Genomic DNA, 48,019 nt, shown 5'->3' with positions numbered 1-48,019 from the left:
CATCGTATGCCCAGAAAAAATAGCCGCGAGAACAATGGTTTGGAAATATCCACCGAAAGCACGCGGATCACGACGCACTGCAGTGGGGCGGCCTGCCAAGTCCGTGCACCAAAAAAGTGCTTGCGCGCCCAATCGCGGCCCGACTGCGAATTGGCCTTGGCGTTGCTTCCCCGCAGACGGGGGTGCGCCTCGGCGTGTTTCGGACGCCGTGTCCGCGCGGAAGCGGCAGGCTCAGGATCGCGGCATTTTGCTAAACTGCGGTGGTCGAATAAGGGCCTGTTCACAGGCCCTGGCATCCGGCGCCGTTGCCGGACCTCAACAAAAGGAGAGCGCGATGTTCAAACAGAATCTGTGGGAAGACCTCAACAAGAAGATCAGCGAAGTCATGGCGCAAAGCCCGGCCAAGGACATAGAAAAGAACATGCGCGCGATGATGGCCGGCGTTTTTACCAAAATGGATCTGGTCACGCGCGAAGAATTCGACGTGCAAACCGAGTTGCTGAAACACACGCGCGAGAAGCTGATCGAGCTTGAGACGAAGCTCGCGACAGTCGAAGGGCGGCAGCCAGCGAATCCGTCCGAACCTCCTCCGCCACGGCCGCCGGTCATCGAAGTTTAGCGGCGTCACAAACACTGTGAGCGAAAGCCGTCAGTCGTCTTTTTTTGCACTCATTCATCCCAAGCGAAGCTGAGATGCTTGTCCCATCGAATGCCAAAGCTTTGGCTCGCGTGCGATCGGTCGCGCCTTGGGATGAAGGGTCAATTCATCCTGCGTTGTGACTCCCTGCCAACAAGCGGAAGGCCGCACCGAGGCATGAGTGTCGCTCGCGGTCCTTTATAGCCGCGCGCTCGACGGCATGGATGCGCCGCTGGTCACGGTGGAAGTTCATCTCGCCAACGGCCTGCCCAGTTTTACCATCGTTGGCTTGCCCGAAGCCGAGGTCAAGGAAAGCAAGGATCGCGTGCGCGCGGCGCTGCTGAATGCGCGTTTCGAATTCCCGATGCGGCGCATCACGGTCAATCTGGCGCCGGCCGATCTGCCCAAGGAATCGGGCCGTTTCGATCTGCCGATTGCGATCGGCATCCTTGCCGCTTCCGGGCAGGTCCCAGCCGAAAGGCTCAAGGCGTACGAATTCGCCGGAGAACTCGCCTTGACGGGCGAACTGCGCGCGGTGCGCGGCGCGCTGCCGATGGCATTGGGAGCGAATCAGGATAAACGCGGGTTCGTGTTGCCGGCTGAAAACGCCGCCGAAGCGGCGCTGGTCGACGATGCCGAAGTCTACCCGGCGACCTCGCTGCTCGCCGTCTGCGCCCACCTGTCCGGCGGCGAACAACTCGGCCGATGCGTGCAACGGCCGCGAGCCATCGCGTCAACCTATCCGGACCTTCTCGATGTCAAGGGCCAGGCGCACGCCAAACGCGCGCTTGAAATCGCCGCGGCCGGGGGCCATAGCGTGCTCATGGTCGGGCCGCCCGGCACCGGCAAAAGCATGCTCGCCGCGCGTTTTCCCGGGATTCTGCCTGCCATGACGCAACAGCAGGCGCTGGCATCGGCGGCGATGCAGTCGCTCGGCAGCGGCCGCTTCGATGTCGGCAACTGGAAAAAGCGCCCCTACCGCGCGCCGCATCATACGGCGTCGGCCGTCGCGCTGGTTGGCGGCGGCAGCAATCCGCGGCCCGGCGAAATTTCGCTCGCGCTGCATGGCGTGCTGTTCCTCGATGAGCTGCCCGAATTCGATCGAAGGGTGCTCGAAGTGCTGCGCGAGCCGCTCGAATCCGGCAAAATCACGGTGTCGCGCGCCGCCCGCCAAGCCGATTTTCCCGCGCAATTCCAGTTGATTGCCGCGATGAACCCGTGTCCATGCGGCTATCTCGGCCACTACACCGGCAAATGCCGCTGCACGCCCGACCAGGTCGTTCGCTATCGCGCCAGAATTTCCGGGCCGCTGCTCGATCGCATCGACCTGCAGATCGAAGTGCCGGCAGTGCCGCAGGAAGATCTGGCAAAGCGCGATGGCGGCGAAGCCAGCCGCGTCGTGCGAGGGCGCGTCGAGGGCGCTTATCAGCGGCAGTTGGCGCGGCAGGGTAAGGCCAATGCCTGGCTCACGACACGCGAGATCGACAAGCATTGCGCGCCCGACGCGCCCGGTGAAAACCTGCTCAAGCAGGCGATCAGCCGGCTCGGCTTATCGGCGCGCGCTTACCACCGCGTCCTGAAAATGGCGCGCACGATTGCTGACCTCGCAGCAACCGAATCGGTCGCTGGCGCGCATATCGCCGAAGCGATCCAATACCGGCGCTTCGATCGCTGACGCCTTCGAGGGCCCATTGTCATTACATCGGGCAGCAGAAATGAGCCCTGCGGGGCCACAGAATCGAAAACGGCGGAGCGTCCGGCCATGACGCCGATGCATCAGCGAGGAAGGATGAAAATCGTACTGGTCAGGCCCGACGGCATCGGCGACGAAATACTGTGTCTGCCGGTCGCGTCGGCTTTGCGCAGCCAGATGCCCGATGCGCATATCACTTTCCTCTCCAGCGCCTACGCCGCGCCGGCTTTGCAGCAGCATCCCGATCTCGACGCAGTGCTTAGTGCAAGCGGAGCCGAGCGGTTCGGCGAACGCGTAGCCATGTTGCGCGGATTCGATGCCGCGATTTTTCTCAAACCGTTCAAGCAATGGATGATTGCCGCGTGGGCTGCGCGTGTGCCGATTCGCGTCGCGACCGGCTACCGCTGGTATAGCGTGTTCATGAATCGCCGCGTCTACGAGCATCGGCATGATTTCTCCAGGCACGAAAGCGAATACAACCTTGGGTTGCTGAAAGGGCTCGGCCTGACACCCGGCCCCGGAACACGGCCAGCTTTGACTGCGACCGAAAACGAAAGGCAGGTAGCGCGTACGCGACTCGAAGCGCTTCCGAGGCCGCGCGTCGTCGTGCATCCGGGCGGATTCTCGACGCGGCGCTGGCGCAGCAGTCACTATTGCGGATTGGTGGCGGAACTGGTGCATGCCGGCTATGGCGTGGTTCTGACCGGAAGCGCCGACGAGCGCCAGCGTTTCTTCGCCGACATAGCGCACGATCAAATCCCGCGCGTCGGCGTGCTCAATCTCATGGGGCAGATCGATTTGCGCGGCTTGATGGCGATAATCGCTGAGAGCGACGCGCTGGTGGCGGGCGCAACCGGCCCTGCGCATCTGGCGGCGGCTCTGGGTTGCCCGTTCGTCAGCTTGTTCGATCCGCGGCGCAACGCGCTTCCGATCCGCTGGCAGCCGCTCGGGCACGGCGTTGTGCTGAGGCCACAAGTGCCCACCTGCGAAAAATGCATCTACGAGAAGTGTCCTTACTGGGATTGTCTCGACCGGATTACGGTCAATGAAGTGATGGGCCGCGTGCGCCAGGTGTTGCGGCAGGCGGAGTTCGTGAAGGTCGTGCACGTATAGCGCGATCGTTTGTGTCTGATGACTGAGGCGGCGCAGTGGCGGCGCTTCACCTGCTCTCGTCCGCGCGCAGATAGCCTCGATCCAACGTCCATTACGGCCCGACTCACCTCGGCGTGATCGATTTGCTACCATAGGCGGCTTTGCTAAACCGCAAGCCGCAAGTTTCCCATGACAACAACAAACCGTACTGCCGAGCTGCGCTCGCTGCTCGAACGCCGCATCCTGATCATCGACGGCGCGATGGGTACCATGATTCAGACCTACAAGCTGTCGGAGGCCGATTATCGCGGTGCGCGCTTTGCCGATTTCGCCCACGACCTCAAAGGCAACAACGATCTCTTGACGCTGACCCAGCCGAAGATCGTCCGCGCGATTCACGCCGCGTATCTCGATGCCGGCGCCGATATCCTCGAAACCAACACCTTCAATTCGACCGCGATTGCGATGGCCGATTACAGGATGGAGGATCTGGTTTTTGAGCTGAATCGCGACGGCGCCAGAATCGCGCGCGAAGTCGCCGACGGATACACGCGGCGCAATCCGGACAAACCGCGTTTCGTCGCCGGAGTTTTGGGGCCGACCAACCGCACCGCCTCGATTTCGCCCGACGTCAACGACCCGGGATTTCGCAACACGAGTTTCGATGCTCTGGTCGAAACCTACACCGAAGCGCTGCGCGGCCTGGTCGACGGCGGCGCCGACATTGTGCTGGTCGAAACCGTGTTCGATACACTGAATTGCAAAGCCGCGCTGTTCGCCATCGATCAGTATTTCGATGCGAATGACGCGCGGCTGCCGATCATGATTTCGGGCACGATCACCGATGCCTCGGGGCGCACGCTATCCGGTCAGACGACCGAGGCATTCTGGAATTCGGTGTCGCATGCGCGGCCGCTGGCGATCGGCCTCAATTGCGCGCTCGGCGCCAAGCAGTTGCGGCCATATGTCGAGGAGCTGGCGACGATTGCCGACGTCCCCGTCAGCGCCCACCCGAACGCCGGCTTGCCGAACGAATTCGGTGAATACGACGAGACGCCCGAGTACATGGCCGGGCTGATCCGCGAATTCGCCGAAAGCGGTTTCCTCAACATCGTCGGCGGCTGCTGCGGCACGACGCCCGCGCATATCAAGGCGATCGCCGAAGTCGTCAAGGATATCGCGCCGCGCCCGCTTCCCGAAATCGAAAAAAAGCTGCGGTTGTCTGGCCTCGAGCCGCTGAACATTGGCGAGGACAGCCTGTTCGTCAATGTCGGCGAGCGCACCAACGTGACCGGTTCGAAAGCGTTCGCGCGCCTGATCCTGAACGACAACTATGCCGAGGCGCTGGCGGTTGCGCGCCAGCAGGTCGAGAACGGCGCGCAGGTGATCGACGTCAACATGGACGAAGCGATGCTCGATTCGCAGAAAGCCATGGTGACGTTTCTGAACCTGATCGCATCCGAGCCCGACATCAGCCGCGTGCCGATGATGATCGATTCATCGAAATGGTCGGTGATCGAAGCCGGGCTGAAGTGCGTCCAGGGTAAGCCGGTTGTCAATTCGATCAGTATGAAAGAGGGCAAGGAGGAGTTCGTCAAGCATGCACGGCTTGCGCGGCGCTACGGCGCGGCCGTTGTCGTCATGGCGTTCGACGAAAAAGGCCAGGCCGATACCCTTGCCCGCAAAATCGAAATCTGCACGAATAGCTACCGCATCCTCGTCGATGAAGTCGGCTTCCCGCCCGAGGACATCATCTTCGATCCCAACATCTTCGCGATCGCGACCGGGATCGAAGAGCACAACAATTACGGCGTCGATTACATCGAGGCGACGCGTGCGATCCGCAAAAAGTTGCCGTATGCAAAAATCAGCGGCGGCGTGTCGAACGTCTCGTTCTCGTTCCGCGGCAACGATCCCGTGCGCGAAGCGATTCACACCGCGTTTCTGTATCACGCGATCCAGGCCGGTATGACGATGGGAATCGTCAACGCAGGCCAGCTCGGTGTTTACGCCGAGATACCGAAAGACCTGCTCGAACGCGCCGAGGACATCATTCTGAATCGGCGCCCGGATGCCGCCGAGCGCATGGTTGAATTCGCCGAGACGGTCAAGGGTAAAGGTAAAGCGGCGGTCGAGGATCTGGCATGGCGCAACACATCGGTCAACGAGCGGCTGACGCACGCGCTGGTGAAAGGGATCACCGATTTTATTATCGAAGACACGGAGGAAGCGCGGCAGCAAGCCGAACGGCCGATCCACGTCATCGAAGGTCCGCTGATGGACGGGATGAACGTCGTCGGCGATCTGTTCGGCGCCGGCAAAATGTTTCTGCCGCAAGTGGTGAAATCGGCGCGTGTGATGAAGCAGGCGGTAGCCCATCTGGTCCCGTTCATCGAGGCCGAGAAGGACAAATCGGGCGCGCAGAAGCCGAAAGGCAAGATCGTGATCGCGACGGTGAAAGGCGATGTCCACGACATCGGCAAGAACATCGTAACCGTGGTGCTGCAATGTAATAACTACGAGGTCGTCAATCTCGGTGTCATGGTGCCGAGCGCGAAAATTCTGCAAACCGCGCGCGACGAAAACGCCGACATCATCGGCTTGTCGGGCCTGATCACGCCATCGCTCGAAGAAATGAGTCATGTGGCAAAGGAAATGCAGCGCGAAGGTTTTACGATACCGCTTTTGATCGGCGGCGCGACGACGTCGCGCGTGCACACGGTGGTCAAGATCGAGCCCGGCTATAAAGGCCCAACGATCTGGGTGCCGGATGCGTCGCGCGCGGTCGGCGTGTGCAGCAATTTACTCAGCGACGACTTGAAGCACGATTACATCCAGTCGATCAAAACCGATTACGAAAAGATTCGCGCCCAGCACAAAGGAAAAAAAGGCCAGGGTCCGCATCACACGATCGCCGAGGCGCGCAAGCACGGCCTGAAAACCGATTGGGCGATGTACGCCCCGCCAGCGCCGACGTTCATCGGGCGCAAGGTCTTTCGCGGTTATCCGCTCGCCGATCTCGTGCCGTTCATCGATTGGACGCCATTTTTCCAGACGTGGGAACTGCGCGGTCACTATCCGAAAATTCTGAGCGATGAGGTCGTCGGGCCGGCGGCGAGCGCGTTATTCGCCGACGCGCAAGCGATGCTGAAGCGCATCGTCGACGAAGAATGGTTGACCGCAAACGCCGTGATCGGCCTGTTCCCCGCGAACAGCGTGAATGGCGGCGACGATATCGAAATCTACACCGATGAATCGCGCAGCCAAGTCGCGATGACTTTCCACAACCTGCGCCAGCAAATGGTCAAGCCGCCGGGCCGGCCGAATCAATGCCTGGGCGATTTGATCGCGCCGAAGGAATCCGGCGTCAAGGATTACGTCGGCGCTTTTGCAGTGACGTCAGGACTGGGCATCGACGAACGCGTTGCCGCCTTCGAGAAAAACCACGACGACTACAACGCGATTCTGCTGAAAGCGCTCGCCGATCGCCTCGCCGAAGCCTTCGCTGAACACATGCACTGGCGCGTGCGACGCGAGTTCTGGGGCTATGCCAAAGACGAGGAGGTCGATTACGAAGCGATGATCGCCGAAAACTATCGCGGCATCCGTCCAGCGCCCGGTTATCCCGCATGCCCGGATCACACGGAAAAAGCGGCGCTGTTCGAGTTGCTGGATGCGACAAAAACCGCAGACATGACGCTGACCGAAAGTTTCGCGATGCTGCCGGCTGCGGCCGTCTCGGGATTCTATTTTTCACATCCCGATTCGGCGTATTTCGCGACCGGCAAGATCAACCGAGATCAAGTCGAGGATTATGCGAAGCGCAAGGGCATGGAGTTGGCGGTCGTCGAGCGTTGGCTGGCGCCGGTGCTGGCATATGAAAGCTAGATCGCTCATGAACCGCTAAGCAAGAGTTTTCTGATTACGCTTGCGCCTTCATCAACGATTCAACTCGCGCGCCAAGTAAAGAGTCCTTGCTTTTGCCGAGCTACAACGTGCTATCACGACCCTACCTCGGTTCCGGATCGGGTCCGACCGGCAGCTTATCCGCCTGCTCCTGCTTCGTAATAACCGCATTTTCCGGAACGACGACGCCGTCGCGCAGCGTGACGCCCACGACCAGCGCGCCGGTCAATATGGTGACGTTATCGCCGACCTTGGACCGGAACAGCACCGCATCATCGTCGATCGTCAAGCCGTCGCCGACTTCGAGCGGGCCGTGGAAAACGATGTTGTCCTCGGTGCTCCATTTTTGCCGACTGTGATGCTGGTGCCTTTTAGCGCATGAAACGTGACGCGATCCTCGATCTCGGCATTTTCACCGATTACGATCGGCGTTCCTTCGTCGGCGCGTATCGATGTGCGTCGGCCTATGGTGCTATTGGCGCCAACTCGTACATCCCTGACGAGGCGCGCGAACGGTTCGATCCGCGCGTTTTCGCCCAAAGTCGGTTTGACCTCATCGGGATTGAACGAGGTTCTCGGCGCGGGGCTAACACCCACTACGGCATCGTAAACCCTGTTCCCCGAACAGCTCGCTGTAGTGCTCGGCGAATTCTTCGTTCACTTCGAGCACTTCACGCTGGAATTCGGATTTGGCATCGGATTTCAGCGGTAAGGCATCGGCCGCTGCCTGGGTCGTAATGACGGCGCCGATCGGCACGAGGCGATTCTTGCCGATACGTACATTGGATAACTGCGCGCCGTGCAGTACGAACGCGCCGTCGCCCAGCACCACGTTGTCCAGACGCGCGCGAAGCCGATAAAGGTGAAATTGCCGAGGCTCGAATCCCGGATCACAGCCTGGTGCGCGATGCTGACCTCGTCTTTGACGCGGCTCGACACTTCGCCGCAGCGGGTGGCAGGCGCGGGCAGGTTGCGCAGCGCCAGGAACAGAATGTTGTCTTGCATATTCGTTTTCGACCCGATGCAAATCTTTGTACCGGGGTCGGCGCGCAAGACGGTATTACCCGCGATAAAAACATCTTGGCCCAAAGAGATTTCGCCAAAGCGTTCGGCCCGCGGGCTGATGAAACTGGAGTTGATCGTGACTTGGATCGGGTTTTGGAGTGTGACGGTCGTGTCGGGTTTACGCTTGTCGTCATCCGCTCGGGCGAAGCTTGATGTGTGAAAAAACGGCATGCTGCCGGGCAATAACCATAAGGATAAGTTTGTTCATGTTAATCTCCTGCTGCTTGTAAAAAAGCCTGAACCAGATCGCGCGCTGGGTCCCTGAAGGGATAAACCCTCTCCCGCATCATATGTGCCATCCCCAAGACCGCAGTTAGTTAAGCTTCAAGCTGCTGATTTGAATAGGAAATTAACCCTGCTTCGCAGTGGTGGTCTGGCGTTTATTCTCAATCTCATAAAAAATCCCGATATGAGACGTTTCAATAATGTTGTTCTAGCAATATTGCTCGCGGTCAGCCCAGCCCTCGTTCAAGCCCATGAACTCCCGCTGCGCTACAACGTCGTCGAACTCCAGTCCGAAGCCCAGCGCGAAGTGCGGAACGACACGATGACGGCGACGCTGTTTGTCGAGCAGAACGGTTTCGAGCCGGCGCAGGTGGCGGACGGCGTGAACAAGGTCGTCAATCAGGCTTTGCAGACGGCAAAAGATTTTCAGGACGTTACGGTTAAAAGCGGCTACACCCAGACTTATCCGGTGTACGGCAAGAATAACCAGTTGCAGGGTTGGCGCATGCGCTCGGAGTTGCGGCTGGAAACGAAAAATTTCGAGGCCGGCTCGAAGTTGATCGGCAAACTGCAATCGAGCATGCAGTTGGCCGAGATGGGCTTTTCGGTATCGGACGAGGCGCGGCGCAAAGCCGAGAACGAGTTGATGACGGAAGCGATCGCAAGGTTTCGTGAACGGGCCGATATTGCAAAGCAGGCGCTGGATGGGCGCGCTTACAAGATACAGCGCCTGAGCGTCAATAGCGGCGGCCGGCAACCGATTCGTCCTTTTCTGGCGCGCGCCGAAGCCAAAAGCATGGACGTTGCCGCGCCCGACGTCCAGGCCGGCACGAGTGAAGTCACCGTGTCAGTTAACGGGGCGATCGAAATCGATTAGCGCGCCAAATACGTACCGGCTCCTGCTTGCGCAGGAATGACAACAACCTTTAACTAAATTCCTGCCTTCGCAGGAATGACAACATTTCATGCATATCCACATTCTCGGCATTTGCGGCTCGTTCATGGGCGGAGTTGCGGTGCTCGCGCAGCAAAGCGGGCACAGGGTCACGGGTTGCGACGCCAACGTCTATCCACCAATGAGTACGCAGTTGCGAGCACAGGGTATAGAGCTGATCGAAGGGTTCGACCCGGCTCAGATCGATGTCAAGCCCGACGTTTTTGTTATCGGCAATGTCGTCACGCGCGGCAATCCGCTGATGGAGGAAATCCTGAATCGCGGACTGCCGTTCATTTCCGGACCGCAATGGCTGGCCGAGAATGTGTTGCGCGGTAAATGGGTGCTCGCAGTCGCCGGCACCCACGGCAAGACGACAACATCATCGATGCTGGCCTGGATCCTCGAATATGCCGGATTGCAACCGGGATTCCTGATCGGCGGCGTCCCGCAGAACTTCGGGGTATCGGCGCGGCTGGGGGCGCACGGCCTCCCAAGCCCGCGTCAAATCCCGGATTTCTTCGTCATGGAAGCCGATGAATACGACACCGCCTTTTTCGACAAGCGATCGAAATTCGTTCACTACCTTGCCAGAACTGCGGTCCTAAACAATTTGGAGTTCGATCATGCGGACATCTTCGCCGATCTTGCTGCGATCGAGCAGCAATTCCATCATTTCGTACGTATCGTTCCGAGTGACGGACTGGTTGTCGTCAACGGCAGGGAGGACAGCTTGAAGCGCGTGCTGGCTAAGGGTTGCTGGACACCGATCGAAGCGCTCGGGGTCGAGGAGGGTTGGCAGGCTGAAGCGGGAGAAGACGAAAACGTCGCGATTTCGTTTGCAGGCAAAGGCGAGGGCGTCCTCGCGTGGCCTTTGCTGGGCGAGCACAATCGCATGAATGCGCTCGCCGCGCTGGCCGCTGCCCGCCACGCCGGTGTCCCGGTCGCGACCGGAATTGCTGCGCTCGGCGAGTTTCAAAACGTGAAGCGCCGGATGGAGGTGCGCGGCGTAATCGACGGCGTCACCGTCTACGACGACTTCGCCCATCACCCGACCGCCATTCGCCATACGCTGGCCGGATTGCGGAAAAAGGTCGGCGCCGCGCGCGTGCTCGCCGTTCTGGAGCCGCGCTCGAACACGATGAAAATGGGGGTCTGGCGCGACGATCTCGGCGGCAGTCTCGGCGCTGCTGACCAGGTATTCTGCTACACAGCCAATCTCGGCTGGGACGTGCAGGGTGCGCTGGCGCCGCTTGGCAGCAAACTGCGTTTGCACGGCGATTTGGCGGAACTCGTCGTCGCCATCGTTGCGGCCGCGCGCGCCGGCGACCATGTGCTCATCATGAGTAACGGCGGTTTCGGCGGTATTCACGAAAAACTGTTGACGGCGCTGCAAAGCGCGGCCGCTCCCAGCGCAAGGCGTGCTTGATTTGTGGCTTGATTGCCCGGCCGCGATTTCCCAGATCGGCGCTTGATCCCGCAGTTCGGCGCTTGCTCCTATATCTGCACGGCTTCAACAGTTCGCCCTCGTCTTTCAAGGCGCGTGTTTTCGCCGAGCACCTGCGGCGGCTGGGCCGCGGCGATGAGTTCGTCTGCCCGGCCCTGCCCGTTTCGCCGACGTCGGCTATAAACGTAGCCAAGCAGGAGATCGAACAACACGGCGGCGAGCGGATTGGCCTGGTCGGAAGTTCGATGGGCGGCTATTACGCGACCTGGCTGGCCGAAAAATACGATCTGAAAGCAGCGCTGGTGAATCCGGCCGTAAATCCTTTTGACCTGCTGCGCGATTTTGTCGGCGCGCAGAAAAACTTCCACAGCGGCGTGCAATATACGCTGACCATGCAACTCGTCGAGCAATTACGCCAGTTCGACGTCGCGAAGTTGAAGAAACCCGAGCGCTATCTGCTCCTGACCCAGACCGGTGACGAGGTGCTCGACTACCGAGCCGCGATGAAAAAATACTATGGCGCGAGGCAAGTCGTAATCGACGGCGGCGACCACAGCTTTGTGGGTTTCGAGAATTACATCGCGCCAATTCTCGAATTTCTCGAACAAAAATAGCCGAAATGCGCTTCGCGGCGCAAACAGGAGCGTGTGGCGGCTGCGGTATAATCGCGCTGGTTTTTCGTTCTCCCGCCTTCGTTTTTCGGCTCAGCGCGTTGCGCCTCATTCCCATTCATGAATGTTTTTTACGAAGAAGACGGCAGCTTCAAGGTCGGCGCCGTGCTCGCCGACAACAATTCATCCCTGCAAGTAGAGGCGCCGCACGGCAAGCGCAGCAAAATCAAGTCGAATGCGGTGCTGCTGCATTTCGAGCAGCCTTCGCTGCCGGAATTCATGCCGCTCGCCAACAACGTCGCCGAAGAAATCGATACGGATTTCTTGTGGGAATGCTCGCCGCAGGCTGAATTCTCGTTCGAGGATCTCGCCCTGGAATACTTCGGCGCCAGGCCGCGCCCGGTCGAAGCGGCCGGCGTTCTGATCCGGCTGCATACCTCGCCGGTCCATTTCTACAAGAAAGGCCGCGGCCACTATAAGGCAGCGCCGCCGGAATCGCTGAAATCAGCACTCGCGGCGATCGAGAAAAGAAAGTTGCAGGCGGCCGAACTGGAGCGGCTCGCCACCCAATTGGCCAGCTTCACGCTGCCCGAAGAATTCAGGCCGCATCTGCAGCAACTTCTTTATGCGCCCGACAAAAACACACTGATCTATAAGGCCTTGGAGGCGGCGCGCGCGGCGACCCAGATGACGGTGCCGCGCCTGCTCGAAAAATGCGGCGCATTGCCATCGGCGCACGATTATCACTTCGATCGTTTTCTGTTCGAGTTTTTTCCGAACGGCGTCGCGTTTCCGGATTTTTCGGAATTCAGGACGAAAGATTCGCCGGAAAGTCAGGTGCCGGACGATCTGCCGCTTGCCGAGGTCGGCGCATTCAGCATCGACGATACGACGACGACCGAAATCGACGACGCGTTCTCCGTTGCCGCGCTGCCGGCCGGCGGCTGGCGTGTCGGTATCCATATCGCAGCGCCTGCGCTCGGCTTCAGCGCCGATTCGGCGATCGACGCAGCTGCGCGCCAGCGTTTGTCGACCGTCTATATGCCCGGGCGCAAAATCACCATGCTGCCGGAGCACGTGGTGCAACCGTTTTCGTTGACTGCGGGCGAAGTGCGGCCGGTGTTGTCGCTTTATCTCAATGTTGCGGCGGATTATTCCGTCCTGACCTCGGAGAGCCGCCTTGAAAAAGTCAACATCGCCGCCAATCTGCGCCACGACAGCCTGGAAGCGTTGTTCAACGAAGCGTCGATCGCAAACGACGAGCGCGAATACCCGTTCGCCGGGCCATTGCGTGTGCTTTGGCATCTCGCCAACAGGCTTGAGCAGGATCGCGGCAAAAGCGCTGTTCCGCAAAATAGCGACTACAGCTTTTACGTCGAGACTGACCGCATCAGTATCGTCGAGCGTCGCCGCGGCTCGCCGGTCGACAAAGTCGTCGCCGAAATGATGATTTTCGCCAACGCCGAATGGGGGCGGCAGCTTGCCGAACACGGCATCGCCGCGATTTACCGTGCACAAGGCAACGGCAAGGTAAAAATGACGACCGAGCCGCAGCCGCACCAGGGCCTCGGCGTTGCCCAATACGTATGGGCGAGTTCGCCGCTGCGCCGTTATATCGATCTGATCAATCAACGCCAGTTGATTTCATGGATTGCGAAAACGCCGGTCAGCTACAGCAACCATAGCGACGAATTGCTGACCGCGATGCGCGATTTCGATCTGACGTATGCGGCTTATGGCGACTTTCAGAAGACCATGGAGCGCTACTGGTGCCTGCGCTGGCTGCTCCAGGAAAACGTTGAATCGAGCATTGCAAGCGTCGTCAGGGAAAACCTGATCAAGCTTGCGCACGTACCGCTTTACGTGCGCGCGCCCTCGCTGCCCGACCTGAATCCCGGCACAGAGGTTGAAGTCGAGGTTTCGCAAATCGATCTGTTCGAGCTGACGGTGTCTTGCCGCTTCGTACGCAAAACCACGTCCGGGATCCCATCCCCAATTACTTAAAGTATTGTGCGAAGTTTGTGCGCGGACTATGCTTGCGGTTTGGCAAAAGTTGCGGCGCGGGTTCTTGGAGTGCCGTTTTTCGACGCCCCGACGAGTTGGACCCCAATCCGCATGAAAAAGGCACTATTGGCGACCGAAGCCAGGTCTGGTCCGCGTACTGATCGCGGCGCCCGCGGCGTAACCGGTCGTACTGCTGGAAAGGTTCATCGCTTTCCCGATGGAGCGGCCATCATCGAAACGTCGCGCCAAACGACGTTCGCCGACCGCATGCTGGCCATAGCGCTCGCGCTGTCGATCGCTCTGCACGGCGCGTTCCTGCTCGTGCACTTCAAGGCGCCGGACAAAAAGAGGGAAAACAATTTCACGCCGCCGCTCGAAGTCGTGCTGGTCAATAGCAAATCTGCGGTGAAGCCGCCGAAAGCCGACACACTCGCGCAGACCAATCTAGACGGCGGCGGCAATACCGACGCCAAGCGGCGCGCCAAAAGCCCCTTGCCGGCGCAGCCGACGCCACAACCGAAGCCAGAGCCAACCTTGAACGCGCAATCAAAGCGCGTCGAACAGCTTGAAAAGCAGGCAAAAAAGCTGATGACGCAGGTTAAGGCCAAACCGATCGTCGAGCAGCCAGAGCCAAAGCCCGAAGCGCAGCCGGAAAAGGTCGAAGAGCCAAAGAGGGCGGTCGACCTGATCCAGAAAAGCATGGAAATCGCCCGCCTCGAAGCGCAGATCCACAAGGATTGGGACAATTACCAGCAGCGCCCGAAGCGCAAGTTTATTGGTGCGCGCGCCAAGGAATTCCACTTCGCGCGGTATGTCGAAGACTGGCGCACCAAGGTCGAGCGCGTCGGCAACCTGAACTATCCTGGCGAGGCGCGGCGCGACAAGATCAACGGCAGTCTGCAATTGACGGTTTCGATACGCGCCGACGGCAGCGTCGAACACGCCGAAATAAATCGCTCGTCCGGCCACAAAGTGCTCGATTCAGCAGCGCTGCGCGTGATCAAGCTGGCGACGCCGTTCGCCGCTTTCCCGGCCGACATTTCGCGCGATACCGACATTATCGTCATCACGCGAACCTGGACGTTCACCCGCGCCGACCAGTTGCAAGGCGAATAGCGCCTCCTCCGCTGTTCGGGTTCTTCAACGGGTTTCCACATGACCGATCGCTATGCCGTCGTCGGCAATCCGGTTACGCACAGCTTGTCGCCGGCAATCCATGCCGAATTCGCGCGCCAGACCGGGCAGGATATCGCCTATACCAGGCTGCACGCCGAGGCGGGCGAATTCGTCGCAGTCGTTCGCCAATTTCAAAGCAGCGGAGGCAAAGGCTTGAACATAACCGTGCCGTTCAAGCGCGAAGCCTGCAAATTGGCGACCAGCGTCAGCGAACGGGCGCAAAGGGCCGGCGCTGTCAATACACTGGTTTTTGATGGAGATGACATCGCCGGCGATAACACCGACGGCGTCGGCTTGCTGCGCGATTTGCAGACGAATCTCGGCTTTGAAATAGGCGGTCGGCGGGTGCTGATCCTGGGCGCTGGCGGCGCGGCGCGCGGCATATTGGCGCCGCTGATCGAAGCAGCCCCGGCCCGGATTGCGGTCGCCAATCGCACATTCGAAACCGCAAAAACGCTTTGCCGCGAATTCAGCGTCGAGTTAGCCGATTGCGGTGGCGCAAGCAATGATCCGAAGCGCCCAGAATTGACTGCCCACCCTCTGCAAACGCTCCCCGAAGGCTTCGACCTTGTCATCAACGCCACTTCGAGCAGCCTGGCCGGCGCTGATCTGGGGCTCATCGACAGCGTGTTCGCGCCCGCTGCGCTCGCTTACGATCTGATGTACGGTAAGGGGCTGACGCCATTTTTGGGCTTTGCCCAGCACCACGGCGCGCGCGTTGCCGATGGGCTCGGCATGCTGGTCGAACAGGCTGCCGAATCGTTCTTTATCTGGCGCGGCATGCGCCCTGAAACGCAAAGCGTCATCGCGGCGATCGGCGGCCGCGCGCGAATTGGCGCGCACGTCGACGAAACCCGCGGCCGGAACTGATCCCGGAATGGCGTGAACAGGCCCCAAGCACGCGCTCGATACCAATCTCCGCCACGGCCGCATCAGTGCCGGCGGCTCGACGATCAGTCAATCAGCTCGGAAAAAACCTTTTTCTGTCGAGTCAGCGCACGCCTTGGCGTAAAGCGCAGAAAGCCATAATCACGTTGATGCCGGAAAAGATTATGAGCAAACGGCGGATTCTGAAATCTATCCGAATGTGATCGAATGGGGCGATGGTGTATTCGGCGCAGAGGCCGCGGCTCGCCAATGGCGCCAACCCCCGGTTTTACGATAATCACCGCGGCTCCAGGCATCTGGCCCGCAAAACCGCGGTCATCCATGCAGCGCATGGAGACAGCTCAACTGCCCTGAGATGGGCGCGCGCCGATCGATCGGCGCAGCATCGTAATTCACCGCCATGGAAGAAATCCGCAAAAAACCGCGCGAAGTCAAGCGCGCCGAAAACGTGCAGGAAAGCCTCGAGCAGGTCGTGCGCCTGCTGCATCGGCTCGAACTCGTCGAGGAACTGGAGCGCCGCAACGACAAACCGCGTCCGGAACTGATCTCATCGCTGGCGCATCGCGAAAATGTGGCGCCGTTGCAGAACCGGCTTGACCGCATGCACCCGGCGGACGTCGCCTACGTGCTGCAGGCGCTGCCGCTGAATCAGCGTCTGGTCGTCTGGGAGCTGGTCAAGGCCGAGCGCGACGGCGAGATTCTGCTGGAAACTTCCGACGCCGTTCGCGAAACGCTGATCGCAAGCATGGATTCGGCCGAATTGCTGGCCGCGGCCGAAACCCTGGACAGCGACGAAATCGCCGATCTGGCGCCCGACCTGCCGCGCGACGTCATTACCGATCTGCTGCTGTCGCTCGATGCGCAGAACCGCGCGCGCTTGCAATCGGCGCTGTCGTATCCCGACGATAAGGTCGGCAGCTTGATGGATTTCGACATGGTCGCGGTGCGGTCGGAGGTCACGCTCGAAGTCGTGCTGCGCTACCTGCGCCAGTTGAACGAGTTGCCCGATCAGACCGACAAGCTGTTCGTCGTCGATCGCGAAAACGTCTTGCGCGGCGTGCTGCCCATCAAGCGCCTGCTGCTGGAGGATCCGGACGTCGAGGTGGCCGACGTCATGGACGACAACGTTGTCACCTTCGATCCGGATGACGACGCGAGCGAGGCGGCCCAAGCCTTCGAGCGCTACGACCTGGTGACGGCTCCAGTGGTCGGCCCGGACAAAAAACTCGTCGGCCGCCTGACGGTTGACGCCGTCGTCGATTTCATCCGGGAAGAGCGCGACAACGAAGTGCTCGGCCAGGCCGGTCTGCTTGAAGAAGAGGATTTGTTTTCATCGGTCTGGAACAGCGCGAAAAACCGCTGGCTTTGGCTTGCCATCAACCTGGTCACGGCATTCATCGCTTCGCGCGTCATCGGCGTTTTTGAAGGCACCATCGAAAAACTGGTCGCGCTGGCTGCGCTGATGCCGATAATCGCCGGCATCGGCGGCAACTCGGGCATCCAGACGACGACCCTGATCGTCCGCGGCCTGGCGCTCGGCCAGATCAACGCCGGCAACGCGCGCATGCTCATAGCGAAGGAATTGACGATTAGCGTGCTGAACGGCGTGGTCTGGGGCAGCGTGGTCGGCTTGTTCGCGTTTTTCATTTACGGCAGCGCGTCGCTGGGCATCGTGATGTCGGCGGCGATGCTTCTGAATCTGCTGCTGGCCGCGCTGGTCGGCATTTTTATTCCGCTCCTCATGCATAAGCTGGGCCGCGACCCGGCGATCGGATCCAGCGTTTTGCTGACGGCGACGACCGACAGCATGGGCTTCTTCATATTCCTCGGCCTCGCGAGCATTTTTCTGGTCTGAGTGGATGCCCATCGCCTGTGCCAATTTCGTCGTCAGATGCCCTTCGCCCGTGGCGATTCGATCTGATGCTTTTCGCCTGCGGCGACTCGTCTGTAAACTCCGCCTGCGCAGTTTCCCGCTTGTTGTGCCCGAATCACTTCCAGCTATTCTCTATACGATCGTCATGACGCAGTTCTACCGCAGATACCGCACGCTACTGCTGTTGCCGTTGCTGCTCGCGCTCGCAGCCTGCTCGCCGATCGCGCTGCTGAATCTGGTCATCAGCGAAGACGGCTACAAAAAAACGGCCGATATAAATTACGGCGACGCGCCGCGCAATCAGCTAGACGTGTACACGCCTGACAGTGAACCGGCCGGCGCGCCGGTAGTGGTTTTTTTCTACGGCGGCAATTGGGAGCACGGTGCGCGCGGCGAGTACCTGTTCGTCGCTGAGGCGCTTACTTCCCGCGGCTTCGTAACCGTCGTTCCCGATCACCGCCTGTATCCGGAAGTTAGATTCCCCGTTTTCCTCGAAGATTCGGCGCGCGCGGTGAAATGGGTCAAGGACAATATTGCGAGCCATGGCGGCGACCCGGAACGGATTTTTCTGATGGGGCATTCGTCCGGCGCCTACAACGCTGCGATGCTGGCGATCGACGGCCGCTTTCTACGAAACGCAGGTATCGATGCCGCAACCTTGAACGGATTTATCGGCCTCGCCGGCCCGTACGATTTCCTGCCGTTGTCGAGCAACACTCTGAAGGCTATTTTCAACACGCCGCAAGGGTTGGAAAAAACGCAGCCGATCAATTTCGTATCAGGTAACGAGCCGCCAATGCTGCTATTGCACGGCTCGTCCGACGAAACGGTACGGCCGCGCAACAGCAGCCGATTGGCGGCGCGCGTGCGTGAGCGGGGCGGCGAGGTCACGCATATCGTTTACGACGATGTCAGCCACGTGCGCATCGTCGGCGCCCTCGCTTCGCCATTTCGCGATTGGGCGCCGGTACTGGACGATGTCGCCAGATTCATACGCGCGCACGCGAACGCAAAGGGTTGAACATGTCATGGCTCGCCGACGCGGTGCTGCTGTTGCAGCTGGCGCGGTACCCGCTGCTGTCGGTGATTGTTTGCTGGCCGTGATGCACCGCTGTGTTCTATATCGGACTCCAGACCGTGATGAAAGTCGTGACCAGCGGAGCAGTGCAATGCACGCCGTCATCATGATCGCAACGATATTCGCCTGCGCCGCGCTCGGCTGGATCGGCGCGTCGCTTGGGCTGCTGTCAGCACCCGCTGCTGCTTGACACCTCGCCGCGGTGTTGCCGCAACAAAAGCAAGGGCGCGTAATCGACCGATCGGCCGAGCGTAAAATCTGGAGGAAGAAATGAAACTCGATTTACGCGATACAGTTTTGGCGCAGCCGTCTGCCGCGACCGCAAATACTACTTCCCTGGTGCGCAGGAATTTCTGTAGCGAAGCTCACTGCTGGCGATGAGTGCTGCCATCGGCGCGCATATTCCGTTCGGCCGTTTTTTCCCCGAGGGTTTGCTTCCGGTTGCGCTGGGGCAAGCGCCCGATCTTCAAGCCTACGACAAGAACGCCGCTCTGATTGTCCTCGGCGACAAACCATTTGTCGCTAAAACCGGGCGTACTTGCTCGATGCCGACGTCACGCCGCTGGAAGTTCTGTTCATCCGCAATAACGGGCTGGTTCCCGATCGCGCCAGTCTCGATCCGGCGCAGTGGCTGCTGAAGATAGACGGCGAGTCGGCCAAAAACGCTATGCAGTTCAGCATCGCCGACTGAAAAAGGATTTCAAAGCCGTGACGCAGCACATCACGCTGGAATGCGCAGGTCACGGCCACAACGAATTTTTCCCGCCAGACAAGGGCAACCAGTGGACGACAGGCGGCATCGGCTTTCCGGAATGGACCGGCGTGCGCTCGGCGACGTGCTCAAAAAAGCCGGCGTCAAGGACGGCGCGGTTACATCGGCTATTACGGGTCGGACGTCCATATCAGCGGCGATCTGGACAAACCTCCGATTTCACGCGGTGCCCGCGCCGGCGTGAATCGATATTCGAGATCAGGATAGCTTCAGGATAGGTTCAGCGCAAACCTTGGCTATATTCGGCCACCGCTTTCATTTCCTGCTCGGTCATTTTCGCGGCGATCGTCCGCATCACCCGGTTCGCATCGTTGGCGCGTTCTTCCGAACGGAATGCGCGTAATTGCGCTGCGGTATAGAGCCCGTGTTGCCCTGCAAGCCGCGGATATTGCGCAGGAATGCCAGCGCCGTTCGGGGAATGACAAGCGGCGCAGGCCGGGATGCCGCTTGCCGAATTGCCGCCGCGATACAGCTTCTGGCCTGCCGCGACCAGTGCCTTATTATGGGCGGGTTGCGGTTTGGGCTCTTGCTTGCTGAAAAAATCCGCCCAGCTTTTTATTTCCTCCGGCGACAGGGCAGCCGCAATTGGGCTCATGATCGGATTTTTGCGCTCGCCGGATTTGAATTCCTGCAGTTGTTTCAGGATATAAGCGCGATGCTGACCGGCAAGACTCGGATAGATCGGCGTCACGCTATTGCCATCGGCGCCATGGCACGTCGCGCAAACCTGGGCTGCGGCCTGCGGCGCTTTAGCGGGTTCCGCAGGTTTACCGTCCGGAACGTTCTGCGCATGGACCACGCTGGCGGCGAAGGCGAAAACGAATGCCATGTTCGCGAATGCCATGTTCGGAATGCGGCGCGCGATTTGTGGTATTGCCATCGAGTTTAGGGTCGTATAATCAATAAGAAACGCGTTATTCTAAGCAATTCCCAACCATCACGCCAGTAAGCCACTCAGCATTGACCACTTTCGCATGTCCGTGTTCAGACAAGCCACGTTTTTTACGACGGTCAATGATTTGGCGAGCCTGCCGCGCCACGACGGCGTCGAAATCGCGTTCGCGGGCCGGTCTAACGCCGGGAAATCGAGCGCCATCAACACGCTTGCCGATCACAATCGGCTGGCCTTCGTCAGCAAAACGCCGGGTCGGACCCAGCATATCAACTACTTCAGCCTTGGTGAAGATCGTTATCTCGTCGATTTACCGGGGTATGGCTATGCCAAAGTGCCAGCCGGGATGCGCGCTCACTGGGAACATCTGCTCGGGACTTACCTGCAAACACGCGCCTGCCTTAATGGCTTGGTGCTGATCATGGACGCCCGCCATCCGATGACAGTCCTCGATCAGAAAATGCTCTCCTGGTTCGTGCCGACCGGCAAGCCTGTGCACGTGCTGCTGACAAAGGCCGATAAGCTAAGCCGCAATCAGGCACACAACACGCTGAGTTCCGTGCAGCACTCGTTAGCAAGCACTTACCAAAATTGCACTGCGCAGCTCTTCTCAAGCCTCGCCAAGACTGGTGTACAGCTTGTCGAGCAGGTGGCAGCGCAGTGGCTGGGCATAAAAGAATTGCAGGCGGCAACAACGTTGGCGCCTGCAATCATGAAAACAAAAACCCCCGGTTAAAGGGGAGTAAACCGGGGGCAAAACGCCTTAATAAAGATTAAGGCACCCGCTCAGGGAGGAGAAGCGGGAGACGATGATGAACATCGTCTGTTTATTCAGACGGCCTTATTTTCGATAAGTTCAAATTTTTTAAACGTTGAAATTCAAAGCCATGAGCAATTCTTCAGCCTTCCCAGCTTGCAGAATGCGGCGCATGCGTCGCGACGGGTTTTCGCGGCGGCTGGTTCGCGAGCATCATTTGACCGCAAGCGACCTGATCTATCCGGTGTTCGCCCTCGATGGCGACGGACAAGCGGAACCGATCGCATCGATGCCGGGCAGCCTCCGTCAGCCGCTGACTGCCTTACTGCAGCAGGCGGAGCACTGCCTGCGGCTCGGCATCCCCGCCATCGCGATTTTTCCCGTTATCGATCAAGAGCTCAAAAGCCTGGATGCGGCCGAGGCGCTCAACCCGGAGGGTTTGGTGCCGCGCATCGTCGCAGCCTTGAAGCGGCGCTTTCCCGAACTCGGCGTGATTACGGACATCGCTCTCGACCCCTATACCAGCCACGGCCAGGACGGCTTGATCGACGCTGCCGGCTATGTGATGAACGACGAAACGCTGGCAGTGCTGGCGCGGCAAGCGCAAGTGCACGCCGCTGCTGGCGCCGATATCGTCGCACCGTCGGACATGATGGACGGTCGGGTTGCGGCTATTCGCGCCGCGCTCGATAAAAGCGGCGCGATTCACACACGCATCCTCGCTTATTCCGCGAAATACGCGTCGGCTTTCTATGCACCGTTCCGCGATGCTGTCGGTTCGGCGCAAAGCCTCGGCAGCGGCAATAAATACACGTACCAGATGGACCCGGCCAACGGCGATGAAGCACTGCGCGAAGTCGCGCTCGATCTGCAGGAAGGCGCCGATATCGTCATGATCAAGCCGGGGCTGCCGTATCTCGACATCGTTCGCCGCGTGAAAGACGCGTTCAAGGCGCCGACCTTTGTTTACCAGGTCAGCGCCGAATACGCGATGCTGAAAGCTGCGGCGCAAAACGGCTGGCTCGACGAGCGCAGCGCCGTGCTCGAAACGCTTTTGTCGTTCAAACGCGCCGGCGCGGATGCGATTCTGACCTACTACGCGATTGAGGCCGCGCAATGGTTGAAAAACGCCAATCGCTAGGCGGCGCTCCTGGCGCCGTGTTCAGCAAGCAGCGCCTGCAGGGCGTCCAGCCCTGCGCGCTGCATGGGTTCGCCGCTCGGCGTACCGCGTAGCGTCCGCCGCTGATCATCGATCGACAGGATCGATAAGCGCAGTTCAGTGCCGTCGAGGTCGAGTACAAAGACCGGCACGAGTCGCGGTTCATCGCCGACGTGCAGACGGCTTTCGGTGCTTTGATAAGCGAGCCCGCGGTCAAGCAGAAAAATTTCGACGCTTTTCGGGTTGTCGGCGAAGAGCTGCAGACAAATCGGCGAATATTTGCCGGCGCGGCCACTCAGAACCGGCCCGGTCAGAAAGGGATTGAACAGGGTGAACTGGCGCATGGCGTGCACCGCTTTCTGTCTGAGCAAGATGAGACGAGCGCCGTGGGATTCGGCCTGATAGAGTTCGCGATAGATACGCAGTGCATCCTCGACTTCTGCGTTGGTGGGTAAATCGCGTGTTTCGGACAGGCCGGCTTGGCGCGCCGCCTTGCGTTTGGCCTGCGCAAAATTGTCGATTCCGTCTTCGGCCATTAATCGTGCGGCCAAGTGCGCCAGGTATTTGCGCTGGGGCTGCGCTTGCGGATTCTTCGGCATTCTCATCGCAGCAAAAAAGTCCGCGGGCGTCAATATCGCCCGTGCGGCACCCGTGACTGCTAGAACAACTGGTCGTGAATGTCCTCGCGCAGCCGGAACGGACTGGGACCAGACAGAATTTCGATCGGTGGCGGCACCCGTATTGCCGGCAGGTTTTCGTGATAGAAATATTCGGTTACACCGCCGGTCGCCAGGGTAGGATCCTGCAATCCCGTATCCGGGTTGATGATGACGTCCTCGATGCCCTCCGGAATCAGCGGTTTTTCCTGGGGGACGTCTTTCAAGACCTTGCCCATGTAGTTCATCCAGATCGGCAACGCCGCCTGCGAGCCCGTTTCTTTCTCGCCCAGCGAGCGCGGCGTATCGAAACCTATCCAGGCGATCGCAACCAACCCAGGTTGAAAACCAGCGAACCAGGCATCGACGTGATCATTGGTCGTGCCGGTTTTGCCCGCGAGGTCGGTCCGCCCGAGCTGCATGGCGCGGATGCCCGTCCCCAGCTTGACCACATCGCGCATCAGGCTGTTCACGATAAACGCGTTGCGCGGATCGATCACTCTTTCCGCGCCGTCGCCAGCTATCGGCGGATTCGATTCGGCGATCAGTGTGCCGCTGGCGTCGGTGATGCGCTGGATGAAATAAGGCTGAACGCGGAAGCCGCCATTGGCGAAGACCGAGTAACCGGTCGCCATTTGCAACGGGCTTGCCATGCCGGCGCCCAGCGCCATCGTCAGATAAGCCGGATGGAGCTTGGGATCGAAACCGAAACGCGTAATGTAATCCTGTGCGTACTGCGGTCCGATCGCCTGCAGGATGCGAATCGATACAAGATTTTTGGACTTGGCGAGTGCGGTGCGCAGACGGATCGGGCCGGCGTAAGCATTATCGAAATTCTTGGGCTCCCAGCGTTCGGAGCCAGTCTGCGCAGCATCGATGACGAGCGGCGCATCGTTGATGACGGTCGCCGGCGTAAAGCCTTTCTCAAGCGCCGCCGAATAAATAAACGGTTTGAAACTCGAGCCGGGCTGACGAAATGCCTGCGTCACATGATTGAACTTGTTGCGGTCGAAATCGAAACCGCCGATCAGCGCCAGGATCGCGCCGTTTTTTGGGTCCATCGACACCAGCGCCGCTTCCACTGCCGGCAACTGGCTGATTTGCCATTGCTTGCCAGCGTCTTTTTTAGCGTTTTCCTTTTCCGGCTGCTTATCGACCAGTTGAACGCGTATCACCGAGCCGCGACGCAGCCGCTGATTGGCTTTCGCTTTGTCGCCCAACATTTTTTGCGCGAACTTGAGGCCTTCGCCGGCGATCTCCGTGGTTTCGCCGCCTTTCAGATAAGCCTTGACCGTTTTTGCGTTGGCAGCCAGGACTAGGGCCGGATGCAAGCCGCCGATCTCGACGTAATCCTGTAAAGCATCTTCCATCGCCTCCTCAGTTGGGCGCGCTGGGAGTTCCATGAAGGCTTCCGGTCCGCGGTAGCCGTGCCTGCGGTCGTATTCCATCACTCCCTTGTGCAGTGCGGCGTAGGCGGCTTTGTGGTGCTCCGGATCGAGCGTCGTATAAACCTTGAAACCCTTGGTGTAAGCCTCATCGCCATAGCGTTCTACCATCGCCTGGCGTGCCAATTCGGCGAAATACTGCGCCTTGACTGAAAATCGCTGGCGCTCTTCCTGTTTCTCGTCTTTCGCTCTTGCCACCCGCTTTTGTGCATCCTGCAATTGCGCATCGGTGATGAAATTCAGTTCACGCATACGACGCAACACGTATTGCTGGCGCAGCTTTGCACGTTCTGGATTGACCACGGGATTGTAGCGCGAAGGCGCTTTCGGCAAGCCGGCGAGCGTCGCGATTTCTGCCAGATTGAGTTCATCGAGGTTCTTGCCGTAGTAGACCTGCGCCGCGGCGGCAAAGCCATACGAGCGTTGGCCGAGATAAATCTGGTTTATATAGAGTTGAAGGATTTCGTCTTTGCTCAGGCTGTGTTCGATCTTGAATGCGAGCAACGCCTCGTTAAACTTCCGCGTCATAGTCTTTTCCTTGGTCAGGAAAAAGTTGCGGGCGACCTGCATGGTGATCGTGCTCGCGCCCTGGCGGGCTGCTGACGTCATAAAATTGGCATAGGTCGCGCGCAGCACGCCGACGTAGTCAACGCCGCTGTGCTCATAAAAACGCTCATCCTCAGCGGCGATAATCGCTTGCCGCATCGCCAGCGGAACGTCCTTGATCTGCACGAGCGCCCGCCGTTCTTCGCCGAATTCGCCGATCAGTTCGCTCGATGCGTCGTAAATCCGAAGCGGGACCTTAGGTTGGTAATCCGTCAGCGCCTCGAGTGACGGCAGACTTGCATAAGCGATGAGGGCTGCAAAGCCAAGCAGGATGCCGCCCAGCAAACCGAATCCAAGCAGGAAGAACAAAGGGTAAGTTAACCAACGCGACATTGCTGATTCCTATAACAGATGAGTGGCTGCGGGGACTCAGATTAATTATACGCACCGTTGCCGCCGTGGTTGTAAAGGCGTGCTTGCAGCGGCCGTATTTCAAGGGCGCGCTCGCATGCGGCACTGAGCGCTGCCTTAGTCCGTCAGAAACTGCCGCATCCTGGTGTGCGGATTTGCGGCTGCCGCCGGGATCGCCTGACGTTTCCCTTGGACAATTCCGTACATGAGGCAAAGCCGCCAAATGGGCATGAAGCTTGCGCTCAGGCATGAGCAGGAATGAACAGAATTGTAATGTACACACAAAAGCTTTACTTTACCTAATCTTGTGAATATACTTTAATGTGAATTATGTGAAATAACCGCATAACCAATTATGATGAAAGAGAAATTTAAATTCAAATTTGCCTTGCTACATAACTTGATGTCGGGTCCATCGGAGAATCTGCTGGGTGCCGATATCAGCTCGTCGTCCGTGAAGATGGTCGAATTAAGCAGCGCCGGCAAGCTGTATCGAATCGAGCGCTATGCGATCGAGCCGCTTCCTGCCGACGCTGTGGTGGACGGCAATGTGGCCAACCTCGAGGCCGTTACCGAAGCCCTCAAGCGCGGCTGGAAGCGCATGGGCGCTCGCGTAAAAAATCTGGCACTCGCCTTGCCTTCGACTGCTGTGATTACGAAAAAGATCATCGTTCCCGCCGGACTGCGCGAGGATGAACTGGAAATGCAGGTCGAGACCGAGGCCAATCAACACATCCCGTTCCCGCTTGATGAGGTCAATCTGGATTTTCAGGTGCTCGGGCCGCTGGCAGGCAGCAACGAAGACGTCGAAGTTCTGATCGCCGCCTCGCGCAAGGAAAAAGTGGAGGACCGCATTGCCGCAGTCGAGGGCGCTGGACTAAAAGCAGTGGTCATGGACGTCGAGCAGTTCGCAACCCAGACTGCTTTCGAATTAATCGATGTTCATCTTCCGAACCAGGGTAAAGATCAACTGATCGCGGTCGTTGATATTGGCGCCGCCATGACCACGATCAATGTTGTCCGCAACCGCCAGTCGGTTTATCTGCGCGAACAGCCATTCGGAGGCAACGCGCTGACCCATGATATTCGTCAGCATTTTGGATTGTCGGCGGATGAGGCCGAAGCGGCGAAGCGCAACAGCGGACTGCCGCAGAATTACGAGTCCGACGTACTGCGTCCGTTCATGGAACGTGTTGCGACCGAAGTTGCGCGGGCACTGCAGTTCTTTTATACCTCGACACAGTTCACCCAGGTCCATCATTTGTTCTTGGCTGGCGGATGCGCGGCGATTCCCGGGCTCGATGTGCTGGTCGCCGAGCATACGCAAATCAGGACCGGAATTGCCAATCCGTTCACCAACATGGCTTTATCGTCGAAGATCAGACCACGTCATCTCGCCGGCGATGCACCCTCGTTGATGGTTGCGTGCGGGCTGGCCATGCGGAGGTTTGACTCATGATACGCATCAATCTGCTGCCGCACCGCGAAATGAAGCGTGCTGCCAGGCAGCGCGAATTCTACATCTTTGCCGGCGCCGCCGCGTTTCTCGGTGTTGCCATCTGGTTTGCGGTGCACGGGGTCAACAGTAGCCGCATCGAAAATCAGATGAGCCGCAATAGTTATCTCGAAACCGAAATCGCGACGCTCGATAAACAGATCGAGGAAATCCGCAAGATCAAGGAATTGACCCAAGCGCTGCTGGGCCGCAAAGCGGTTGTGGAAACGCTGCAGGGTAACCGCGCCGAAACTGTGCACGTGCTCGATCAGATGGCGCGTCAATTACCTGACGGCGTCTACTTGAAAGGTATCAAGCAAGCCGGCAACAGCCTGAGCCTGAGCGGCTATGCGCAATCGAATGCACGCGTCTCGACCTTGATGCGCAATCTCGATTCGAGCCCATGGCTCGAATTGCCGGCACTGGTCGAAATCAAGGCGGCGCAGCAAGGCCCGACACGCCTTTCCGAATTCAGCCTGAACCTGAAGACCACGCGCGAGACGCTGACTGCGGAATCGACGGCGCCCAAGTTGGCGGCACAGCGAACCAAGGATAAATCGCTATGACATTCGACGATTTCAAAGGGCTGAGCCTGAGGACGGTCGGTTCCTGGCCGATCATGCCAAAGCTCGGCGCGCTGCTGATTTTGCTGCTCGTGATCGTCGGCGCGGCTTACTGGTTCGACTGGCAAAATCAGTTGACCGAACTGGAAACGGCCGAGCACAAGGAAGCCGAGTTGCGAACCAAATTCATGGACCGCAAGAAGCTCGCGGTTAACCTCGATGCGTATCGCCTGCAGTTGGCCGAGATCGAGCAATCATTCGGGGCGCTGCTCAAACAATTGCCGAGCAAATCTGAAATGGATGCGCTTTTGACCGATATCAATCAGGCCGGGCTTGGCCGCGGCTTGCAGTTCGAATTGTTCAGGCCGGCGACACAGGAAAGCGTCTCCGAATTTTACGCCGAACTGCCGATTGCGATCCGGGTAACCGGCACATATCACGACATGGGCGCATTCGCGAGCGATATCGCTCAGCTGTCGCGCATCGTGACCCTGAACGATATGAACATTACCGCTAGCCAGGGTGGCCTGCTGGCGATGGATGCCGTCGCCAAAACCTACCGCTACCTGGACGAAGAGGAAGTATCCACGCAGAAAAAAGCGGCTAAAGACAAGGCGGCAAAAAAATGATTCGGACCAAACTACTCATGGCATTTGCCGGCGCGCTCGTAATTGGCTGCGGCGGCGAATCGCATCAGGACCTGCGCCAGTTCGTCAAGGATTCAGGTAACGGTTTGCCAGTGCATATCGACCCGCTGCCGCAGGCGATCGCTTACGAGCCGGTTACCTACGCGGCGTTCGAGATGCCTAACCCGTTCGAGCCACGCAAGGTCGAGGTGGCCAAGGGCGCGGGCAGTGGCTTGCAGCCTGATCTTAACCGGCGCAAGGAACCACTCGAAGCATTTCCGCTGGATAACCTGAAAATGGTCGGCACCTTATACAGGGACCGTGTCACCTACGCCTTGGTCAGGACCCAGGACAACACAATTTATCGCGTAAAAACAGGTAATTACATGGGACAGGATTTCGGCATCGTGGCGGAAATTTCCGACGCTTCGGTAAATCTGAAAGAGATCGTTCAGGACGGCGCGGGTGATTGGACTGAACGACCAAGCAGCCTGCTGTTACAGGACGAACAGGAGCAGAAAAAATGATGAAGTCACTGATTGCACTTAAACGTATCGCCGGTCTCACGTGCCTGACGGCGTTTGCATCGGCGAGCCTGGCGCTCGCTGCGCCCAAGGCTGAAGACGCGGGGCAGAACAGCATCCAGGCGATCGACGTGTCCGACTTGCCAGGCTCCAAACTGCTCGTCAAAATCACGATGAAAGAGCCGCCGGCCGCCGTGCCATCGGGCTTCACCATCAGCAACCCGCCGCGCATCGCATTCGATTTCGCGAACACCAGCAACGGGCTCGGAAAAAACTCGAAAGAAGTCGGCGAAGGCAGCTTGCGCAGCCTCAACCTGGTGCAAGCCGGCGCCCGTACCCGGCTGGTGCTGAATTTGACGAAGGCATCGACTTATGAGGCGCAGGTTGAAGGCAAGACCGTGATGGTGACCTTGCAAGCCGGCACTGCGGCCGCGACTGAAGGCGGTAGCGTTTCGCGCTTCGCCGAAGCTTCGAATGGCGACCAGACGCATAGCTTGCGCGATATCGATTTCCGGCGCGGAAAAGATGGCGAAGGGCGTGTTGTTATCGACCTTTCCGACAACACGACCGGAATTGATCTCCGCAAGCAGGGCAAGTCGATTGTGATCGATTTCATCCGCACTTCGCTGCCGAGCAATCTCGAACGCCGTCTCGATGTAGTCGATTTTGCTACGCCGGTACAAACCGTGACGGCGACGGCGCAGGGCGGCAACACCCGGGTCGTGATCGAGCCCAAAGGGATGTGGGAGCACTCGGCTTACCAGACCGATAACCGCTTCATCGTGGAAATAAAACCGGTCGTCGAAGATCCGAACAAGCTCGTGCAAGGCGGACGCTCCGGCTACAGCGGCGAAAAGCTGTCGCTAAATTTTCAGAACGTTGAAGTGCGTTCGGTGCTGCAAGTCATCGCCGACTTTACCGGCCTCAACATCATCACCAGCGATACCGTCAGCGGCAACCTGACCTTGCGCTTGAAAGACGTGCCGTGGGATCAGGCGCTCGACATCATCCTGCAAAGCAAGGGCCTCGATCTTCGCAAGAACGGCAACGTGGTGTTGATCGCGCCGCGCGACGAACTAGCCACGAAGGAAAAGCTGGAACTCGAAGCCAAGCAGCAGATTTCGGATCTGGAGCCGACGCGTACCGAAAGCTTTCAACTGAATTATCAGCGCGCTGAAGCGTTCCAGAAAATTTTGACCGACGACAAGCAGAAAATCCTGTCGAAGCGCGGCAGCGCCGTCATCGATCCGCGGACCAACACGCTGTTTGTTCAGGATATCGCAAGCCGTCTCGAAGATGTGCGCGGGCTGATTAAGAAGATCGATATTCCGGTTCGCCAGGTCATGATTGAAGCGCGGATTGTCGAAGCGACCGATACCTTCAGTAAAAACCTCGGTGCACGGTTGGGCGTGGTCGATCGCGGCGCGGCGGGACGCTTGCCCGGCGTGTCGACCCCGGGTGATACGCGCACGACCGTCGGCGGGTCGCTCGATGCAACAGGCGCCTTTACTGGCCAACTGGCGACGGCGCCAACTCTGGGCCAGAGCCTCGGCGTTAATTTGCCTGCGGCGGGCATCGCCGGCGCGATACCAGGAGTATTCTCGGTAGTCCTGTTCAACGAAGCGCTGAGTCGCTTTCTGAACCTCGAAGTCTCGGCGCTGCAGTCCGACGGCAAGGGCAAGATCATCTCCAGCCCGCGCGTTGTGACGGCGGATCAGGTGGAAGCGACCATAGAGCAGGGTACGGAAATCCCGTTTCTGCAGGCGAGCAGCAGCGGTGCGACCAGCGTTTCGTTCAAAAAGGCTGTGCTCGGTTTGAAGGTCAAGCCTCAGATCACGCCCGATGACAACATCATCATGAACCTGAACGTGAACAAGGACAGCCGGGGCACTGACACGATTGCCGGGCCTGCGATCGACACCAAGCAGATTACGACGCAGGTGCTGGTCGAAAACGGCGGTACGGTGGTAATCGGCGGAATCTACGAGCAAACCGAGACCCAGACGATCAACAAAGTACCGTTGCTCGGCGACATTCCGGTACTCGGTTATTTGTTCAAAAACAATGCGAAGACCGACGACCGCCGCGAGTTGCTGGTGTTCATCACCCCGCGCATCATCAAGGAAACACTCAGCGTGCGTTAATCTCCGCTTCCGGGCGAAATTCGGTTGAAAACGGCGGCCTTGGGGCCGCCGTTTTCTTTTTACAGCCCCAGCAATCGGTCCGGCCAGCTTGCCTCGCAGTCGCTTTGCTCCTTAGAATCCGCGGATGAGCGATGCGCCGATTGAATCCCAGCCCGCTGTACCCGCTAACATTATCCTGATCGGGATGATGGGGGCCGGCAAGACCTCGGTCGGCCGCGTATTGGCCAGACGCCTCGGCAAGACTTTCCGCGATTGCGATCACGAAGTCGTGCAGCGCACGGGCGCTACGATTCCGCTGATATTCGAGATCGAAGGCGAAGCCGGTTTTCGCACACGGGAAACCGCCGTTCTCAGCGAGCTGACCCATCTGCGGAATATCGTGCTCGCGACAGGCGGCGGCGTCATTTTGCGTGAGGAGAATCGGGCGTTGCTGAAGCGCTCCGGCTGCGTTGTCTATCTGCGCGCAACCGCGCACGAACTGTGGCAGCGCACGCGCCACGACAAAAACCGTCCGCTCCTGCAAATCGCCGATCCGCAAGCACGGTTGGCTGAGCTTTATGCCGCGCGCGATCCGCTTTATATCGAGGTTGCCGATATCGTCATAGACTCGAGCCGCCAGAGCCCGCGCAACCTGGCGTGCGTGCTTGAATCCAGACTCGCTTCGCAGCAGGGTGGTTCAGGCGGGTTCAATTCGCTGACGACAGCGACACCCGGCGTGTAAGATGCGCGACTTTCTCTAACGACGAACGCGATGCACATTCTTACCGTTTCGCTCGGCGCGCGAAGCTATCCGATCCATATCGGAGAAGGCCTGCTGCAAAAGCCGGATGCGCTGATCGACTGCCTGCCGCAACCTCGCGTTGCCATCGTCACCAATACCACGGTCGCGCCGCTCTACCTCGCTGCGCTGACCAGGGTTTTGGCGACGCATGATGTAGAGGCAGTGCCTATCGTTTTGCCGGACGGCGAAGCTCACAAGAACTGGAAAACGCTGAACCTGATATTCGATGCTCTCCTGGCTCAGCGTTGCGAGCGCAAGACCACGCTGATCGCGCTCGGCGGCGGCGTGATTGGCGATATGGCCGGGTTCGCGGCTGCGACGTATTTGCGCGGAGTTCCGTTTATCCAGATTCCGACGACCTTGCTCGCGCAAGTGGATTCCTCGGTCGGCGGCAAGACCGGTATCAACCATCCCGCCGGCAAAAACATGATCGGCGCGTTCTATCAGCCGCGACTGGTATTAGCCGATACGGCAACATTGGCGACGCTACCTGATCGCGAACTTTCCGCCGGTCTCGCCGAGGTCATCAAGTACGGTTTGATCCGCGATCCGTCATTTTTCGAATGGCTCGAAAAAAACATTGAGGTGCTGTTCAACCGAGATAGCGCAGCGCTTGCCCATGCGATCCAACGTTCGTGCCAAATCAAGGCGGAGATCGTCGCCGAAGACGAACACGAAAACGCCGTCCGCGCGCTATTAAACCTCGGCCACACCTTCGGTCACGCGATCGAAACCGGGCTTGGGTACGGTGAATGGCTGCACGGCGAAGCGATTGCGGCCGGAACGCTTCAGGCGCTCGACCTCTCGCGCCGGCTCGGTTATATCGGTGCGGTCGACGTTAACCGTGCCGCCGATCTTTACCGACGCGCGCGTTTGCCGGTCGCAGCGCCTGATCTGGGTGTCGGTCGTTATCTGAAGCTCATGGGGCATGACAAGAAAGTCGAAGACGGCAAGCTGCGCCTGGTGCTTCTGAAACGAATCGGCGATGCTTTCGTTACCGGCGAGTTTCCGCACAGCGCATTGATCGAAACGCTGGAAGTCAGCGGCGCGCCGGCGCATGTTTGAAGCGCTGGCGCCGGCGCGTGTCTGAAATGCGGCGGCTAGACCTCGCACCGTACGCAGCGTGCGACGCAAATTCACGCGGCCGCCGGCACACTGAACCCGCGCCCGTCGCACGCAGCGAATTCCAGCGCGATCGCGATCGCATCATCCATTCAACAGCGTTTCGCCGGCTAGAGTACAAGACGCAGGTTTTCGTTAACCACGAAGGGGACCTGTTTCGAACGCGTCTGACGCATAGCCTCGAAGTCGCGCAAATCGGCCGGTCGATTGCGCGCAGCCTCAATTTGAACGAAGACCTGGTCGAGGCGATTTCGCTGGCGCACGATCTGGGGCACACGCCATTCGGCCACGCCGGGCAGGACGCGCTGAACGCGTGCATGAAGGGCAGTGGGGGCTTCGAGCACAATCTGCAAAGCTTGCGTGTCGTCGATTTGCTCGAACAGCGCTATGCGAGCTTCGACGGCTTGAACCTGTGCTTCGAAACCCGCGAAGGCATCCTGAAGCATTGCTTGCGCGAAACCGCGAAGGCGCTGGGCGAAGTCGGGAAACGGTTTCTTAACCGGCAGCAGCCTTCTCTCGAAGCGCAGCTCACCAATCTTGCCGATGAGATCGCCTATAACAATCACGATGTCGATGACGGCCTGCGTTCGGGCTTGATTACGCTCGAGGCGCTCGCCGAAATCGCCATATTCGCGCGTCATCTGGCCGAGGTGAAAGCACTGTTTCCGGCGCTTGGCGGCCGCCGCCTCGTGCACGAAACGGTGCGGCGCATGATTAACACGCTCGCCGTCGATCTGATGCAGCAAAGCGCCGCTAACATTGAAGCCGTTGCGCCCCGAACTATAAGTGACGTGCGCGCTGCCGCGCCGCTGATCGCGTTCAGCCCCGAGATCGAGGAACAACAACGCGAATTGAAGCGTTTTCTCCGCAACAGCCTCTATGAGCATTATCAGGTCGCGCGCATGAGCAACAAGGCGCGCCGCATCATCGCGGAGTTGTTCCAATTATTCATCGAACAGCCAAAGCTCTTGCCGCCACAGTTTCAGGAGCAGGCCGCGGCAGAATTACCCCGCGCCGTTGCCGACTACATCGCCGGCATGACCGACCGCTACGCCATCCGCGAACATCGGCGGCTTTTTGCCGTCGAAGAGGTGTAGGACGCTTGCGGTTTGCGGAGAGCGACCTTTCGTTGTAGTTGGCTGTTGGCTCGCCGCAGTACCTAACGACGTCCACTGCCCGCGCATGATTGAAGCCTATCGTCGAACGCGGTAAACTTTGCCGGTTTCTCCGTTGTTTCTCCGGCGCCAAGCCGGGATTGCGTAATCGCCCGCCGCAACCGCGGTTCTGCTGTCCGCCACCTTAAGATGGAAGTGACTCATTCGATGCTGCCACCCCGGCAAGGTTTGTACGACCCCGCCAACGAGCACGACGCGTGCGGCGTCGGCTTCATCGCGCATATCAAAGGCGCGAAAAGTCACGCAATCATTCGTCAGGGTCTGGAAATTCTGAACAACCTGACGCACCGGGGCGCGACCGGCGCCGACCCTCTGGCCGGCGACGGCGCCGGTATTCTGCTTCAGATTCCCGATGCCTTCCTGCGCGCCGAATGCGCTACGCGCGGATTCGCACTGCCCGCCGCGGGGGATTACGGCGTCGGCATGGTTTTTTTGCCGCAGGATGCGCAGGGCCGATCGGCTTGCGAGCAAATCATCGCCAAGTGCTCGGCTGTGGAGGGTTTGGGCGTGCTCGGCTCGCGCGATGTGCCGACTCGTAATAGCGGCCTGGGCGTCGATGTGCGCGCCGTAGAACCTGTCGTCCGCCAGATTTTCTTCGCGCGCGGCGCCCTCGATGGCGACGGTTTCGAGCGCAAGCTCTTCGTCGTGCGCAAAACCATCGCCAATACCGTGCGCGCGCTAAATCTCGAAGGCGGCAAGAGTTTTTACATCCCTTCGATGTCGTCACGCACACTGGTGTACAAAGGCATGCTGCTGGCGCGCCAGGTCAGCGAATACTACCCGGACCTCGATGACGAGCGCATGGTATCGGCTCTGGCGCTCGTGCATCAGCGCTTCTCGACCAACACCTTCCCGAGCTGGGATCTGGCGCATCCGTTCCGCATGATCGCCCACAACGGCGAGATCAACACGCTGCGCGGCAATGTGAACTGGATGGCCGCGCGCCGCCAGGCGCTTTCATCGCCGGTGTTCGGCGACGATCTTGAAAAGCTGTGGCCGCTGATCGCCGATGGCCAATCCGACTCGGCGTGCTTCGACAATGCGCTCGAACTCTTGGTCAACGGCGGCTATTCGCTGGCGCACGCGATGATGCTGTTGATCCCGGAAGCGTGGGCCGGCAATCCTTTGATGGACGAAGAACGCCGCGCATTCTACGAATATCACGCCGCGTTGATGGAGCCTTGGGACGGCCCGGCAGCGGTCGCTTTTACCGACGGCCGGCAAATCGGCGCGACGCTCGATCGCAACGGCCTGCGCCCGGCGCGCTATCTGATTACCGACGACGACATCGTCGTCATGGCTTCGGAAATGGGTGTGTTGACGATTCCCGAGCACAAGATCGTAGCCAAGTGGCGGCTGCAGCCCGGCAAGATGTTTCTGATCGATCTGGAAGCCGGCCGCATCATCGGCGACGAGGAGTTGAAAGCCGGCCTCGCCCGCGCCAAGCCTTATCGGCAGTGGATCGACCAATCGCGCATCGTGCTCGAAGAACTGCCGGCTGCGGCCGCCGCCAGGTTCAAGCCGCGCGCCTCCTTGCTGGATCGTCAGCAGGCATTTGGCTATACCCAGGAAGATCTGAAATTCCTGCTGCAGCCGATGGCGGCGACCGGCCAGGAAGCGGTCGGTTCGATGGGCAACGATTCGCCGCTCGCCGTCATGTCGGACCGGCCGAAGCCGCTTTATCACTATTTCAAGCAGATGTTCGCGCAGGTCACCAATCCGCCTATCGATCCGATCCGCGAAGAGCTGGTGATGTCGCTGGTGTCGTTTATCGGTCCGCGTCCGAACTTGTTGGGTATCGATGAGACCGATCCGCCGCTGCGCCTCGAAGCCGGTCAACCGGTGCTGAACGGCGCGGACATGGAAAAAATCCGGCGCATCGCCGACTACACCAATGGTGCGTTTCGCGCGATCGAGCTCGACATCTGCTATCCGGCCGAGCAGGGCGCGGATGGAATGGAAGCGGCGCTGGATACGCTGTGCCGCGAGGCCGAGCAGGCAATTGCAGGCCAATACAACATCATCATATTGACCGACCGCGCCATCAGCACCGAGCGCGTCGCAATTCCCGCGTTGCTTGCGACCGCTGCCGCCCATCATCATCTGATCCGCGCCGGCCTGCGCACGAACGCCGGCCTCGTCGTCGAAACCGGTTCGGCGCGCGAAGTCCATCATTTCGCGTTGCTCGCAGGCTACGGCGCCGAAGCGGTTCACCCGTATCTGGCGTTCGAAACGCTGGGTGAGATGAAGGATCTGCTGCCGATCGAGCTGACACACAAGGAAGCGTGCAAGCGCTTCATCAAGGCGACCGCCAAGGGCCTGCTGAAAGTGATGTCGAAGATGGGCATCTCGACCTATCAATCGTATTGCGGCGCGCAGATTTTCGAGGCGGTCGGGCTGAACACGCCGTTCGTCGAGCGCTATTTCACCGGCACGCCGAGCAACGTCGAAGGCATCGGCATTACGGAAGTCGCGGAGGAAGCGATGCGTTGCCATCGCCTCGCGTTCGGCGATAGTCCGCTGTACCGCAACGATCTCGACGCCGGTGGTGAATACGCTTTTCGCATTCGCGGCGAAGGCCACATGTGGACACCGGAATCGATTTCCAAACTGCAATTGGCGACCCGCGCCAACAATTATTCGACCTACAAGGAATACGCAGCGCTGATCAACGAGCAATCGGCGCAACTCATGACCTTGCGCGGCCTGTTCGATCTGAAACCGGCAGCGCAGCCGATTCCACTGGATGAAGTCGAGCCCGCGAAAGAAATCGTCAAGCGTTTCGCCACCGGCGCCATGTCGTACGGTTCGATCTCGCGCGAAGCGCATACCACGCTGGCGATCGCGATGAATCGCATTGGCGGCAAATCGAATACCGGCGAAGGCGGCGAGGAGCGCGATCGCTTCATACCTATGGCGAACGGCGATTCGATGCGCTCGGCGATCAAGCAGGTCGCCGCCGGCCGCTTCGGCGTCACTGCCGAATATCTGGTCAATTCCGACCAGCTGCAGATCAAGATGGCGCAAGGCGCCAAGCCCGGCGAAGGCGGTCAATTGCCGGGGCACAAAGTCAGCGGCGAGATCGCTAAAGTGCGCCACTCGGTGCCCGGAGTCGGCCTGATTTCGCCGCCGCCGCATCACGACATCTATTCGATCGAGGATCTGAAGCAACTGATCCACGATCTGAAAAACGTCAACCCCGCCGCTTCGATCAGCGTCAAGCTGGTGTCGGAAGTCGGCGTTGGCACGATCGCCGCCGGTGTCGCCAAAGCGCATGCCGATCACGTGACGATTTCGGGTCACGACGGCGGCACGGGCGCGTCGCCGTTGTCGTCGATCAAACACGCAGGCACGCCGTGGGAATTGGGGCTCGCAGAAACCCAGCAGACCCTGGTGTTGAACAAGCTGCGCGGACGCATCGCCGTGCAGGCCGATGGTCAGATGAAAACCGGCCGCGACGTCGTCATCGGCGCGCTGCTCGGCGCCGATGAATTCGGTTTTGCGACCGCGCCGCTGATCGTCGAAGGCTGCATCATGATGCGCAAATGCCATCTGAATACCTGTCCGGTCGGCGTCGCAACCCAGGATCCGGAGCTGCGCAAAAAATTCACCGGCGAGCCCGAACACGTCGTCAATTATTTTTTCTTTGTCGCCGAGGAAGTGCGCGAACTGATGGCGCAAATGGGCTTTCGCAGCTTCAACGAAATGATCGGCCGCCCGGATCGCATCGATGTCCGAAAATCGGTCGACCACTGGAAGGCGCGCGGCCTCGATTTCTCGCGCATCCTGTACCAGCCGCCGGTGGGTGCAGACGTCGCGCGCTACCGGTGTGAGGCGCAGGACCATGGCCTTGGCAATGCCCTCGATCACAAGCTGATTGCCGCAGCACAACCCGCGCTGCAAGCGCAGAAGCCGGTTAAAATCGAAAGCAAAATCCGCAACATTCATCGCACCGTCGGCGCAATGCTGTCGGGAGAAGTGGCGAAGCGCTATGGCCATGAAGGGTTGGCCGAAGATACCATCCACATCAAGCTGAAAGGCACGGCCGGCCAGAGCTTCGGCGCATTTCTCGCGCACGGCATCACGTTCGAGCTTGCCGGCGAAGCCAACGATTACGTCGGCAAAGGCTTGTCGGGTGGGCGCATCGTGATTTATCCGCCGGCCGAGAGTCGCATCGTGCCCGAGCAGAACATCATCGTCGGCAATACCGTGCTGTACGGCGCGATCAGCGGCGAATGCTATTTTCGCGGCGTCGCCGGCGAGCGTTTCGCCGTGCGCAATTCGGGTTGCACGGCGGTGGTTGAAGGCGTCGGCGATCATGGCTGCGAATACATGACCGGCGGCACGGTCGTCGTGCTCGGCAAAACCGGGCGCAACTTCGCCGCCGGCATGAGCGGCGGCGTCGCTTACGTGCTCGACGAAGACGGCAGCTTCGAGCAGCGCTGCAATATGGCGATGGTCGAACTCGAGGCAGTTCCGGAAGAAGACCGCGCGCTCGATGCGATCGGCGGCACATCGGGCCGCGGCGGCGATCTGGAAAGCCACGGCAAGGTCGATGTCAGCCATCTCGGTCAACCCGATGCGCGCCTGCTGCGAATGCTTGTCGAACAACATAAACACTACACCGGCAGCGCGCGCGCCGCGGCGATCCTCGAGCAATGGGAAAGCTACCTGCCGAGGTTCGTCAAGATCATGCCCATGGAATACCGGCGCGCGCTGCAAGAACTCGCTGCGGCGCAAGCTGCTTCCGCGGCGGTCGCCGAACTCGTATAGACGCGCGCCCACACAGCAGCGCTGTTCTCCTTTAGTCGCCGGAAACCACTTGCTTACGCATTACGTATAAGCCGGACCGGGTTACCGGCGCCACACTCGCGTAACGCTGGCACCACAAAACTTGCAGGGAGTTGCCCAAGTGGGAAAACCCACAGGATTCATGGAGATCGAGCGGCACGACCCAAAGTATCTGCCGATCACCGAGCGCGTCCGCAATTACCGCGAATTTATTTTTCCGCTTCCCGATGCCGAGATCGGCAAGCAGGGCGCGCGCTGCATGGATTGCGGCATTCCGTTTTGCCAGACCGGTTGCCCGGTCAACAACATCATTCCGGACTGGAACGATCTGGTTTACCGCCAGAATTGGCGCGAGGCGATCGAGGTTCTGCATTCGACCAACAACTTTCCGGAATTCACCGGACGCATCTGTCCGGCGCCGTGTGAAGCCGCGTGCACCCTGAACATCAATGACGATCCGGTCACGATCAAATCGATCGAGCACGCGATCATCGACAAGGCGTGGGCGGAAGGCTGGGTCGCGCCGCAGCCGCCGCATCGCAAAACCGGCAAGCGCGTCGCAGTCGTCGGTTCGGGTCCGGCCGGGCTCGCGTGTTCGCAGCAGCTCGCGCGCGCCGGCCACGATGTCGTGCTGTTCGAGAAGAACGACCGCATTGGCGGCCTCATGCGGTACGGGATTCCGGATTTCAAGATGGAAAAGCATCTGATCGATCGGCGCATGCAACAGATGAGCGCGGAGGGCGTCGAGTTCCGCGTCAACCAGCATATCGGCGTCAACGTTGCGGCCAGACAACTACTCGGCGAATTTGACGCGGTCGTGCTGACTGGCGGCTCGGAGGACCCGCGCAATCTGCCGGTTCCCGGCCGCGAGCTCGACGGCATCATGTACGCGATGGATTTTCTGCCGCAGCAGAACAAGCGCAATGCGGGTGACCGCGTGGCGGACGAGATCAGCGTGGCGGCCAAGGGCAAACATGTAGTTGTCATCGGCGGCGGCGATACCGGCTCCGACTGTATCGGCACTTCGATTCGCCAGGGAGCTGTCGCTATCACGCAATTCGAATTGCTGCCGCAGCCGCCGGAAAAAGAAAACAAGCCGTTGACCTGGCCGAATTGGCCGATGAAGATGCGCACTTCGTCCTCGCAGGAGGAAGGCTGCGCGCGAGACTGGAGTGTCGCCACCAAAGCGTTTTCCGGAGCGAACGGCCGCGTCAAAAAGCTGCACGCGATTCGCCTCGAATGGAAAAAGGACGGCAAGGGCGCGTGGGCAATGCAGGAAATGGCCGGCAGTGAATTCGACATCAAGGCTGATCTCGTGCTGCTTGCGATGGGTTATCTGCATCCGGTGCACGAGGGCATGCTGCGGGAATTGGGCGTCGGCCTGGACGCGCGCGGCAACGTCGCCGCCGACACGCTGCGTTATCAGACTTCGATTCCGAAAGTGTTCGCGGCTGGCGACATGCGCCGCGGCCAATCGCTCGTCGTGTGGGCGATTCGCGAGGGCCGCCAGGCTGCGCGCGCCGTCGACGAGTTCCTGATGGGCAGTTCCGAACTGCCGCGTTGATCGTTTCAGCCGGTTTCTCGCTGCGAATCATCCGATGCTATCGACGAAAGCGATCGCGCCGCCCGAGCGCCTGATTTTTGCGCTCGACGTGGCGGAGGCGGGGCGCGCCCGCCAGCTCGTTGAAGCGCTCGGCGATTCCGTCGTTTTCTACAAGCTCGGCCTCGAACTTTTCATGGCCGGAGGCTATTTCGAATTGATGGAATGGCTGAGCGCCAGGCGCAAGAAAGTTTTTGTCGATCTGAAGTTTTTCGACGTGCCGGAAACCGTGCGCTCGGCGGTCCGTCAATTGAGCAGCAGAGGCGCGACCTTCGCGACCGTGCACGGCAATCAGGCCATCATGGAAGCGGCGGCGGAAGCCAAGGGCGAGATAAAAATCCTGGCGGTCACCGCCCTGACCAGCCTGGACCGCGGCGATCTCGACGATCTCGGTTTCGCCTGCGACGTCGAGCATCTGGTGCTGTCGCGCGCGCGGCGTGCGCTCGAGGCCGGTTGTGACGGCGTCATTTCATCCGGCCTCGAAGCGGGCAAGTTGCGCGAGCAGCTTGGCGAACGTCTGCTGGTTGTGACGCCCGGCATACGCCCGGTCGATAATCAATCGACCGATGACCAGAAGCGCGTCGTAACCGCAGAACACGCTTTCCGAAGCGGCGCCGATTACGTCGTCGTCGGCCGGCCGATCCGCGACGCTGCCGATCCGCGCGCGGCGGCGGAGAAAATTCAGCAGCAGATTGCCGCGTTGTTCGCCTAGCACATGGGCGCGCCAAAAAACGACACGTTCCTGCGCGCATTGTCGCGCCAGCCGGTTCCGTACACGCCGGTTTGGCTGATGCGCCAAGCCGGCCGCTATCTGCCCGAATACAATGAAACGCGCGCGCGCGCCGGCGATTTTCTCTCGCTGTGCAAAAATCCCGCATTCGCAAGCGAAGTCACATTGCAGCCGCTGCAACGTTTCCCGCTCGACGCCGCGATCCTGTTTTCCGACATCCTGACCATCCCTGATGCGATGGGTTTGGGTTTGTATTTCGCAAACGGCGCAGGCCCGAAATTTCATCGCCCATTGCGCGACGAGCGCGATATCCTGGCGCTCGCCGCGCCCGATCCCGCGGCGGAACTGCGCTACGTGCTGGAAGCTGTTGGCGAGATTCGCCGCGCCTTGAACGATTCGGTGCCGCTGATCGGCTTTTCCGGCAGCCCGTTTACGCTCGCGTGCTACATGATCGAAGGCGGCGCCAGCAGCGATTTTCGCCACCTCAAGACCATGCTGTATCGCCGCCCCGATTTGCTGCATCGTATCCTCGACGTAAACGCGCGCGCCGTCACCGCTTATCTCAATGCCCAGGTCGAACACGGCGCGCAAGCCGTGATGATTTTCGATACCTGGGGCGGGGCATTGTCGCATGCCGCCTATCTCGAGTTCTCGCTCGGCTACATGAGCAAAATCATCGCCGGCCTGATCCGCGAACGCGACGGCGCGCGCGTGCCGATCATCGTCTTTACCAAGGGCGGCGGCGCATGGCTGAACGATATGGCCGAATGCGGCTGCGATGGCGTAGGCCTCGACTGGACGGTCGATATCGGGAAGGCGCGCAGCGCGATAGGCGGGCGCGTTGCGCTGCAGGGAAATCTCGATCCGTTTGTCCTGTTTGCCGAGCCCAAGGTGATCGAGGCCGAGGTGGCAAAAGTTCTGGCGAGTTTTGGCGCGGGCAATGGGCACGTCTTCAACCTTGGTCACGGCATCTCTCAATTCACGCAACCCGATCGCGTGCTTGCGATGGTCGAAGCGGTGCGTCGCATCAGCCCGCAATATCACCGCCCGGCGCCCGCGGCCTGAGCGAGCCCGTGGCGGAAGCTTCACTGTTGGCGGAAGGTTCATCGTCGCAGGATGCCAAAAGCGATCACGGTGCGCGCATCGCCCGTGTCGCTCTCGATGTCCCTGTTCATGGTTTGTTCGATTATCTGGCGCCGGACGACTTGTCATGCGGCGATATCGGTTCGCGCGTGCAAGTGCCGTTCGGCAACCGTCAGCGCGTCGGTGTGATCATCGAACTCGCCACGACGAGCGGGATTGCCGATTCGCGCCTGAAACCGCTGACGCGCATCCTGCGCGACGTGCCGCCGCTGTCGCCCGATCTTCTCTCGCTGCTACGCTTTTGCAGTGATTATTATCATCACCCGCTTGGGCAGGTCGTGATGAACGCGCTGCCGACTGCGTTGCGCGCGGCGAAGCCCATCAAGCAGCGATTGAAGCTTGCGTTTCGCCTGAGCGAGGCCGGCCGCGAACGCGATGATTCGATGTTGCCCAGGCGTCACGTCGTTAAACGCAGATTGCTCGCGCACTTGCGCCAGTCCGAACTTGCGGAAGAGGAAGCGCGCGCAATTTCGCCGCGCGCGATCAAGGCCTTGCTCGAAATGAGCGCCCTGGGCTGGGTTGAAAAAATCGCGGCGCCGGTCGCGACATCGACCCGCCATGCGGAGATCGCGGAGCCGCGCCTGACGGCCGAACAGCAAGCCGGAGTCGATGCAATTCTCGCCGAAGCGCCTGGTTTCAACGTCTGGTTGCTACACGGGATCACCGGCAGCGGCAAGACCGAAATCTATATGCGCGTGATCGCGCACGTGCTCGAGGCAGGCGAACAGGCGCTCGTGCTGGTGCCGGAAATCGCCTTGACGCCGCAACTCGAAAGTCGCTTCCGCGCGCGCTTTCCACAGGCGAATCTGGTCACGCTGCACAGCAGTCTCGCTGCCGGCGAGCGCACTGCAAATTGGCTCGCCGCGCAAGCCGGCCGCGCCCAAATCGTGCTCGGCACGCGGCTTGCCGTTTTCACGCCGCTGGCGAGGCTCGGGCTGATCGTCGTCGACGAGGAGCAGGACAGCTCGTTCAAGCAGCATGAAGGTTTGCGCTACTCGGCGCGCGATCTCGCGATTTTTCGCGCCCGACAGCAGAACGCGCGCATCGTGCTTGGCTCGGCAACACCCGCTTTGGAGACTTATTACAACGCCCGCGCCGGCCGCTTCCGCATGCTGCGATTGACCGCTCGCGCCGCCGCAGGCGCCGAGCTGCCGAGCGTGCGCTGTATCGACGTCAGCCGCGAACCTCTCGTCGATGGCTTGTCCAAAGTCCTGCTCGAAGCGATCGCTGCGCGCTTTGAACGCGGCGAGCAAAGCCTGGTATTCATCAACCGGCGCGGTTATTCGCCGGTGCTGATGTGCAGCGCATGCGGCTGGAAATCGGCGTGCGCACGGTGCGCGAGCTATCTCGTGCTGCATTTGCGCGAGCGGCGATTGCGCTGCCATCTTTGCGGACACCAAGAGGCGCCGCCGATCGCGTGCCCGGCATGCGGCAACCAGGACATCACGGCGATCGGCCACGGTACGCAGCGTGTCGAAGCGGCATTGACGCGCTTGTTTCCCGGCGCACGCATTCTGCGCGTCGATAGCGATAGCGTGCGCCGCAAATCCGCATGGCAGGGCATGCTGACGGCGATCGGCGAAGGCCGCATCGACATCCTGGTCGGCACCCAGATGCTGGCCAAGGGGCACGACTTCGCCGGACTCACGCTGGTCGGCGTGCTGAATGCCGACAGCTCGCTGTACAGTTCGGATTGGCGCGCTTCCGAGCGGTTGTTCGCGCAATTGATCCAGGTGTCGGGCCGCGCCGGACGGGCGGCGACGCGCGGCGAAGTTCTGATCCAGACGCAGTTTGCCGGGCATCCGCTCTACAGCGCGGTCATCGCGCACGATTACACGGCTTTCGCCGAAACACTGCTCGCCGAACGCGAACGCGCCGGCTTTCCGCCTTATGTGTATCAGACGCTGTTGCGCGCCGAAGCGCGCGCATTCACCGCCGCGCAGGATTTCCTCGCGGCAGCGGCGCAATCGGCGGCGCGTCTTGGCCATCCGGGTATCAAGGTTTTCGAACCGGTCACGGCCCAGCCCGCCCGCGTGGCCGGGATGGAGCGTGCGCAATTGTTGGTACAATCGCCGTCTCGCCAATCACTGCAGGCTTTTCTGACGCTTTGGCATCCACAACTGCTCGACCAGAAAGGCAAAAAAATACGCTGGTCGCTGGATGTCGATCCCCTCGAATTCTGACGCCTGCGATGGATGAAGCTCGTACCGATTGTCGATGCCAACTCTGCGACGAACCATTCCTTCCCCCTTGCCTGCCCCGGCAGGGCATTAAGCCGGGGACTGGGGAAGGTTAGGGTGGGGGTGAGATGCTTCAGCCGGGCGCCGACATAAAAACCGAATTGACCGCGCTTATGACGGCGGCATTGCGCGCGGTCGCACCCGAGGCCGCGGCGACGGTGCAGCTCGAACGCCCGAAGCAAGTGCAGCACGGCGACTATGCGTGCAATCTCGCGCTGCAATTGGCCAAGCCGCTGAAGCGCAATCCGCGCGAGGTCGCTGCGCAACTGGTCGCGGCGCTGCCGGCTTCGCCGTACATCGAAAAAGCCGAAATCGCCGGCGGCGGTTTTGTCAATCTGTTCCTGCAGCCGCCGGCAAAGCGCGAAGTTTTGCGCGAGATCTGGTCGCGCGGCGACGCTTATGGCCGCAGCGAAGTCGGCGCCGGCAGAAAAGTCGTCGTCGAATTCGTATCGGCCAATCCGACCGGTCCGCTGCACGTCGGCCATGGCAGACAGGCGGCGCTCGGTGATGCGATTTGCAGCTTGCTCGAGGCCAGCGGTTGGGACGTATCCCGCGAGTTCTACTACAACGACGCCGGCGCGCAAATAAACAACCTCGGCCTCAGCGTGCAGGCGCGATTGCGCCAGCGCCGCGGGCGGGACGCAACCGTCCCTGACGACGGTTACCACGGCGAATACGTCTGCGAGATCGCCGATGCCTATGCCAACGCGCATCCCGAAAATGGCGCCGGCGATAATCTCGCCGCGATCACGCGCTTTGCCGTGCGGGCGCTGCGTAACGAGCAGGATCGCGATCTGCGCGCATTCGGCGTGATCTTCGATTGCTATTATCTCGAATCGTCGCTGTATGACGATGGCAAGCTCGAACAAACCGTCAACGCGTTGCAAGCCGCCGGCAAAACTTACGAGCAAGATGACGCGCTGTGGTTAAAGACGACCGAGTTCGGCGACGACAAGGATCGCGTCATGAAGAAACGCGACGGCAGCTACACCTACTTCGTCCCCGATGTCGCGTATCACGTCACCAAATGGCGGCGCGGTTTCACCCGCGCGATCAATGTGCAGGGGGCTGACCACCACAGCACGGTGACGCGGGTTCGCGCCGGCTTGCAGGCGCTCGATTTCGGCATTCCGTCCGGCTATCCGGATTCCGTACTACATCAGATGGTCACCGTAATGCGCGCCGGCTGTGAAGTGAAGATTTCGAAACGCGCGGGCGGTTACGTCACGTTGCGCGATCTGATCGACGATGTCGGCGCGGACGCCACGCGCTTCTTTTTTCTGCTGCGCAAAAGCGATCAGCATCTGGAGTTTGATCTCGATCTCGCCAAATCGCAAAGCAACGACAATCCGGTTTACTACGTGCAGTACGCGCACGCCCGCATTTGCAGTGTGATGCGCGAATGGGGCGGCGACTGCATGGCGCTGGCTGAGGCCGATGCCTCCCCCCTGAACAGCGAACAGGAATTCGCGCTGCTGCGCCGCTTGCGGGATTTTTCGGAAGTTGTCGAAGCCGGCTGCCGTGAGCTGTCGCCGCATCTCGTTACATTTTACCTGCGCGAATTGGCCGCTGAATTTCACAGCTACTACAATTCCACGCACTTTCTGGTCGATGACGAAGCCGTCAAACTCGCGCGCCTGAAGCTGGTTGCCGCGACCGGTCAGATCGTCAAAAATGGTTTGGCGTTATTGGGTGTAAGCGCGCCGGAAAAGATGTAACAATGGAATCGGGTTTATCCGCGAACGCGTTTTGGTGTAAGGCGTTCGCGCGCTTTCCCGCATGCGTTCGCCAAGCGATCAAGAGGTCTGAATGAATCAGGATTATGAACAGGATTACAAAAACCAGGATTACAAAAACGCTCCCGTGAGATTGGCGACGCGCAGCGCCGCTGGTCCGATGCTGATTGGCGTTTTTATCGGCATACTGCTCGGCTTCGCGATCGCTTTCGGCGTCGCCTGGTATGTTTACAAAATGCCGAGTCCGTTTCTGAGCGAGCGCGCAAAGCCTGCCAACGTTGCGCAGCCGGCGGTCAAGTCCGGAGAAGCGAATGTCGAGACGCCGGCTGCCGGCGATAATGCCAGGACCGCGCGAGCGCCGGTGTCAGAGGACGCCAAGCCGCGTTTCGAATTCTATAAAATCCTGCCCGGCGATGAAGTCGTCAGCGATCAGCAATTCAAGCAGGCGACTGCGCAACCGCCGGCCGCGCGCGCGAGGAGCGCGTATTTCCTGCAGGCGGGCGCGTTTCAGAATGCGGCCGAGGCCGACCGCATGAAGGCGGAGCTGGCGCTGCTCGGCGTCGAAGCGCGTGTGCAAACGACGACCTTGCCAGACAAAGGTATCTGGCATCGCGTGCGGCTAGGCCCCTTTTCCACAAGCGAAGAGCTGAACCGCGCGCGCGAAACCTTGAAACAAAACGGAATTGAAGCCAGTCTAATCAAGGTCAGTGGCTGAGCTGCGGCGTTGCCCACGGCGTTGACTGCGCATTTCCGTTTTTCACGCGCTCACCGCATTTCCAAGGAGAAACTATTGAGATTCATCCAACGCGCAGCTCAGGCTTTTTTGTTCAGCCTGGTCGGCCTGACCGTAGCCTGCAATGCCGCCGAACCGGTCGTGAACAAGGATTATCGCGTGCTCGAACGCCCGCAGCCGACTGCTTCGGGCAACAAGATCGAGGTGCTCGAATTTTTCTACTACGGCTGCCCGCATTGCTACGATTTGCAGTCGGCGCTGGAACCGTGGGTGAAGAAACAGCCGGGCGACGTCGAATACAAGCGCGTTCCGACAGTGTTTCGCGATTCGTGGATTCCGCTGACTAAAACCTTCTACACCCTGGAAGCGCTGGGCGCGCTGGATAAGCTGCATCAGGACGTATTCGACGCCGTCCACAATAAGAAGCTCGATTTGAACGACCCGAAATTGATGGCGAAATGGGCCGAACAACACGGCGTCGACGCCAAAAAATTTTCCGACATGTACAACTCTTTCACCGTCGAGAGCAAATCGCAGCAGTCAGTGCAGAAGACCAAAAACTACGGCATCACGGGAACACCATCGGTCGTCGTCGCCGGGAAATATCTGACATCACCGTCAATGACAGGAAATTATCAGAGCTTTCTGGCCGTGCTCGACCAGCTGGTCGCCAAGGCGCGACAGGAGGGGGCGGGGAAGAAGGCGGGGTAGAAGGATTCCAGAAAAGCAAAACGCCCGCATGTCGGGCGTTTTTTGTTTTGTGCTTTGCTTCTAAACTCGAGTAACAGAATTGCGCACAACTTATCATCAATCGCCCGTTTGTTAAATGCCGAAACGTGATGCGAAGCACGTTGCAATCCTGCGCGTGTGCCCACCTCCCCGCCAACGACGTCGAACGTCAATAATATGGACGGTATCCTTGAGTTTCCAACCGGCCAATCGAATCCCGGACGCGTACCGTTTCCGGATGATTGGGACCGCGTACTCGCTGCTCTATCGGCAGCAATTCCCGGAACAGGCTTAGGGCTCGCTGAGACTCGCCCGCTGCTCCGGTCCAATGCGCGATGCCGCAGCGAACAGTGAGCGTCAGGGGATGGTCCGGGTCGATGAATACTCTTTTTATATCGGGCAGCAGTTCAGTTAGTAAGCGCAGCGCTTCCGGTGCATTGCCCGTATCGCCCGTCCAATTGGCAACATTATTGCGGGTTGTCAGTATATCCTATCAGGGCCAAGGCTCTTTTCAAGCGTTGGCAATGCCTTCGACGAAATCGCCAAAGCCTCGCGGTAGTTACCGCGTTCAATTTCAACACGAGCAATTTGTAGAGACAGCACCGCCTCATCGGCGGTGC

Annotated in this window: 36 protein-coding genes and 2 pseudogenes; 33 read left to right on the top strand and 5 right to left on the bottom strand. The window is 59.8% G+C overall.

What is annotated here, in order from left to right:
• Positions 1–334: 334 nt before the first annotated feature.
• The 4 genes from H0V78_03735 to metH all read left to right on the top strand — a co-directional run bounded on the left by H0V78_03735 (position 335) and on the right by metH (position 7,310).
• Complete coding sequence (locus tag H0V78_03735; GenBank protein MBA2350916.1) at positions 335–619, top strand: accessory factor UbiK family protein; 285 nt, start codon at positions 335–337, stop codon at positions 617–619.
• Between the two features lie 199 nt (positions 620–818).
• Positions 819–2,312 carry a YifB family Mg chelatase-like AAA ATPase gene (locus H0V78_03730; protein MBA2350915.1) on the top strand — a complete coding sequence of 498 codons (1,494 nt, stop codon included), beginning with the start codon at positions 819–821 and terminating at the stop codon, positions 2,310–2,312.
• 114 nt (positions 2,313–2,426) lie between these two features.
• Positions 2,427–3,443, top strand: coding sequence for a glycosyltransferase family 9 protein (locus tag H0V78_03725; GenBank protein MBA2350914.1), 1,017 nt, complete (start codon positions 2,427–2,429; stop codon positions 3,441–3,443).
• A gap of 168 nt (positions 3,444–3,611) precedes the next feature.
• The gene (gene metH / locus H0V78_03720) at positions 3,612–7,310 is read left to right on the top strand and encodes a methionine synthase (GenBank protein ID MBA2350913.1); all 3,699 of its coding nucleotides are present in this window, start codon (positions 3,612–3,614) and stop codon (positions 7,308–7,310) included.
• Between the two features lie 121 nt (positions 7,311–7,431).
• Here the strand turns inward: metH and H0V78_03715 are convergent.
• Positions 7,432–8,564: pseudogene (locus H0V78_03715) on the bottom strand (carbonate dehydratase).
• Between the two features lie 238 nt (positions 8,565–8,802).
• On the opposite strand from H0V78_03715, the gene H0V78_03710 reads away from it, so the two are divergent.
• The 11 genes and pseudogenes from H0V78_03710 (at position 8,803) to H0V78_03660 (ending at position 19,619) form a co-directional block, all read left to right on the top strand.
• Positions 8,803–9,495, top strand: coding sequence for an SIMPL domain-containing protein (locus tag H0V78_03710; protein MBA2350912.1), 693 nt, complete (start codon positions 8,803–8,805; stop codon positions 9,493–9,495).
• A gap of 88 nt (positions 9,496–9,583) precedes the next feature.
• Positions 9,584–10,981, top strand: a complete 1,398-nt coding sequence (gene mpl / locus H0V78_03705) for a UDP-N-acetylmuramate:L-alanyl-gamma-D-glutamyl-meso-diaminopimelate ligase (GenBank protein MBA2350911.1) — start codon at positions 9,584–9,586, stop codon at positions 10,979–10,981.
• Between the two features lie 62 nt (positions 10,982–11,043).
• Complete coding sequence (locus tag H0V78_03700; protein ID MBA2350910.1) at positions 11,044–11,613, top strand: alpha/beta fold hydrolase; 570 nt, start codon at positions 11,044–11,046, stop codon at positions 11,611–11,613.
• A 117-nt stretch (positions 11,614–11,730) separates the two neighbouring features.
• Positions 11,731–13,614 (top strand): RNB domain-containing ribonuclease, encoded by a 1,884-nt coding sequence (locus tag H0V78_03695; protein ID MBA2350909.1) that lies wholly within the window; start codon positions 11,731–11,733, stop codon positions 13,612–13,614.
• Positions 13,615–13,881: 267 nt separating this feature from the next.
• Positions 13,882–14,730 carry an energy transducer TonB gene (locus tag H0V78_03690; protein ID MBA2350908.1) on the top strand — a complete coding sequence of 283 codons (849 nt, stop codon included), beginning with the start codon at positions 13,882–13,884 and terminating at the stop codon, positions 14,728–14,730.
• A gap of 39 nt (positions 14,731–14,769) precedes the next feature.
• Positions 14,770–15,660, top strand: coding sequence for a shikimate dehydrogenase (gene aroE / locus H0V78_03685; protein MBA2350907.1), 891 nt, complete (start codon positions 14,770–14,772; stop codon positions 15,658–15,660).
• Between the two features lie 113 nt (positions 15,661–15,773).
• Positions 15,774–15,955: pseudogene (locus H0V78_03680) on the top strand (transglycosylase domain-containing protein).
• Positions 15,956–16,078: 123 nt separating this feature from the next.
• Positions 16,079–17,533: a magnesium transporter gene (mgtE, locus tag H0V78_03675; protein MBA2350906.1), complete on the top strand. Its 1,455-nt coding sequence runs from the start codon at positions 16,079–16,081 to the stop codon at positions 17,531–17,533.
• 163 nt (positions 17,534–17,696) lie between these two features.
• Positions 17,697–18,572: an alpha/beta hydrolase gene (locus H0V78_03670; GenBank protein MBA2350905.1), complete on the top strand. Its 876-nt coding sequence runs from the start codon at positions 17,697–17,699 to the stop codon at positions 18,570–18,572.
• Positions 18,573–19,167: 595 nt separating this feature from the next.
• A complete protein-coding gene (locus H0V78_03665) occupies positions 19,168–19,320 on the top strand; it encodes a hypothetical protein (GenBank protein ID MBA2350904.1) in 153 nt (50 codons plus the stop codon).
• The gene (locus H0V78_03660) at positions 19,257–19,619 is read left to right on the top strand and encodes a molybdopterin-dependent oxidoreductase (protein MBA2350903.1); all 363 of its coding nucleotides are present in this window, start codon (positions 19,257–19,259) and stop codon (positions 19,617–19,619) included. Before H0V78_03665 ends, H0V78_03660 begins: the two co-directional genes overlap by 64 nt.
• 2 nt (positions 19,620–19,621) lie before the next feature.
• Here the strand turns inward: H0V78_03660 and H0V78_03655 are convergent, their stop codons facing one another.
• Positions 19,622–20,245, bottom strand: a complete 624-nt coding sequence (locus H0V78_03655; protein MBA2350902.1) for a cytochrome c4 — start codon at positions 20,243–20,245, stop codon at positions 19,622–19,624.
• A 130-nt stretch (positions 20,246–20,375) separates the two neighbouring features.
• Between H0V78_03655 and H0V78_03650 the strand changes: the two genes are divergently transcribed.
• Both H0V78_03650 and hemB read left to right on the top strand, forming a co-directional pair.
• Complete coding sequence (locus tag H0V78_03650) at positions 20,376–21,029, top strand: YihA family ribosome biogenesis GTP-binding protein (GenBank protein MBA2350901.1); 654 nt, start codon at positions 20,376–20,378, stop codon at positions 21,027–21,029.
• Between the two features lie 151 nt (positions 21,030–21,180).
• Positions 21,181–22,191 (top strand): porphobilinogen synthase, encoded by a 1,011-nt coding sequence (gene hemB, locus H0V78_03645; protein MBA2350900.1) that lies wholly within the window; start codon positions 21,181–21,183, stop codon positions 22,189–22,191.
• Here hemB and H0V78_03640 read toward each other — a convergent pair.
• Both H0V78_03640 and H0V78_03635 read right to left on the bottom strand, forming a co-directional pair.
• Positions 22,188–22,760, bottom strand: coding sequence for a hypothetical protein (locus H0V78_03640; GenBank protein MBA2350899.1), 573 nt, complete (start codon positions 22,758–22,760; stop codon positions 22,188–22,190). The genes hemB and H0V78_03640 overlap by 4 nt on opposite strands.
• 107 nt (positions 22,761–22,867) lie before the next feature.
• Positions 22,868–25,249, bottom strand: a complete 2,382-nt coding sequence (locus H0V78_03635; protein MBA2350898.1) for a penicillin-binding protein 1A — start codon at positions 25,247–25,249, stop codon at positions 22,868–22,870.
• Between the two features lie 373 nt (positions 25,250–25,622).
• Here H0V78_03635 and H0V78_03630 point away from each other — a divergent pair, with 373 nt between their 5' ends.
• From H0V78_03630 to H0V78_03555, 16 genes are all read left to right on the top strand, one after another.
• Positions 25,623–26,726 (top strand): pilus assembly protein PilM, encoded by a 1,104-nt coding sequence (locus tag H0V78_03630; GenBank protein ID MBA2350897.1) that lies wholly within the window; start codon positions 25,623–25,625, stop codon positions 26,724–26,726.
• The gene (locus tag H0V78_03625; GenBank protein ID MBA2350896.1) at positions 26,723–27,328 is read left to right on the top strand and encodes a PilN domain-containing protein; all 606 of its coding nucleotides are present in this window, start codon (positions 26,723–26,725) and stop codon (positions 27,326–27,328) included. Before H0V78_03630 ends, H0V78_03625 begins: the two co-directional genes overlap by 4 nt.
• The gene (locus H0V78_03620) at positions 27,325–27,954 is read left to right on the top strand and encodes a type 4a pilus biogenesis protein PilO (protein MBA2350895.1); all 630 of its coding nucleotides are present in this window, start codon (positions 27,325–27,327) and stop codon (positions 27,952–27,954) included. Before H0V78_03625 ends, H0V78_03620 begins: the two co-directional genes overlap by 4 nt.
• Positions 27,951–28,478, top strand: coding sequence for a pilus assembly protein PilP (locus tag H0V78_03615; protein ID MBA2350894.1), 528 nt, complete (start codon positions 27,951–27,953; stop codon positions 28,476–28,478). Before H0V78_03620 ends, H0V78_03615 begins: the two co-directional genes overlap by 4 nt.
• Positions 28,479–28,486: 8 nt before the next feature.
• Entirely contained in the window at positions 28,487–30,619 is a 2,133-nt protein-coding gene (locus tag H0V78_03610) for a type IV pilus secretin PilQ (protein ID MBA2350893.1), read from the top strand.
• Between the two features lie 124 nt (positions 30,620–30,743).
• On the top strand, positions 30,744–31,340 hold the full coding sequence (locus H0V78_03605; protein MBA2350892.1) for a shikimate kinase: 597 nt from the start codon (positions 30,744–30,746) through the stop codon (positions 31,338–31,340).
• Between the two features lie 30 nt (positions 31,341–31,370).
• Positions 31,371–32,465 carry a 3-dehydroquinate synthase gene (aroB, locus tag H0V78_03600; GenBank protein ID MBA2350891.1) on the top strand — a complete coding sequence of 365 codons (1,095 nt, stop codon included), beginning with the start codon at positions 31,371–31,373 and terminating at the stop codon, positions 32,463–32,465.
• Positions 32,466–32,491: 26 nt separating this feature from the next.
• Complete coding sequence (locus tag H0V78_03595) at positions 32,492–33,619, top strand: deoxyguanosinetriphosphate triphosphohydrolase (GenBank protein MBA2350890.1); 1,128 nt, start codon at positions 32,492–32,494, stop codon at positions 33,617–33,619.
• Between the two features lie 207 nt (positions 33,620–33,826).
• Positions 33,827–38,470, top strand: coding sequence for a glutamate synthase large subunit (gltB, locus tag H0V78_03590; GenBank protein ID MBA2350889.1), 4,644 nt, complete (start codon positions 33,827–33,829; stop codon positions 38,468–38,470).
• Positions 38,471–38,609: 139 nt separating this feature from the next.
• Positions 38,610–40,052, top strand: coding sequence for a glutamate synthase subunit beta (locus H0V78_03585; GenBank protein MBA2350888.1), 1,443 nt, complete (start codon positions 38,610–38,612; stop codon positions 40,050–40,052).
• Between the two features lie 34 nt (positions 40,053–40,086).
• Complete coding sequence (gene pyrF, locus H0V78_03580; GenBank protein MBA2350887.1) at positions 40,087–40,800, top strand: orotidine-5'-phosphate decarboxylase; 714 nt, start codon at positions 40,087–40,089, stop codon at positions 40,798–40,800.
• Positions 40,801–40,803: 3 nt separating this feature from the next.
• A complete protein-coding gene (locus H0V78_03575) occupies positions 40,804–41,883 on the top strand; it encodes a uroporphyrinogen decarboxylase (GenBank protein MBA2350886.1) in 1,080 nt (359 codons plus the stop codon).
• A 77-nt stretch (positions 41,884–41,960) separates the two neighbouring features.
• A complete protein-coding gene (locus H0V78_03570; GenBank protein MBA2350885.1) occupies positions 41,961–44,144 on the top strand; it encodes a primosomal protein N' in 2,184 nt (727 codons plus the stop codon).
• Between the two features lie 146 nt (positions 44,145–44,290).
• Positions 44,291–45,919 carry an arginine--tRNA ligase gene (locus H0V78_03565; protein MBA2350884.1) on the top strand — a complete coding sequence of 543 codons (1,629 nt, stop codon included), beginning with the start codon at positions 44,291–44,293 and terminating at the stop codon, positions 45,917–45,919.
• Between the two features lie 178 nt (positions 45,920–46,097).
• Positions 46,098–46,652 (top strand): SPOR domain-containing protein, encoded by a 555-nt coding sequence (locus tag H0V78_03560; protein ID MBA2350883.1) that lies wholly within the window; start codon positions 46,098–46,100, stop codon positions 46,650–46,652.
• Positions 46,653–46,736: 84 nt separating this feature from the next.
• Complete coding sequence (locus H0V78_03555; GenBank protein MBA2350882.1) at positions 46,737–47,381, top strand: thiol:disulfide interchange protein DsbA/DsbL; 645 nt, start codon at positions 46,737–46,739, stop codon at positions 47,379–47,381.
• Positions 47,382–47,568: 187 nt separating this feature from the next.
• On the opposite strand, the gene H0V78_03550 is transcribed toward H0V78_03555, so the two are convergent.
• The gene (locus H0V78_03550) at positions 47,569–47,886 is read right to left on the bottom strand and encodes a tetratricopeptide repeat protein (GenBank protein ID MBA2350881.1); all 318 of its coding nucleotides are present in this window, start codon (positions 47,884–47,886) and stop codon (positions 47,569–47,571) included.
• Positions 47,887–48,019: the final 133 nt, after the last annotated feature.

This window comes from Burkholderiales bacterium (genome assembly GCA_013695435.1).
In the GTDB taxonomy this organism is placed as follows: Bacteria; Pseudomonadota; Gammaproteobacteria; order Burkholderiales; family JACMKV01; genus JACMKV01.
The sequence above is the reverse complement of the archived record's forward strand: the minus strand, read 5'-3'. Positions and strand labels throughout refer to the sequence as shown.

Coding starts and splice junctions, on each gene's coding strand:
- hemB (MBA2350900.1), top strand. CDS start 21,181: ATGAGCAATTCTTCAGCCTTCCCAGCTTGCAGAATGCGGCGCATGCGT.
- H0V78_03690 (MBA2350908.1), top strand. CDS start 13,882: ATGCTGGCCATAGCGCTCGCGCTGTCGATCGCTCTGCACGGCGCGTTC.
- aroB (MBA2350891.1), top strand. CDS start 31,371: ATGCACATTCTTACCGTTTCGCTCGGCGCGCGAAGCTATCCGATCCAT.
- H0V78_03630 (MBA2350897.1), top strand. CDS start 25,623: ATGATGAAAGAGAAATTTAAATTCAAATTTGCCTTGCTACATAACTTG.
- H0V78_03725 (MBA2350914.1), top strand. CDS start 2,427: ATGAAAATCGTACTGGTCAGGCCCGACGGCATCGGCGACGAAATACTG.
- H0V78_03560 (MBA2350883.1), top strand. CDS start 46,098: ATGCTGATTGGCGTTTTTATCGGCATACTGCTCGGCTTCGCGATCGCT.
- H0V78_03595 (MBA2350890.1), top strand. CDS start 32,492: ATGCGGCGGCTAGACCTCGCACCGTACGCAGCGTGCGACGCAAATTCA.
- H0V78_03735 (MBA2350916.1), top strand. CDS start 335: ATGTTCAAACAGAATCTGTGGGAAGACCTCAACAAGAAGATCAGCGAA.
- H0V78_03710 (MBA2350912.1), top strand. CDS start 8,803: ATGAGACGTTTCAATAATGTTGTTCTAGCAATATTGCTCGCGGTCAGC.
- H0V78_03625 (MBA2350896.1), top strand. CDS start 26,723: ATGATACGCATCAATCTGCTGCCGCACCGCGAAATGAAGCGTGCTGCC.
- H0V78_03655 (MBA2350902.1), bottom strand. CDS start 20,245: ATGGCATTCGCGAACATGGCATTCGTTTTCGCCTTCGCCGCCAGCGTG.
- H0V78_03620 (MBA2350895.1), top strand. CDS start 27,325: ATGACATTCGACGATTTCAAAGGGCTGAGCCTGAGGACGGTCGGTTCC.
- aroE (MBA2350907.1), top strand. CDS start 14,770: ATGACCGATCGCTATGCCGTCGTCGGCAATCCGGTTACGCACAGCTTG.
- H0V78_03650 (MBA2350901.1), top strand. CDS start 20,376: ATGTCCGTGTTCAGACAAGCCACGTTTTTTACGACGGTCAATGATTTG.
- H0V78_03605 (MBA2350892.1), top strand. CDS start 30,744: ATGAGCGATGCGCCGATTGAATCCCAGCCCGCTGTACCCGCTAACATT.
- H0V78_03635 (MBA2350898.1), bottom strand. CDS start 25,249: ATGTCGCGTTGGTTAACTTACCCTTTGTTCTTCCTGCTTGGATTCGGT.
- pyrF (MBA2350887.1), top strand. CDS start 40,087: ATGCTATCGACGAAAGCGATCGCGCCGCCCGAGCGCCTGATTTTTGCG.
- mpl (MBA2350911.1), top strand. CDS start 9,584: ATGCATATCCACATTCTCGGCATTTGCGGCTCGTTCATGGGCGGAGTT.
- H0V78_03615 (MBA2350894.1), top strand. CDS start 27,951: ATGATTCGGACCAAACTACTCATGGCATTTGCCGGCGCGCTCGTAATT.
- H0V78_03670 (MBA2350905.1), top strand. CDS start 17,697: ATGACGCAGTTCTACCGCAGATACCGCACGCTACTGCTGTTGCCGTTG.
- gltB (MBA2350889.1), top strand. CDS start 33,827: ATGGAAGTGACTCATTCGATGCTGCCACCCCGGCAAGGTTTGTACGAC.
- H0V78_03575 (MBA2350886.1), top strand. CDS start 40,804: ATGGGCGCGCCAAAAAACGACACGTTCCTGCGCGCATTGTCGCGCCAG.
- H0V78_03695 (MBA2350909.1), top strand. CDS start 11,731: ATGAATGTTTTTTACGAAGAAGACGGCAGCTTCAAGGTCGGCGCCGTG.
- mgtE (MBA2350906.1), top strand. CDS start 16,079: ATGGAAGAAATCCGCAAAAAACCGCGCGAAGTCAAGCGCGCCGAAAAC.
- metH (MBA2350913.1), top strand. CDS start 3,612: ATGACAACAACAAACCGTACTGCCGAGCTGCGCTCGCTGCTCGAACGC.